We start from the raw sequence: 57521 nt of genomic DNA, 5'->3' as shown, positions 1-57521 counted from the left end.
ACCGTGGCGGCGGTTCCGTCGTCGGCCAGTGTCACATCCGTCAAGTCGACCGGGTGCACGGTGTCTTGATGATCAACAGTGTTGGTGGCGAACCGGTCACCACCCTCCGGCGCGAACAGGCTCTGCGCTGAGAGCACCGAGTCAGCGGGGGCGCCGGCCAGGTCTACCTCGAGGGTGAGCGGGTCGGAGCTGGAACGGTTGACAAGGAACAAGACGATCTCCTCGTCGGTAGCGGTCACCGCGGCATCCGATAGGTCGACGGTGCCGTGTTCCCTGGTGTCGTAGGTGTCGGAGTGGATGGTGGCGGCCAGCACGTCGCCGTGGGCGGCGGTTGCGGTGAGGGCGAACGGGAAGAAGGTGGTCTGGCGCCAGGCCGGACCGCTGGGCTCGGAACGGATCGGCGCGATGACGTTCACGAGCTGGGCGAGGTTGGCCATGCTGACCCGATCGCTGTTCCGCAGCAGGGAGATCAGCAGGGACCCCACCACCACGGCGTCGCTGACGTTGTATTCGTCCTCGATCAGGCGCGGCTGCGTGTTCCAGTCGCCGGTGAACAGGGGTTCCTTGTCGACCTCGTTGAACCGGGTCTGGTACCAGACGTTCCACTCGTCGACGCTGATGCCGATGGATTTGTCGAGGCCCTGCGCCACGGTGACCTCGTCGATGATCTGGGCGACGTCGCCGATGAAGCGGTCAAGGCCCACGCCGGAGGCGAGGAAACTGCCGAGGTCGCCGGGCTTTTCCTCGTAGTAGGCGTGCAGGGAGATGTGGTCGACGAGCTCCGCGGTGTGCTCGAGAACGGTGCGTTCCCAGCTGCCGAAGGTGGGCATCTCGGCGTTGGAGCTGCCGGCGACGACGAGTTCGATGGTGGGGTCGACCCACTTCATCACGCGGGCGGTTTCGGCGGCGAGGCGGCCGTATTCCTCTGCGGTCTTGTGGCCGATCTGCCAGGGGCCGTCCATCTCATTGCCCAGGCACCAGACGCGGATGCCGAACGGTTCGGTGCGGCCGTTGGCTTGGCGCTGGCCGCTGAGCGCGGTGCCGGCCGGGTGGTTGGAGTATTCGAGCAGGGCGGCGGCCTCGGCGATGCCCCGGGTGCCCAGGTTCACGGCCTGCATGATCTCGACGCCGGCGCTCTCGGCCCAGTCGGCGAATTCGTGCAGGCCCACTTCGTTGGTCTCCACGGAGTGCCAGGCCACGTCCAGGCGCGTGGGGCGGTCGGGGCCGACGCTGTCTTCCCAGCGGAAACCCGATACGAAGTTGCCGCCCGGGTAGCGGATCAGGCTGGGGTTCAGCTCACGCACGAGGTCCAGCACGTCTTGGCGGAAGCCATCCGCGGTCGCGGTGGGGTGCCCGGGTTCGTAGATACCCGTGTACACCGAGCGGCCCATGTGCTCGACGAACGAACCGAAGAGCCGGGGTGAGACGGGGGCCACGATGTCGTCGCGGGAGATGCTGAGCCGGGCGTGAAACACGAAGGAGATCCTCTGGTTGGAAGCTGATGGTGCGCAAAGGGTGGGCCGTCCGGTCGGACGGGCCCACCCTGTGCCGCTGCGTTACTCGGTGACCGTGAAGCCCTGCTCGTTGCCGTAGGCGACGATGGCCTTCTGCCAGTCGGTCAGGCCCGTGTTGAGGTCGGACTTGTCGGCGTAGGACTGGCCGACGGTGTCGGAGAAGATGCTGTTCGAGTAGACCTGGAACGGCAGGTAGCTCCAGCCTTCGACGACGTCCTTGGCGGACTGGACGAGGACCTCGTTGATCTTCTGGCCGCCGAAGTACTCGCTCTCGGCGCCGAGGAACTCCTCGGACTCGAGGTCGGCGACGGTGGACGGGAAGCCGCCGGCGTCGATGGAGATCTGGGTGCCTTCCCCGGAGTTCATGAACTCGACGAAGCCGGCCGCGGCGAGCTTGTTCTTGCTCTGGGCGAGCACGGCGTCGCCGCCGCCACCGTTCTCGGCGCTGGCGGTGTCGCCGGCCTCATAGACGGGCAGCGGGGCCACACGCCAGTTTCCGGAGGCTTCCGGCACGCCGGATTCCAGGTTGCCGGGCATCCAGGCGCCGATGTTGAGGGTGGCGATGGTGCCGTCGCCCAGTCCCCGGTACCACTCGTCGCTCCAGCTGGTCGTCGGTGCGATGAGGTCCTTCTCGAGCAGCTTGTTCCAGGTGTCGGCGAACTTCTTCGACCCCTCGTCCTGCAGGTTGATCTCGACGTTCGTGGAGTCGGTGGTGGTGAACGGCTGGCCGCCGGCCTGCCAGATCATGCTGGTGGCGAAGCCCGCGTCGCCGGTGTCGTTGGTGATGTAGGCGTTCGGGTTGGCCGCGTGGAGTTTCTCGGCGGTGGCGATGTACTCGTCCCAGGTGGTGGGCACGGTCAGGCCGTACTGGTCGAACACGGCCTGGTTGTAGAACATGGCCATGGGGCCGGAGTCCTGCGGCAGGGCGTAGACGCCGCCGTCGAGGTTCACCGATCCCCAGGTGCTGGCGGTGTACTGGTCTTCGAGGGAGTCCAGACCGAAGTCGCTCAGGTCGACGAGGGCCTCGGAGAGAGCGAACTGCGGCAGCGCGTAGTACTCGATCTGGGCCACGTCGGGTGCGCCGGAGCCGGCCTTGATGGCGTTCTGCAGCTTGATGTACTGGTCGTTGCCGGTGCCGGCGTTGACCACGTCGACCGTGACGTTGGGGTACTTCTTTTCGAATGCGGTGGCGATGTCTTCCACGGCCGGGGCCCAGGCCCAGACGGTGAGGGTGGTCTCCTCCTGCAGGGCGGCCTCGATGTCGGCGGCGGTGCCGGTCTCGGCTCCGCCTCCGCCGGTGGAGGCGCAGGCGGCCAGGGAGACGCTCAGGGCGAGTCCGGTGGCGACGGCGAGTGCGGTGCGGCGCAGGCGCGTGTTGCTGTGTGGTGCTTTCATTGGGGTGCCTTTCACTTCCTTGTAAACGGATGTTCGGTGCTGCGGATGACGGATGGTGCGGGGTGGATCGGTAGTGGGGCTACGACTTGACGGAGCCGGCGGCGAGGCCGGACTGCCAGTAGCGCTGTAGGAACAGGAACGCCACGACGATCGGCACGATCGTGAGCAGCGACCCGGTGATGACGAGGTTGTAGATGACGTCGCCGCCCACGGTCTGGGCCTGCATGTTCCACTGCTTCAGGCCCACGGTCAGCGGGTACCAGGTGGGTTCGCTGAGCATGATCAGGGGCAGGAAGTAGTTGTTCCAGGTGGCCACGAGGGTGAACAGGAGCACCGTGACGAGGCCGGGGGCCAGCAGCTTGAGCGAGATGGTGAAGAAGGTGCGGAACTCGCCCGAACCATCCATTCGCGCGGCCTCGAGAACTTCGGTGGGCACCGCGTCCATGGCGTAGGTCCAGATCAGGTAGAGGCCGAACGGGCTGATCAGCGAGGGCAGGATGACCGCTCACGGGGTGTTGGTGAGGCCCATCTGGCTGAACATGAGGAAGGTCGGCACCGCCAGGGCCGTGCCGGGGATGGCCACGGCGCCGAGCACGACGGCGAAGACGGCCTTCTTGCCGGGGAAGTTGAACTTGGCCAGGCCGTAGCCGCCGAGCGCCGCGAGGAAGGTGGCGCCGCCGGCGCCGACGACGACGTAGAGCACCGTGTTGCCGAACCAGCGAACGAAGACGCCGTCGTTGTAGGTGAGGGTGGCGACGATGTTGTCCCAGAGGGCGAAGTCGCCCGAGAACCAGAGGCCGAACGAGTTGAGCAGCTCGGCCTGGGTCTTGGTGGAGTTCACAAACAGCCAGAACAGGGGCAGCAGGCTGTAGATCAGCAGGGCGCCCATGATGATGGTGAGAATGATGGACTTCTTGGTGTGCAGGCCCTGGTTGGACTTGCCGGCCTTCTTCTCGCTGGTGTAGCGGGACATCCGCGGGGCTTTCGCCCGTGCGGCGGGGGCGTGGGTCTGGTCAGTCGTCGACATGTCAGGCCTCCTTCCTGGAACCGGAGTTCTGCACGATGTAGGCGATGACGGCGGTGATGAGGCCGACGATGATCGCGATGGTGGCCGAGTAGTTGTACTGCTGACCCGAGAACGACAGGTTGTAGGCGTACATGTTCGGCGAGAAATAGGTGGAGATGGTGTTGGGTGCCAGAGACTGCAGGATGCTGGGCTCGTTGAACAGCTGGAAGCTACCGATCACCGAGAAGATGCCGCCGATGACGATGGCGGGGCGCAGCGCCGGCATCTTGATGCTGCGGATGATGCGGAACGCGTTGGCGCCGTCGAGCGAGGCGGCCTCGTAGAGATCGGTGGGGATCACTCGGAGGGCGGCGTAGAACAGGATCATGTTGTAGCCGATGAATTCCCAGGTGACGATGTTGCCGATCGCGGCGAGCACCCAGGTGTTGCCCAGCGGGTTGGGGATGGCGATCGAGAAGAACTCGTTGAGGTTGCCGACCAGGCCGAACTTGGTGCCGTACATGAAGCCCCACATGAGCGTGGCGACCACGGCGGGAACCGCGTACGGCAGGAAGATCGCGATGCGGAAGAAGCTGGACAGGTGCAGGCGGGCACTGTCGATGGCGAGGGCGGCGAAGAGTGCGATGCCGAGCATGATCGGCACCTGCACGACGAAGAACAGGGTGACCCGGCCCATCGACTCCCAGAACTTGGGATCGGTGAGCGCCTGGCCGTAGTTCTCGAAGCCGACGAAGGAGTTGCCGCCGACCAGCTGGTCCTTGAAGAAGGACAGGTAAATCGAGTACAGCACCGGGGCGATCAGCACGAGGGCGAAAACGATCATGAACGGGCCGATGAACTTCCAGCCGGTCCAGTCGCGCTTCTGCACGTGGGGCTTGGGCTTGCGGCGGTTCGGCTGGGCCCGTGCACTGCGTGTCTGGCCACTGGGGGGGAGTGTTGACAGCGTCGTCATGCCTTTTTCTCTGACTCGGTATGGTGATGCAACGGACGGTGAATCTGACGGCATGTTTACGTAAACATGACGTGTAAGCACGCTAGCATGTTTACGTAAACATACGGAAATCTTTTTTCGGGACCGGGGAGGGCACGTGGCAACGGCGAGCACGACAGACGGTTCTTCGGCCGCTCCCCCGGCCCGCGCGCAGCGCCTGCCGTCGATGGCGGATGTGGCCGCGCTGGCCGGCGTCTCCTCTCAGACCGTCTCCCGGGTGGTGAACGGTCGCAGCAACGTCGACGCCGACACCCGCGACCGGGTGCTCGCCGCCATGGACGAGATCGGCTACCGGCCCAACAGCGCCGCCCGCGCGCTGAAGTCGGGCAAGTTCAGCACCATCGGCGTGATCATGTTCGGCCTGTCCAGCTTCGGCAACATGCGCACCCTCGACGCTGTCGCCACGGCCTCCGCCGAGGCCGGCTACTCGATCACCCTGATCCCGGTGGCGCTGCCCACCCAGGGCGCCGTAGCCGGCGCTGTGAACCGGCTCGCCGAGCAGGCCGTGGACGGCATCGTGATCATCATGGAAGCGCACATCCTGGACCGGATCGACGTGACCGTGCCGACCGGGCTGCCCGTCGTGATCGTCGATTCCGACGCCGGCGAGCGCTACACGGTGGTCGACACCGACCAGACCGAGGGTGCCCGGCTGGCCACCCAGCACCTGCTCGACCTCGGGCACCGCACGGTCTGGCACATCGCCGGGCCGGAGTCGTCGTTCTCGGCCGGGCGCCGCACGGCATCCTGGCGGGCCACGTTGAAGGCGGCCGGCGCCCCGGTGCCGCCCGTGCTCGAGGGCGACTGGAGCGCGCAGAGCGGCTACCGGCACGGGGTGGCGCTGGCCGCCGACCCGTCGGTGACGGCGATCTTCGCCTCCAACGACCAGATGGCCCTCGGCGTGATGCGGGCGATGCACGAGGCCGGCCGCTCGGTTCCGGCCGGCGTGAGCGTGGTCGGCTTCGACGATATGCGCGAGGCGGATGTTTTCTGGCCGCCGCTGACCACCGTGCACCAGGACTTCGGCCAGGTGGGGCGGCTCTGCATCGAGAAGCTGCTGCGCCAGATCGACTCCCCCGCGGCCGTGGGCCCCGGTACGACCATTGTGCCCACGCACCTCGTCGTGCGGGCGAGCACCGCGCCCCCGCCCCGCTAGGCACCCGACCCCGGGGGGGGTCGTGGGCGGCCGCACGCCCGCAAAGGCGGAGTTTGTCGGGACACGCCGTGCCACGGGCCGGCGGATGCGGCGTGTCCGCAATTTCTCCGCCCGCTACCTCCTCTACGAGGGGCTCGGTCGCCGGGTGTTGCGGCTCACGCAGCGCCACATTCTCGACGAGTGGGAGACCACGTTCCTCGTGATCAAGCGCGTCGTCGAGGATGCTCAGCGGGAGCAACAGAGGCGACACGAGCGCCCGCTGGAGTGACGGGAGGATACCCCCCATTGTGGGGTATCCGCTACCCCCTCCAACGTTGCTGCGTAAAGTCCCGCACCCCTTAAATAGACGGCAAAATCAGCGATTCGTCACGGAAAAAACTTAATTTCGCGGGTTCTCTCAGAGTGCTTGTAATCGCGGCTCGCAAGACAAAGGATATTCCCGAACACGACACGGACGTCGATGCCGGGCGTCGTGCACACCCCGATTTATCTAGGAGAGTCATGTCGAATACATACCCAGCATCCGTCCCGGGAAACCCCGACCTGGACACCAGCACGGCGTCCAACAGCGGAGCCGGCCCCGATGCCAAAGAACGCGCCACCGAGGTGAAGGACACCTCGGTCGCCGCTGGCCAGCACGTCGCCGGCGTCGCCAAGGACGAGTTGCACAAGGTCGGCAGCGAGACCAAGCAGCAAGCCAAGGACCTCTATCGCCAGACGCAGGGCGAACTCGCCGACCAGGCGGCCGCACAACAGAAGCGGGTCGCCGCCGGTCTCCGCTCCCTGGGCGACGAGCTGGGTGCGATGGCCGATAAGTCCGATACTCAGGGTGTGGCCAGCGATATCGCCCACCAGGCCGCCTCGCGTGCCGCCGGAATCGCCGACTGGCTCGACCAGCGCGACCCGGGCGCCCTCCTCGACGAGGTCAAGGGCTACGCCCGGCGCAGCCCCGGCATGTTCATCGGCATCGCCGCCGTCGCCGGTGTAGTGGCCGGTCGCCTGACCCGCTCGGTCATCGCCGAGGCCAAGGACTCCTCCGAGACCGCCTCGACGGGCAGCAGCACCCCGGCCACCGCGCCCACCGGCGTCGGAACCGAGTTCGGCACCGGCGCCACGACCGGAATCGACACGGCCTTCGATACCCCCACCACGCCCACCGGCACCGCCACCGGCGTAGGCACCCCGCTCACGGCGGAGTACCCGAATTACACGGAGAACCGCAATGACTGACATGCCCACGCCTTCTGAACGCAAGGCCGAAGAGACCTCACTGGGCGATCTGCTCAGTGAGGTGACACGCGACGTGTCTACTCTCATGCGCCAGGAGGTCGAACTGGCCAAGGCCGAGTTACGGCAGTCGGCCACTCGCGCCGGCAAAGGAGCCGGACTGCTCGGCGGAGCCGGCTATGCCGCCCACCTGACGGTGTTGTTCCTGTCGTTCGCGGCCTGGTGGGGGCTCGGACACGTCATCGACATCGCCTGGGCGGCCGTGATCGTTGCCGTCGCCTGGGGCATCGTGGCCGCCGTGCTCTACTCGCGCGGGCGCAAAGAGATGAAGACCATCACGGGAGCGCCCAAGACAGTCGATTCCCTGAAGCAGATTCCTGACGCACTAAAACGAAATGAGGAAAACCGATGAGCACCTATGACGAATCCAGCACCGACCCCGAGGTTCTTCGGAGCCAAATCGAAGACACCCGAAGGGGCCTCGGCGCCGATGTCGACGCCCTTGCCGACAAAGTAACGCCCAGCAAGATCATGGACCGCCAGAAGGACAAGGTGCGGGGCGTGTTCAGCTCGGCCAAGGACAAGGTCATGGGCACCGCTTCCGACCTGGGCGGCTCGGTGAGCGGCGCGACCGGCAACGTATCGGGCGCCGCTCACGACGCGGCCTCCCAGGTCAAGGGCAATCCGCTGGCGGTGGGTCTCATCGCATTCGGCGTGGGTTGGCTCGCGTCGTCTCTCCTGCCCGCCAGCACCGTCGAGAAGGAGGTCGCGGCGAACGTGAAGGAGGCCGCTGAGCCACTGACCCAGGAGGTCACCGACGCGGCGAAGAAGATGGGCGAGAACCTCAAGCAGCCCCTCGCCGACGCCGCCGATGCTGTCAAGGGCACGGCCACGGATGCCGCCGACACCGTCAAGTCCGAAACGACGGCATCCGCCGACGAGGTGCGCGACACCGCCAAGCACGCCGGACAGGGCACCGCAGGCTGACGGCGAAACCCGCACCATCCGCCAGACGATCACGAGGAGTAGTACCGGTGGCCCGCAACGACGCCCGTAGCAAGAAGAACAACGCTCCCTCGCCCGACGATCCACGCAAGCCGGATTCGCCGGGCGAGGTGAAGAAGCCGTCCTGGAAGTACGCGATGCGCAAGACCATGCGCGAATTCACCGCCGACCAATGCACCGACATCGCCGCGTCGCTGACGTACTACGCGGTGCTGGCGTTGTTCCCGGCGCTGATCGCGCTGATCTCCCTGCTGGGCGTGTTCGGTCAGGGCGAGCGGTCCACCGACACCATCCTCGACCTCGTCAACGAGGTCGCCCCCGGCGGCACGGCCGACGTACTGCGCGAACCACTCGAACAGTTCAGCTCGTCACCGGCCGCCGGGTTCGCCCTGGTCTTCGGCATCGTGCTGGCTATCTGGTCGGCATCCGGCTACGTCGGCGCGTTCAGCCGGGCCATGAACCGGATCTACGAGATCGAGGAGGGCCGGCCGTTTTGGAAGCTGCGCCCGATGCAGCTGGTGGTGACCATCGTCACCATCCTGCTGATCCTCATCATGGTCGTGGTCCTGATCGTGTCAGGGCCCGTCACCGATGCCGTCAGCAGTGCCCTGGGCCTCGGCGAAACCGTGCAGATAGTGTGGTCCATCCTCAAGTGGCCGATCCTGGCTCTGGCCGCGGTGCTGATCATCGCAATCCTCTACTACGCCACCCCGAACGCCAAGCAGCCGAAATTCCGTTGGATCAGCTTGGGCGCGCTGCTGGCGTTGGTAGCCCTGGTGATCGCGTCGTTCCTGTTCGGTCTCTACGTCACCAACTTCTCCAACTACGACCGCACCTACGGCTCGCTCGCCGGTGTCGTGGTGTTCCTGCTCTGGCTCTGGATCGCCAACCTTGCCCTGCTGTTCGGCGCCGAATTCGACGCCGAACTCGAGCGCACCCGCCAGCTGCAGGCGGGTATCAAGGCGGAGGAAGACATCCAGCTGCCACCGCGGGACACCCGCAAGAGCGACAAAACCGCCGAGAAGGAACGTGCCGACATCATTGCGGGGCGGCGCCTGCGCGAAGACAGCGCGGAACGCCACGACGCCAAGAGCTGACCCCGGCACCACCCGAATCCGACCGTTGATCCACCACGTCCCAGGAAAGGACAATTATGTACTTCCACGTGCAACGACTCATCCACGACATCGCGCAGGACGAGCCGGATCCGGCAGCGGCCAACGCATTGCAGGAGGGCCTCGGCGGTCAGTTCGGCGAGATGCGCACCATGATGCAGTACCTGTTCCAGTCGATGAACTTCCGTGGGCCCGCAGCCAAGCCGTACCGCGACCTGATTCAGGGCATCGGCACCGAGGAGATCAGCCACGTCGAACTGATCGGCACCACCATCTCCCGGCTGGTGGACGGCTCGCCGCGCTACCAGGGCAAGGTCACCGACCCGCTGGACAAGGCCGGCTCAGGCGGAGCGATCCCGCTGGAGATCGCCCTCGACCAGGGCAACATCCACCACTACCTGGTGGGTGCGCAGGGTGCGCTGCCGGTGGACGCCGTGGGCAACCCGTGGAGCGGCAGCTACGTGTACAACTCCGGCAACCTGGTGCTCGACCTGCTCTACAACCTGATGTTGGAGTCCACCGGCCGACTGCAGAAGTGCCGCATCTACGAGATGACCGCGAACAAGACTGCACGCTCCACCATCGCTTACCTCATCGTGCGGGACCAGGCTCACGAGAACGCGTACGCCAAGGCGCTCGAGACCCTGGGTGTGCACTGGAACACTCTGCTGCCGATCCCGAAAACCAACGCGGAGAAGTTCCCCGAGGTGAAGAAGCTGCTCGACCTCAACCTGCACAGCAAGCAGTACACCTTCGACCTCGCCGGCCAGTCGGAGGCGGGCAAGATCTTCCAGGGCATGTCCCCCTCCAAGGACGGCACGAACCTGGTCGCCGACGAACAAGCTCCTGAGGGTGTGCCGTCGGTGATCGCCGGCGAAAGGATGGAGGAGTTCGCGCCCGGGTTGGATCCGGCTCTGATGGAGCTGATCCAGGCCACCGCTGACATGGAGATGGCCGAGGTGGACGTGTCGTACGGCCCGGCGAAGGCCGCGGCAAAGGCCGCGCCGAAGACCAAATAGGAGCCGTTGCCGCCTTACCGGCCGGCAGACCAAAGGGCCCCGGGACTGTGTCACCGGGGCCCTTCACTCTCGCCAGGGTAGGCGAATCAGCTCAGTGTGAGCGGGTTCCGCTCACTTGCCGAGGCCGACCTTGTCGACCCTGTGGTGGAACCGCATGCCGGCGAGGCCGCCGAGCATCGCGCCGCCGAGGCTGACGATGGCGATCGCAACGGCCGTGAGGATGCTGCCCAGGGCCAGGTCGCCCTCCTGGACCGGGATCCGCGGGAAGCTGTTGAGGTTGGCGAGCACATTGAACTGGCTTCCCGCGATAGCGGCCACAATGGCCAGAACCACGGCCACGATCAGAGCCCACAACCACACGGCGATGCCCTGCTTTGCGCCACTGAACCGCGCCATGCGGCCGGCGACATAGCCTCCGCAGAAGTAGGACACGAAGACGACGACGGCCAGGGCGATGGCACCGATCAGGCCGACGGTCGAGGCATTCTCGGCCGCGGCATCCGCCGTCTGCGCGGGGTCGGCCTGGTTGCCGAGGCCGACGGCTGCGCCGGCGCCGGCCACCAGCGCGGTGAGGAGCACGGCTGCGCCGGTGGCGGTGAGCCAGCCGAAGAAGGCCGTGCCGAACTTCATGCCGCCGAACTGCGCCTTCTGCTTGGCGACGACTTCCTGGCGGATGGTGGTGCCCGAGGTCGCCGGCGGGGCGGCGGGTTCGAGGGGGTCGGGTGCCGTGGGACGCGAGTCGTGGGGTGCCGTGGGGCGCTGGTCGTTGGGTGTCATGGGGCGCTGGTCGTTGGGTGTCATGGGGCGCGGGTCGTTGGGTGCTGACGTCATGATGTTCTCCTCTGAAGGATGATGCGGGGTGCGGTGGGAAATCCCTGTCGGGCATCCGCCTGACATGCTCTGCTGCTTCTTAGACGGTCCGAACCCCGCACCTGTCATGCTCCAGCGTGAAGAAATCTCACTCCGGCCTGGTCAGTCGGTGTAATTCTGGTCGGCATCCCGACCACGCGGTTCACTGCTCAACAGCAACCCGTCTGCACTGTCGGCCGACGTCGCGAGCACCTCGATCCAGGCCCGGTTGAGCCCGGGGGTCGTGGTCCCGGTGAACTTGAAATACAGCGGGATGCCGGGGTGCAGCCACAGACTGGGCTGCGCCTCGTCTGGCGCGGCCGGGTCGCTCCAGAAGAGGGCGAAGCTCTCGCCGCGGCGAAGCTTGGAGCCGATGACGCTCTGCAAGTGCACCAGCGCGCGGTCCTCGAAATCGACCTCGGTGGCGCCGGAGATGAGCTTTCCCATGTCCATTTCCCCTTAGGGCTCTCGCTGCCCTGTCCTGGATGGCGGGCGCCGCTATGGGTAGGACGGTGGCGGGTCGTCAAACGTCACGCCGAATCGGAAAATCGCCCACCGGGCACGGCGGCCCGGCGCCTCCGGACGCGCGGCATGCGCTGGCGCGCCGGGATGGTTCGGCTAGGCCGCGGTGCGCTGGGCGCGGGCCTGGTCGAACGCGCCGCCGCCGATGGGCACGATTTCCTTGCCGAGCGGCGCGAGCGAGATCGGCACCATCTTGAAGTCGGCGATGCCCAGCGGGATGCCGATGATGGTGATGCAGAGTGCGATGCCCGACACGATGTGGGCCAGGGCGAGCCACCAGCCGGCCAGGATCACCCAGATCACGTTGCCGAGGAACGAGAAGGCTCCGCTCGACGGCTTGGCGACGACGGTGCGGCCGAACGGCCAGAGCGCATAACCGGCGATGCGGAACGACGCGATGCCCCACGGGATCGTGATGATCAGGATGCAGAGCACAATGCCGGCGGCGACATAGCCGAGGAACAGCCAGAAGCCGGAGAGGACGAGCCAGATCAGGTTGAGGAGTGTGCGCACGCCGGAATTCTACTCGCGGTCGGCCGGTCGGCATCCGTTGCTCGGCGTAGACCGACAGCAAAGGCGGAGATTCTCGGGACACGCCGCGCTGCGTGGCAGCAGATGCGGCGTGTCGGGAGAATCTCCGCCTTCAGGTCTCGACGAGCTCGACCAGCGGCCGAGTTGTTAGATGACCGCGCGGGTTTCGCGGGCGATCTCGAGCTCCTCGTTGGTGGGGATGACGAGCACGGTGACGCGGGACGCATCCGTCGACACAACACGGGCGACGCGCGAGAACGGGTCGTTCTTCGCCGGGTCGATCTCGATGCCGAGGCCCTCGAGGCCGCGCAGGGCGCCCTCGCGGATGATGCCGGAGTTCTCGCCGACACCGGCGGTGAAGACGATCACGTCGAGGCCGCCGAGCTGGGCCATGTAGTTGCCCACGTAGCCCCTGATGCGGTGGTAGTAGACGTCGAGCGCGGCCTGGGCCACGGCGTCGCCGGCCACGGCCGCGTCTTCGACGTCGCGCATGTCACCGTTGCCGGTGAGGCCGAGCATGCCGCTCTTCTTGTTGAGCAGGGTGTCGAGCTCTTCGATCGACAGGCCGGCCTTGCGGTGCAGGTGGAACAGCACGGCGGGGTCGATGTCGCCTGAGCGGGTGCCCATGACCAGGCCCTGCAGCGGGGTGAGGCCCATCGAGGTGTCGATCGACTTGCCACCGTCGACGGCGGTGGCGGACGCACCGTTGCCGAGGTGCAGCACGATGGTCTTCAGCTCGCTCAGGGGACGGCCGAGGAACTCGGCGGCGGCCTCTGAGACGAACTTGTGCGACGTGCCGTGGAAACCGTAACGACGGATGTCGTGCTTGGCGGCCAGCTCGGTGTTGATCGCGTAGGTGTACGCGGCCGGCGCCATGGTGAGGTGGAACGAGGTGTCGAAGACGGCCACGTGCGGCACGTCGGGGAAGTTGGTGCGGGCGGCGACGATGGCCTGCACGTGGGCGGGGTTGTGCAGCGGGGCGAGGTCGGCGAGGTCGCTGATCTGCTGCTGAACGGCGTCGTCGATCACGGTGGGGCCGGTGAAGATGGCCCCGCCCTGAACGACGCGGTGGCCCACGGCGATGAGGTTGGCGTCGGACAGCTGCGGGCCGTGCTCGGCGAACGCGGCGATCATGACGTCGAAACCGGCGGTGTGGTCGGGGATCGGCAGGTTCGCTTCCTGGCGGCCGGCCTCCGAGGCGGTGTTGGTGTGCCGGGCGTGTCCGCTGGCCTCACCGATGCGCTCGACGAGTCCGCCGGCCAGTTCGGTCTCGGTGTCGATGTCGATCAGCTGGTACTTGAACGAGGACGAACCTGAGTTGATGACGAGGATGGCGGTCATACGGCTGCCACCACCGCTGCGAGAGATGCGGCCTGAATGGCGGTGATCGCCACGGTGTTCACGATGTCCTGCACGAGGGCTCCTCTGGAAAGGTCGTTGATGGGTTTGCGCAGGCCCTGCAGGACGGGGCCGATCGCCACGGCGCCAGCGCTGCGCTGCACCGCCTTGTAGGTGTTGTTGCCGGTGTTGAGGTCGGGGAAGATGAAGACGGTGGCCTTGCCGGCCACGTCCGAATCCGGCATCTTGGCGGCGGCCACGGCGGCATCCGCTGCGGCGTCGTACTGGATCGGGCCTTCGACGGCGAGGTCGGGGCGGCGTTCGCGAACGATCGCGGTGGCCTCCCGCACCTTTTCGACGTCCGCTCCGTTGCCGGAGACGCCGGTGGAGTACGACAGCATCGCGATGCGCGGCTCGATGCCGAACTCGATGGCCGTCTCCGACGCCGAGATGGCGATGTCGGCCAGCTGGGCGGCGGTGGGGTCGGGGTTGACCGCGCAGTCGCCGTAGACGAGCACCCGGTCGGCCAGGGCCATCAGGAACACGCTGGAGACCACGGACACACCGGGGCGGGTCTTGATGATCTCGAAGCTGGGCCGGATGGTGTGCGCGGTGGTGTGCGATGCGCCGGAGACCATGCCGTCGGCCAGGCCGAGCTGCACCATCATGGTGCCGAAGTACGAGACGTCGGTGACGACGTCGCGGGCCTGGTCGATGGTGACGCCCTTGTGGGAGCGCAGGCGCGCGTATTCCTCGGCGAAACGCATCCGCAGCACGTCGTCGAACGGGCTGACGACCTGCGCCTTGGCGATGTCCAGGCCCAGGCCGATGGCGCGCGAGCGCACCTCGAACTCTTCGCCGAGAATGATCAGGTCGGCCACATCGCGGGCCAGCAGGGTGGCGGCGGCGCGCAGCACGCGGTCGTCGTCGCCCTCGGGCAGCACGATGCGCATGCGGTTCTGCCGGGCACGCTCGAGCAGGGTGTACTCGAACATCAGCGGGGTGACCACGTCGGCGCGGCTCACCTTGAGCCGGTCGAGCAGGGCGGCACCGTCGACGTGCTGCTCGAACAACGCCAGGGCGGTGTCGTGCTTGCGCTGCGAGTCGGCGGCCAGGCGGCCGCGGGTGTGGGTGATACGGAGGGCCGCCTCGTAGGAGGCCAGGTCGGTGCGGATGATCGGCACCGACGGGGCGAGGCCCTTCATGAGCTGCTCGATCGACTCGGGCAGCGCGAAACCGCCGACGAGAACCACACCGGCCAGCGACGGGAAGGTCGCGGACGAGTTGGCCATCAGGGCGGCGAGGAGCACCTCGGGGCGGTCGCTGGGGATGACGACGACGGCGCCCTCGGCCAGGCGGGGCAGCACGTTGACCATCGACATGGCGGCCACGACGACGCTGAGCGCCTCACGGGAAAGCAGCTCCGGGTCACCCTGCACGAGGGTGCCGTGGGTGGCTTCGAGGATGGTCTTCATGCTCGGGGCCACGAGGAACGCGTCCTCGGGGATGGCCCAGACCGGCACAACGGCGGCGTGCAGCGCATCCGCAGTGGCCGGGGTGTTGTCGACGCCCTCGCGCACCGCGGCGATGAGGCCGTTGAGGTTGGCGGGGTCGGCGCGGTTGACCACGACGCCCAGCAGCGAGACGTGCTCTGACGCGAGTTCGGTCAGGGCCACATCGGTGAGCTGGCGGATGTCGTCACTGGTGCGCGGTTCGCTCTGGCCGAGCTGGTCGCTCTGGTTGAGCCCCTCGCCCTGACCGAAGGCCACCCGGCCGGCCAGCACGAGCAACACCGGCACGCCGAGGTTCGCGGCGATGCGGGCGTTGTAGGCCAGTTCGGTCGGGCTTCCGACGTCGGTGAAGTCGCTGCCGATGACCACGACGGCGTCACACTGCGCTTCGACGGCCTTGTAACGGGCCACGATGCGCGCCAGCGCGGCATCCGGGTCGGCGTGCACGTCGTCGTAGGTGACGCCGACGCACTCGTCGTAACTGAGCGCCGGCTGCGCGACGGAGTGGGTACCGACGGGCTTGCGGGCCTGCAGGTGATTGAGCAGGAGTTCCAGCACATAGTCGGGCTTGTGCTTGGAGCGAGCGATCGGACGGAAGACACCCACCCGCTCGATGGAGTGCAACAGGGTGTCAAGAACACCCAGGGCGATAGTAGATTTGCCGGTATTTCCCTCGGCGGAGGTGATGTAAATGCTTCGAGCCACGGTTATACGTTATCCCCGCCGGTGGTATCTAGTGCGCGCGCAGCGGCTGCCGCGGCATCGTTCCCAGCCCACACCCAGTCGGTGACCTCGGGAATGTCTTCTCCGTGATCGCGGGTGTACTGCCGGGCACGCAGGCGGGCATCCTGCATCTGCTGGCGAAGCAGTCCGGCGCGGGCTCCGAGTCCGGGCACCCGGTCGATGACATCCATCACCAGGTGGTACCGGTCGAGGTCGTTGAGCATGACCATGTCGAACGGCGTCGTCGTCGTCCCGTTCTCCTTGTACCCGCGGGCGTGCAGGTTGCCATGGCCGTGGCGCTTGTAGGTGAGCCGGTGGATCAGCCACGGGTAGCCGTGGTAGGCGAACACGATGGGCTTGTTCGCGGTGAAGTAGGCGTCGAACTCCCGGTCGCTCAGGCCGTGCGGGTGGTCGTCCTCGCTCTGCAGGCGCATCAGGTCGACCACGTTGACCACGCGCACGCTGAGGTCGGGCATGGCCTCGCGCAGGATCTTGGCGGCGGCGAGCACCTCGAGGGTGGGCACCTCGCCGGCGGCGGCGAGCACCACGTCGGGTTCGGTGCCGGGAATCTCGGTACCGGCCCACTCGAAGATGCCCAGGCCCCGCTCGCAGTGCGCGACGGCCTGATCCATGGTGAGCCAGTTCGGCGCCGGCTGCTTGCCGGCGACGACCACGTTGACGTAGTCGACGCTGCGCAGGCAGTGGTCGTAGATCGACAGCAGGGTGTTGGCGTCGAAGGGCAGGTACACCCGCACGACGTCGGCGCTCTTGTTCACGACGTGGTCGATGAAACCGGGGTCCTGGTGGCTGAATCCGTTGTGGTCCTGGCGCCAGACGTGCGAGGAGAGCAGGTAGTTCAGGCTCGAGATGGAGCGGCGCCACGGGATCTCGCGGGTGACCTTGAGCCACTTGGCGTGCTGGTTGAACATCGAGTCGATGATGTGGATGAATGCTTCGTAGCAGTTGAAGACGCCGTGCCGGCCGGTGAGCAGGTAGCCCTCGAGCCAGCCCTGGCACTGGTGCTCGCTGAGCATCTCCATGACCCGGCCCGCGCGGGCAAGGTTGGTGTCTTCGGGCAGGTATTCGCCGTTCCACTGCTTGTCGGTGGCGGCGTAGACGGATGGTGCGAGCCGGTTGGATGCGGTCTCGTCGGGTCCGAAGATGCGGAAGTTGTCCGGGTTCTGGCGGATGACGTCGGCCATCCAGATGCCGAGCACCTTGGTGGCCTCGTCGACGGTGGCGCCGGGGGTCGGCACCTCCACCGCGTAGTCGCGGAAGTTGGGCAGCTTGAGCTCGCGGCGCAGCAGCCCGCCGTTGGCGACGGGGTTGGCGCTCATGCGCAGGTCGCCGTGCGGGGCGAGCGCGGTGATGTTGGCGGCGGGGGCGCCGGCGTCGTCGAAGAGTTCCTCCGGACGGTACGAACGCAGCCAGGATTCGAGCACGTCGGTGTGCGACTGGGTGTCGCGGGCGTTGACGAGCGGCACCTGGTGCGAACGCCAGGAGTCTTCCACCTGCACGCCGTCGATGACGGGCGGGCAGGTCCAGCCCTTGGGGGTGCGCAGGATGATCATCGGCCAGCGCGGCCGGCTGGTGTCGCCGGCGAGGGCGGCGCGCTTGATCGAGGCGATTTCGTTGAGCACCTCGTCCATGGTCTGCGCCATGCGCTGGTGCACGGCGAGGGGGTCTTCGCCGTCGAAACCGCCGGAGACGATGTGCGGGTTGTGGCCGTAGCCGCGCATGAGTTCGAGCAGTTCGCTCTCGGGGATGCGGGCCAGGATGGTGGGGTTGGCGATCTTGTAGCCGTTGAGGTGCAGGATCGGCAGCACGACGCCATCCTGCAGCGGGTCGACGAACTTGTTGGAGTGCCAGCTGGTGGCCAGCGGGCCGGTTTCGGCCTCGCCGTCACCGACGACGGCGGCCACGAGCAGGTCGGGGTTGTCGAACGCGGCGCCGTAGGCGTGGCTGAGCGCGTAGCCGAGCTCACCGCCCTCGTGGATCGAGCCGGGGGTCTCGGGTGAGGCGTGGCTGGGGATGCCGCCGGGGAAGGAGAACTGGCGGAACAGGCCCTTGATGCCGTCTTCGGACTGGTCGATGCTCGAGTAGACCTCGGAGTAGGTGCCGTCGAGGTAGGCGTTGGCGACCATGCCGGGCCCGCCGTGGCCGGGGCCGGTGATGTAGAGTGTGCTGATCTCGCGTTCGCGGATGACCCGGTTCAGGTGCGCGTAGAGGAAGTTGAGGCCGGGGGTGGTTCCCCAGTGGCCGAGCAGCCGCGGTTTGATGTGCTCTTTCTGGAGCGGCTCCCGCAGCAGCGGGTTGTCGAGCAGGTAGATCTGCCCGACCGAGAGGTAGTTCGAGGCTCGCCACCACGCGTCGACGCTGGCGAGAGCTTCGGCGCTCAACGCGTGCGGCAGGCGGCTGGGCCAGGTGAATGAGGTGGCGTTGGACGAATGAACCATCACGGACTCCAAGTGCTCTATGGGCGCCACAGGCGCCGTCCAAGTCTAGGAGCGACGATTCCTGCTCCGGGGGGACGTTGGTCCCCTTTGCTCGCCGGCGATAGGGCTAGGCTGACCGGTTCGCATCCGGGGCGCACTCGGGGGCGCATCCGGGCAGCATCCGGGCAAAGTAAAACTCCTCGCGCACCCACCAGAGCCCAGTTACCCTTGCTACGTTTCCGTCCTGGGGGAGTTGGCTGAGATAGCGCCACGCGAGGAGCCATTGCCAGTTTAGGGCGTCCGGGCCCCGGGCCCAAAACCGGCGGTTTGGTGACGTGTCACTCGGGGCCCCCGGAAGCAGGTAAGATTTTCCCTGGTCGTTGTCTTCACGATTCGGCCGGCTCAGGAGAATTCGCCTAGTGGCCTATGGCGCACGCTTGGAAAGCGTGTTGGGTGAAAGCCCTCGGGGGTTCGAATCCCCCATTCTCCGCCAGTGAAACGCCCGCTTTCGAGCGGGCGTTTCCGTTTTTAACGCCCAACTGTCGCCGAAGCTACAGTCAGTGCGGGCCGGAACGGTTCGGCGGGTGTGCGGCGGGCGGCTGCCGGCTGTCGTTGTGGCCGCATCCGCTCGGGTTGACCTCAACCACGGTTGAGGTCTTACTATCGCTCTCGTGCCACTCCCCTCCTCGCCGCCTTCGGTCCCCCTGCGCCCGGCCTCGATCTTCGGCCGGGAGCACGTCTGGGTCACCGTCGGGATCCTCGCGCTGATCTTCCTGGCCGCGTTCGAGGCCTTGGCCGTGACCACGGTCATGCCCATCATCAGTGCGGCGCTGGACGGCGACTCGTTGTACGCCCTGGCGTTCTCCGGTCCGCTCGCCGTGGGCGTAGTGGGCATGGTGGCCGCGGGCAACTGGGCGGACCGCTCGGGGCCGGTGCCCGTGGTGCTGACCGCCGTGGTTCTGTTCGTGGTGGGCCTGGTGATCGCCGGCACCGCCGCATCCATGCCCGCCCTCATTGTGGGACGCCTGGTGCACGGCCTCGGTGGCGGGGCGCTGAGCGTGTCGCTGTACGTGGTCGTCGCACGGGTGTATCCGCAGCGGATGCATCCGGCGATCTTCGGCGCCTTCGCCGGCGCCTGGGTGGTGCCGTCGCTGATCGGGCCGTTCATTGCGGGTCTGGTGGCCGAGTACACCAGCTGGCGGTGGGTGTTCCTCGGCGTAGTGGTGCTGGTGGTGGCGGCGATGGGGATGCTGCGGCCCGGGCTGGTTGCGATCGCGGCGGCGGAGCGGGAGCGGCCGGTCGGTGTGCGGGAACCGTGGCGGCTGTCGCGAACGCTGTGGTCGCTGGGTGCGGCGGCGGCGGTGCTCTGCGCGTCGATGGCGGCGCAGCTGCCCGGCGCGCTGCTGTGGGTGGGCACCGGCGCCGCGTTCGTGCTGGCCGGGGTGGCGCTGCGTCCGCTGCTGCCGGCCGGGACGCTCAGCGGCCGGCGTGGACTGCCCGTGGTGATGACGATCCGCGGGTTGGTGTCGGGGGCGTTCCTCTCCACCGAGGTGTACCTGCCGGCGCTGCTCACCGGCGAGTACCGGCTTTCCCCCGTGTTGGCCGGGCTGGCGTTGAGTTGCGCGGGGGTCACCTGGGCTCTGGCGTCCTGGTTGCAGGGGCGGTATGCCACGGTTCTCAGCGATGCGGGCAGCATGCTGCTGGGCAGCGCGTTGCTGCTGGTGGCGATCGCCGCGTCGGCGCTGACCAGCGCCCTGGGCCTGGCGCCCGCCGTCGCCATCGCCGGCTGGGCCGTTGCCGGGGCCGGCATGGGCACCCTTGTGCCGCGGCAGAGCGGCCGGGTGCTGCGGCTGTCGGCGCCCCAGCAGCAGGGCTTCAACTCTTCCGCGCTACTGATCGCCGACTCCATCGGCGCGGCGCTGGCCCTGGCGGCCACGGCCGTGGTGTTCGTGGCCTTCGCGCCGCTGGGCGGCACCGCCACCTATACGGCCTCGTTCACGCTCTCGGCGCTGCTTGCGGTCGGCGGCCTGCTGCTGGTGGGCCGGGTCGGCCGCGACGAGGCGCCCGCGGCCGTGGCGGTTCCGTCCGCCTGAGCCGCGCGGCGGCAGCAACTGTTGCCGAAGCGGACAAATGGTCCCGGTGCGCCGGGCGCAAATGTCCGCACGGGCAACAGTTGCGGGGCGGATGTCGATTGGGGACTGGTTCAGTCGTCATAGGGGTGTCAGTATCCGTAACGCGTGAAAGGACAGCTCATGCAATATTCGCTTCTCGTCATCAGCCAGGAGTCCGGGGACGCCGGAATCACCGAAGAGGACATGGAATGGGGCCGGGCGGCGTTCGACGCCTATGGAAAGGCCCTCGACGCGGCGGGCGTGCTCGTGTCCGCCGACATCCTGCAGCCCGTGTCGGCCTCGACGACGGTGTCGCTGCGGGATGGCGCCCTGCAGATTCAGGACGGCCCGTTCGCCGACACCAAGGAACGTCTGAACGGCACCTTCGTGATCGAGGTGCCCGACCTCGACGCCGCCCTCGACTGGGCCGGGAAATGCCCCGCCGCCCAGTACGGGGCGATCGAGGTGCGCCCGTCGGCGATCGTGTTCACCGACGGCGAATGGCACCAGGTAGCGTGACCGCCCTGGCGCGGGCGGAATTGGCCGCCCGCGCCTCCTATGGGCGCCTGCTCGCCGTGCTGGCCGCGCCCACCGGCGACATCGCGGCCGCCGAAGACGCGCTCTCGGACGCCTTCGAGCGTGCGCTCATCACCTGGCCACGCGATGGTGTTCCCCACAATCCGGAGGGATGGTTGCTCACCGTGGCCCGCAATCGGCTCAGGGACCTGTGGAAATCCGCGGCGGTGCGGCTGAGTGCCCCTCTGGCGGAGGGCGCGCTCGACGGCACCGCGCGGGACGGCGCCCGATCGACAGCAAACGGACCCGGGCGCACGGGGCCGGACGCCTGGGTCGGCAGCGCCGGCACGGTGGGGATTGATGCGCTCGAGTCCCTCGACACCGAGGCGATTCCCGACAAGCGCATCGAGCTGCTCTGCGTGTGCGCGCACCCGGCCATCGACCGGGCCGTGCGCACCCCGCTGATGCTGCACACCGTGCTCGGCCTGACCGCGGCCGACATCGCCGCCGCATACGCCGTGCCGGAGCAGACCATGGCGCAGCGGCTGGTGCGGGCCAAGCGGCGCATCCGCGCCACGCGCATCCCGTTCGTGCTGCCGTCGCTCACCGACCTGCCCCAGCGGTTGCCCGCCGTGCTCGAGGCTGTCTATGGCGCCTACGCGATCGACTGGGCCAGCGCCGAGCCGGATGCCCGTGCCGTGCCGGACTCATTGGCCGGCGAAGCACTGTACCTGGCCGAGACCCTCGCCGCGCTGCTGCCCGAGGAGCCGGAGGTGCTCGGCCTGGCCGCCCTGCTGGCTCTCTCGATCGCGCGGCTGCCGGCCCGGATGAGCGGCAGGGGTGAGCTCGTCGCCCTCGACGACCAGGACCCGGCTCTGTGGGACACCGCCCTCATCGAGCGCGGGGAGCGCTACCTGCGGCGAGCCCAACCGTTGGGCCGGATCGGCCGGTTCCAGCTGGAAGCGGCGATCCAGTCGGCGCACTGCGACCGGGCGCGCTCGGGGGTGACGGACTGGGCGGCGCTGAGGACCCTGCACACCGCGCTGGTGCGCCTCTCCCCCACCGCGGGCGCCCGGGTGGCGCTGGCCGCGGTCATCGGCGAGGTGGACGGGCCGACGGCCGGGCTCGACGTGCTCAACGCGGTGGCCCGGGACCGCCCGGACACGGCGTCGTTCCAGCCGTTCTGGGCCACCCGGGCGCACCTGTGCGCCGAGGCCGGGCGGGTAGCGGATGCCCGCGCCGCGTACGACCGGGCGGTGGAGCTGGCCGGTGATGAGCGGCTGCGCGCGGCATTGCGACGTCGGGCCGGGGCCCTGCCGCCCGGTTGAGCCGCAACCCGTGCGCGGGCCGCGCCCAGTTCACGCCCCGGCAGCAACTGTTGCCGAAGCGGGCTTCTGCGCACGGGCAACAGTTGTCGGGCGGGGCTACTCGCCGACGTGGCGGCGGGGGCGGGGTGGCGGGGGCGGCGGCACCTCTTTGGCGGCGACGACCTCTGCGAGCGCCAGCGTCAGTGTGCCGCGCTTGGTCTCCACTGTGCAGTGCGTGGTGTCGCAGGAACGCAGGTAGCCGAGGGCATCCGTGTAGCCGCCGGCGATGCGGGTGCGCACCACGACCCGGGTGCCGAGGGCGGTGCCGGTGAGAAACTCGACGGGACCCGTCACGGCAGTCGGCTGAACGATTCGACGCGCTCGGTCTGCCCGGCTACCAGGATGATGTCGCCGGCGAGAATCACGGTCTCCATGGTGGCGTAGCTCCAGCCCTGGCCGGCCCGGTGGAACGCCGTGACGGTGATCCCGTGCACCGTGCGCACCCTGGTCTCGCTCAGCGGTTTGCCGAGGATCTCCTGGGGCGGGGCGGTCTTCACCAGGGCGAAGTCCTCACCGATGTCGATGTAGTCCTGCATCACCCCGCGCACCAGGTGCGCGACGCGCTTGCCCATGTCTTTCTCCGGGGAGATCACGTGTTTGACACCCAGCTGGCGCAGGATCTCGCCGTGCGGTTCGCTCACCGCCTTCGCCCAGATGTTGGGGATGCCCATCTTGATCAGCAGCGACGCCGTGAGGATGTTCGCCTGGATGTCGCTGCCGATGGCGACCACCACGCTGCTGAACTCCGGCACCGACAGCTGCCGCAGGGTCTCCTCTTTGGTGGAGTCGGCCCGGACCACGTGGGTGAGCAGCCGGTTGTGCGCCTGCACGATCTCCTCGTCGCCATCGATGCCGAGCACCTCGGTGCCGCTGTCCATCAGTTCCAGCGCGAGGGCGCTGCCGAATCGGCCGAGGCCGATGACCACCACGGAGTCCTCCTCGGCCAGGCGGGCGGTCTGCCGCTGGCCGAACAGGGAATACGATGACGACCTGAACTTAGCCAATGATGGGCCTCTCTTTCGGGAGTTCGTACGTTACCGGGTGCTCGCGCAGGGCGAGGGCGGAGGCGAAGGTGATCGGCCCGAGCCGGCCGATGAACATCAGCATGATCAGGATGGCCTGACCGGCCGGCGGCAGATTCGCCGTGATGCCGGTGGACAACCCGACGGTGCCGAACGCCGAGATCGCCTCGAACAGCAGCACGTCGAGGGTGAGGTCGGTGAGCACCATCAGAACGGCCGTCGACGCGATGACCACGAACACGGCCAAGAGCACCACCGAGATGGCCTGTCGGTGCACGGCCCTGGACAGCCGCTTGCCGAACACGTTCACCACACCGTCGCCGCGGATCTCGGCGACGAGGATGAAGTACAGCACCGCGAAGGTGGTGATCTTGATGCCACCGGCGGTGCCGGCCGGGCCGCCACCGATGAACATCAGCACATCCATGCCGAGCAGGCTGGCGGAGTCCATCGCCCCGATGTCCACGCTGTTGAACCCGGCGGTGCGGGTCTGCACCGACTGGAAGAAGCCGACCAGGATCTTCGCCGGCCAGTCCATCGGGCCGAGCGTGGCCGGGTTGGACCATTCGACGGCGGTGATGTACACCGTGCCGGCCACGAGCAGGGTGATGGTGCCGGCAAGCACGATGCGGGTGTTCATGCTCCACAGGAGCGGCGACCGCAGGTGCTTCCGCAGTTGCACGATCACCGGGAAGCCCAGCCCGCCCAGGATCACGGCCGCCGCGATCGGTAGGCAGATGAACGGGTCGACGGCGTAGCTGATCAGGTTGTCACTGAACAGCGCGAAGCCGGCGTTGTTGAACGAAGACACCGCGTGGAACACCCCGAACCAGATCGCCCGGCCGAGCGGCTCGCCGTAGCCGAACAGGAACCGCAGGCTGAGCAGCACCGCCACGACACCCTCCACGATCAGCGAGATGGTGACGACACCGAGCACCAGGCCCTTGACGTCCTCGAGGCCCACACTGCGCACCTCGGATGCGGCGGTGACGCGGGAGCGCAACGACAACCGTCGCACCACGGCGAGCCCGATAACCGACGCGAAGGTCATCACGCCGAAACCGCCGATCTGGATCAGGACCAGGATCACGACCTGGCCGAACGGGGTCCAGAAGGTTTCGGTGTCGACCACGGTGAGCCCGGTGACACAGACCGCGGAGGTGGCCGTGAAGATCGCCTCCGCGAACGACGCCCCGCCGGGGCCGACCTTGGCGATCGGCAATGAGAGCAGTCCGGTGCCGAGGAGGATCGTGAGGGCGAAACCCGCGGCCACCGCCTGGGCGGGGTGCAGGCGGAATCTCGGCCGGCCGAGGCCCGGCCCCGTCTTCGCCCGCGAGTTCACTGTGTCACTCTACGACCCTTGGGCGACCCCGTGCGCACGAGATTTTCGCCCTGCCCTATCGCGCGTACCCCCCGAACGGTGTCTACTGGGTTGCCGGGGCATGGGGCATACTCTGTAGTACACCGGGGGGAGGGGATACGAGGGTGGGCAAAATCACGGGTACGGCCTTGCGTGTGCAAGTGCTGCGACCCCACGGGCATCTGCTGCGTCAGACGACCCTCTCGATACTGGCCTTCTTCGCCCCCGTCTTCGCCGTCCTTTACTGGCTCACCATCCCCCTCGGGGAGTGGATTCCGGTCCTCATCGTGCAGCTGTTGGTGATGCTCGGGGCCGCCGTCGGCATCGTCGGTTTTCTGCGCACCTGCGTCTGGGTCGACGACACCGGCATCTCCGAGCGGGGCTTCTTCGGCCAGGTGACAAGTTTTCCGGTGGAGCAGGTCGCCAGTGTCGTGGTTCTCGAGCTGTACCAGAGCGGCGCGATCGACACGCACCCGCAGCTTTTCGTGACCGGCGCCGACGGTCAGCTCCTGGTGCGGATGCGCGGACAGTTCTATTCTCGCGGCGCGATGGACACGGTCGTGGACGAGCTGGGCGCCCCCGTGGTGCGTGTGCCGGACCCGATGACCCTCACCGAGCTCAACCGGCTGCGCCCCGAACTCCTGTACTGGTTCGAACGCCGGATCACCGGCCGGGCACCGCAAGACTTCGACCCGGGCGCCGACCTCGGCCGTTGACGGTTCCTCCATTCCCCCGGGTTGAAGTGCGGCGGCGGCCGGACCCTAGCCGAGCGGGTCGCTGGCGTCGGTGGTGAAGACGTAGTCGTTGTCCGCCGTGAGCTCGGGGCGGAGTTCGCGGGCGAGCGCCTCGGCGAAGACCAGCCTGGAGTCCTCCCGGCGTCGGGCGGCGCCGACAGGGTCGTCGGCCCGCAGCTGCTCGAAATCCACGTCGAGCGGCCAGCTGGTCACGGCGGTCCAGTCCCGGACGGGTCCGCCGGCGAGAGCGTGCAGCACCCTTGGGGAGTCCAGACTCCAGCGCACCTCGAACCTGTCGCTGCGGTCGCTGCCCGAGATGACGTCGTCGAGCCGGCCGTAGAAATCGGGTAGGAACCCGGTCACCTCGGCCCCGAGCTTGACCAGGTTGAAGTGCGCGTTGCGGCGGATCAGCGGGTCGAAGGTCCAGCGCATCTCGGTGATGCCCTGCTCGAGGCACAGCGCACGCTGAAAGAGTTTGAGGGCGTAGCCCACGCCGCCGCCCCGGTGCCACGGCACCACCGCGGCCATGTGCGAGTGCAGGTGCACCCCGTCGGTCCAGCCCAGGAACCCGAGCGTCGCGCCGACCGGCTTGCCGTGCTGTGTGGCCAGCAGCACCGGGTTTCCCGCGAAGTCGAGCGCGAGCAGCATCGCCCGGTCGGGGCTGCGCCCCACCCCCCAGGTGCGTTCGAAGAGGCCGATGATGCCGTCGAGGTCGCGCGGTTCCGCCGCTCGCACCGTCACCGCGGCCGACGCCGCGGCGATGGTGGCCAGCCTGTAGGCCTCGGTCACGCTCTGCTCAGCAACGCTCATTCCACGAGTACACCACAGGACGGCGCCTGAATCGAGGGCCGGCGGGGGCGAGGCGCGGGCGGCGGGCGGATGCCGAGCTAGTGGCCGCGGCCGGAGACCCGGTCGGCGAGGGTCGCCAGGGGCGAGGTGCTGCGGCGGCGGGTGAGCTCGGCCCGGTCGGCGTGCGTGTAGGCCTGGTACAGGGCGGTCACGGCCAGCCAGCGTAGCGGCTCCGGCTCCCAGTTGCGCACCCGGTGGTTCACCCACGGCAGCGCCGTCAGGGCGCTCTCGCGGCCGAGGATCAGGTCGGTGAGCGTGCGGCCGGCCAAGTTGGTGGTCGCCACGCCGGTGCCCACGTAGCCGCCCGCCCAGGCCAGACCGGTCTGCCGGTCCAGGCCCACCGTCGCGGCCCAGTCGCGGGGAACGCCCAGCACGCCGCTCCAGGCATGCTCAATGGCCGCATCCGCGGTGCCGGGGAAGAACCTGTGCAGGATGCCGGTGAGCGCCTCGATGGTGCTCGCCGGGGTCTGGCCGTCGGAGTCGGTCTGGGAGCCGAACCGGTACGGCACCCCACGGCCGCCGATGGCGATGCGGTCATCCGCTGTGCGCTGGGCATACATGTAGGCGTGCGCCATGTCGCCCAGGGTGGCCCGGTCGCCCCAGCCGATGCCGGCCCAGACGGCGGCGGGCAGCGGTGCGGTGACGATCAACGAGGAGTTCATCGGCAGCCAGGCCCTGTGCAGTCCGGCCAGGCCCGCGGTGAAGCCCTCGGTGGCGCGCACGATGAACTCGGCCTGCACGGTGCCGTGTCGGGTGCGGGCGGTCTGCGGGGTGATCTCGCTCACCCGGCTGTCGTCGTAGATCTCCACGCCCAGCGCCAGGACGGCGCGGGTGAGCCCGCCGACCAGCTTGGCCGGCTGGATGCGCGCGCAGTGCGGGTGCCACATCGCGCCGGTGCTACCGGCGACATTGATGCGCGCCGTGGCGGCCTCGGCGCTCAGTAGCTCGACATCCGTGTGCGGCCAGGCCTGCTCGGCCCGCACCGCGGCCTCGAGGCGTCGCTGTTGCGGCCGGTCGTAGGCGACGGTGAACTCGCCGCCCTTGACGATGTCCGCGTCGATGCCCTCGACCGCGGCGACCCTGATCACCTCGTCGACGGTGTCGTTCATGGCGGCCTGGAAACCGGCGGCCGCGTCACGGCCGTGGCTCCGCAGGTACTGTTCGCGCCCACCGGTGACCGAGTTGGTCAGCCAGCCGCCGTTTCGGCCGGATGCGCCGTAGCCGGCGAAACGCTGCTCGAGGATCACGATGCGCAGCTGCGGGGCAGCCTTCTTGAGGTAGTAAGCGGCCCACAGGCCGGTGTACCCGGCGCCGACGATGCACACGTCGGCGCGGGTGGAGCCGGGCAGCGGCGGCCGCGGCGCCGGCCGGCCGATCTGGTTCCACCAGAAAGAGACGTCTCCGTTGATCATGCGCGCACCGCTTTCGTCTGCCGGATGGTCCCACTCGATAGGGAGATCATCCCGCATCCGCGCCCGGTAGGCGCCTAGCGCAGGCCCGAGCCCTGGAAGGAGAGTCCGGGCGCCTTCGGCTGCCGGGTCACGTCGAACCGGGCGCCGGCGGCGTTGCTGGGCAGCAGGGTGAAGACCAGCAGGATGATGGCGCCCACGCCCGGGATCAGGCCCAGCAGCGCGAACCAGCCGGAGAAGTTCGCGTCGTGCAATCGGCGCACGAGCACCGCGATGCTGGGCAGAAGCACGCCGATCGCGACGATCGGGGCCACCAGCATGTAGACGATCTCAAAGTTGTGCGAGGGGTACCCGTTCCGGTCGATGCCGGTCGGGATCAGCTGCAGCAGCGACAGGGCCCCGAAGAAGACCCAGAGCAGCAGCGCGAACCACCAGTATTCGCTGCGCGGCGCCCGGCCGGTGAAGTCGGCGTACTTACGGAATACGGAGGCAATCGCCGCGGCGGGTGTCAGCATGGGGTCTCTTTCGTCGGCTCCATCGGGTCGGCGCAGGCCGACAGAGGCCGTGCGCCCCCACCTTCAGGCTACCGGGGCGGCGCGCGCATCCGGTCTATTGAAAGAGGAACAGCAGCGACGTGGCGCCGACCGTGATGGCGATCAGGGACAGGATCAGCACCCAGGTGAGCCCCTTGAGCCCGCCGCGCATCTTTCCCATGAAACCGACCGGGCGGCTCTCGTAATCGTCGTCATCCATGGGGAGACTCTAGCGCCGCCGGTCGAGCACGAGCTGTGCCGGCGGCACCGGGCGGGCTGGCTACTCCGCCCAGGACGACTGGGTGAGCGTCGTGGTGCGGATGTCGCCAACGCTGGCGGCGGGCACCGTGATCTCGTAAACCCCGGCATCCACCTTGGCCAGCCGCAGCCCCTCGGCGAGGTCGGCGTTGTGGTCGAGGTAGCAGCCGCGGTACAGCTTGGTGCCGTCGGTGTCGGCGAACTCGTCGACGATCCGCAGGTTCAGGCCGTTCCAGTTCGCCTCCATGTCGAGTTCGAGCACACCCTGCGCTTCGTCGAACGGGATCTCGTACTTCCACATGCCGCGGCCGGTGCGCACAAAACGCTCATCGGTGGGCTGCGAGTGCGTCGCCAACACGATGCGGCGGCCCTGGTCGATCACGTCGGCGGTGAGGTGCACACTGTTCCACTCGGCCAACGTGCCGATGTAGCGCGAGAACGGGGTCGAGCGACCCACGGATGCGCCGTCCACCATCCAGCCGTCGGCGATGTTGGGAAACACGGCCAGCTCGGTCGAGGTCCCGTCGGCGAACACCCGCACCAGGTGGGTGTCGGGGACCAGCCGGGTGTGCCGCATCCACCAGACCGGCACGATGTGTCCGGCGACCGGGGCGAAACCGGTGCCGGTGAACGGCGGCCGGTCCACGAACGGGCCGCCGGTGAGCGCCCGGGTGGCCTGGTCGACGCCGCCGATCGCGTTCTCCAGCCGCAGGCTCGCCCGCGCCGGAAACCGGATCACGTCGACGTACGGGTCGTCAGGAGTGAACGGCGACCCCGGGAAGCCCAGCCCATGCACGTCGAAAAGCTGGGCGGGTGTGGTGGCGAATGCCGCGTCGGGCACGGTGACCACGAACCCGGACACCCGGTCCCACCCGGCGGTGAGATAGGCGTGGCTGAGCTGCGGGGTGACGGCCTTCTGGAGAATTGTCATGCGACTCCTCGGGGTGTCACGTCGGCGTCAGGAGAGCGTCTTGCTCGTGTTCCAGGCCGGCATGGCGCTGCCGGTGTTCGGGGCAGCGTCGAAGCGGGCGCCGTTCGGTTGGCTGGGCAGCAGCGCGAAGACCACCATCACAATGACGCCGAGGTACGGGATGCAGGCGAGGAAGTAGAGCCACCCGGAGAAGTCGGCGTCGTGCAGGCGACGCACGTAGACCGTGATGTTCGGAATGATCAAGCCCAGTCCCACGACCACGACGATACCGAGGGCGATGGCCATCGACGGGGGCACCGAGTCGGGCTCGGGCGAGTTACCGACGCCGAGACCGCCGAGCACCATCACGACGACGTAGAGCACAACCTGGAACAGCGTGAACCACCAGAACTCGCTGCGCGGCGCCCGCCCGGCCAGGGTGGCGTAGTTACGGAAAACGGACTTAATGGCCGCGAGCGGAGTCAGCATTGTGTTCTCAAATCCCCCATTTGATGGGCCGTCCGGAGGGGACGACCGCAGTGGTTCACCCTAGCAGCGGCGTCGAACCGGCCCGGGCCGGTGCATCCGTGGCCTGAGAGCGTGGATGCCGGCGTGCCGGGCCCGGTCAGGGGGCGGGGGTGCGCTCGTCCAGGCCCCAGGGCTGGCCGTAGCCGGCGGGTTCGGGAGCGGCCATCAGGTCGAGGTAGGGCTTGGCGTCGAAGGCCTCCGGGCCGAGCACCCCGGTGCCGGTCCATACCCCGGTCGCGAGCAACTCCAGGGCGATCGCGGGGTTCAGCGCGGTCTGCCAGACCACGCACTGGGCGTCGTATTCCGCCATCGTCCACTCGTTGTCGCTCACGTGATAGAGGTAGACCTCCCGCGGCGCACCATCCAGGCCCAGGCCGGTCACCCAGACGCCGGCGCAGGTCTTGCCGGTCATCCGCGGGCCGATCGTGGCCGGGTCGGGCAGGCTCGCCGCGACCACGTCACGTGGCGCCACCATCGCCGGGCCGTCCGCGGTGCGCACCCGCACCGGCGCGACGCTGTCGAGGCCGAGCAGGTGCAGGGTGCGCAGCACCCCGATGAACTCCTCGCCGAGGCCGTACTTGAAGGTGACCCGCTTCGCATCCAGCCAGCGCGGCATCAGCAGCACCTCTTCGTGCTCCACGTTCACGCACTCCACCGGGCCGATGCCCTCCGGAAAGTCGAAGACCTCGGGCTCGCTGAACGGCGGCGTCGTGAACCAGCCGCGGTCCTTCTCGAAGATCACCGGCGGGTTCAGGCACTCCTCGATGGTGGTCCAGATGCTGAACGACGGCGCGAAGATCTCGTTTCCGGCCTCGTCGCGCACGACCAGGTTGGCGCCATCCCGGGTGCCGAGCTCGTCGATCTCGCTGAACAGGTGATCGGACGCGTACCGGGCGAAGACGTCGCTCAGGCCGGGCTCCACGCCCATGCCCACCAGCGCGAGCCGGCCGCTGGTCTCCCAATCACTCGCCTGTTCGAACTGGTCGTCCCCGAGCTTGATGCCGGTCTGCGCGTGCGGATCGGTCGGATGCGGCTCGCTCAGGCTCATCGCCATGTCGAGGTAGTCGGCGCCGGCGGCCAGCGCACCCGTGAAGATGCTCTGCACGAACTTCGGTTCCACGGCATTCATCACGTGGGTGACCCCGTGCTCGCGTGCCACCCGGGTCACCACCTCGGGGTCGGATGCGTCGATCTGCGCCGCCGTGAACCGGGCGGCGGTCTCCCCGCCGTGGCGGGCGGCGATCGACGCGATCGTGCGCTCCGCCCGGCCCAGGTCGTAGTCGCTCACCACGACGTGCTCGTAGAAGGAACGGCGGGCAATGATCTTCGCGAAGGCGTCACCGACGCCACCCGCCCCAACGAGAAGGATCTTCATTCCCCGAAGCTAGCGTGCGGGGGCCGGGATGTCAGCCCTCCGGCCCACATCCGTCTGCCAGCCGGATGGTTCCCGCCGTTACCAGAAGATGGAGTCGACGGGCAGAACACTTCGATCGGCGGGCTGCGCCGTGTAGACGAAGGGTGTCGTCTCGTTCACGTCGACCGAGGTGCGGTTGAGGTACACGAGTGCCCCGCTGTCATCGCCACCCTCGACGGTGTAGGTCTGGCCCTGCCAGGTGGTGGTCGCGGTCACCTGCCGGAGGTCGGACACCTCGCTCTCGTCAACGGTCACCCGCCAATCCCACGCACGCCCATAGCGGGAATACGGAAGGACGACGAAATCGTCGGTGACGGTCTGGCCCCGACCTTTCTTGGCGACGATCTCGCTCCCCGGGGCCGGCACCGGGTCCTCGCCGGGCCCGGATGGCCCTGCGGGGCGCGCGACCAGCGCAGAGCGCCCCCGCACCAGGCCCACGCAGTCGGCCACGACTCCGGCACCCAGCGGACGCTCGGTGGAGGTCCACGACCGCAGGCTCAGCTGCTCGAACGGAACGACGGCCGACCAGCCGCTGTGGATGTTCTCGGCACGCGCGATCTCTGGAGCATCGAACGGCGGCAACCCGCCCTTCGGGGCGAAGATCACCGCCCGTCCGTTGCGGATGGTCGCCACCTGCACCGTGAGATCCCGCCAGATGGCCGTCCACTCCACGTGGCGCACCACCGAAACCAGGCTACGGTCCACCAGCTTCGTGAACGCCCCGTAACCATCCAGTGCCCAGCCGTCGCCGGCCGGCTCGCCCGCACCCAGCCAGATCAGTTGCAGCTGCGGTACCCCGGCCAGGCTCACGGTGCCGCAGGTGTCGGCCAGGCCGACCTCCAGCCCATCGATCTGCGCCAGCACGCCGGGCCGCGGGGTGGTCTCGTCGATGGTGTCGAAGGTCGACGTGCGGGTCAGCCAGAACCGGCTCAGCCAGCCGAAGTCCACCCGGCCGAACACCCCGTTCACCTGCGGGTCGTCGTGGCGCCCGTAGACCCCGTGTGGCGGGAGATCACCGAAAATTTCGATCTGGCCCTGGGAACTCACCCCATCCACCCGCACGCGCACGGTCTGGAAGGTCGCGAACCCGCCGACCTCGACTCGGCCACCCGGGATTGCCCGGGCCCGCAGAACGTACAGCCCGGCAGGATTGACCAGGGAGTCATCGGCACGGTCGGGCAGCCCGGCGCCGCCCGATGCGGTCATCTCCGGTTCCCGATCGGTGAGTCCCGGTGGATCACCGGTTGGACTCTGGTGCCTTCGCTGGTGCGGCCGCCCGCCGCCTGGCTATGGTGTTCTCGCCGTCGAGCTTGGCCGCCAGCGGCGCCCACAGGACCACAGCCACGCCGGCGCCGAGCAGCAGCCCGCCGATGGTGTCGGTGAGCCAGTGCGCGCCGAGGTAGGTGCGGCTGACCATCATGGCGACCGTGTACACGGCACCGGCGATCCACACCCACAGCCACGGGAAAATGATCCCGAGCGCCACTGCCATGGTGGCGGCGTTGGCAACGTGCCCCGAGGGGAAGGAACCGAAGTCCGACGTGATCAGCATGTCTTCGGGGCGGGCCCGGCCGAAGAGGGTCTTCAGCAGCTGTACCAGGCCGGCGCTGACCACGGTGGCGATCACGAAGTAGAGTGCCGCCCAGGGCCGCCGGAGCACAAGCAGGGTCACCACGATCAGCAAGGGGATCACGATCACCCCGGCGATGCCGGCGCCGAGGAAGTTCATCACCAGCGCCGGGACCTCCCAGACCGGGGAGCGGTGCTCGAGGATCTCCTCCATCCACTCCGCGTCGGCCTCGATCGGGCGGCCGTTGCCGCGGGTGAGGATCAGGGCGCCGAGCAGGAAGGCGAGCACGACGGCGACGGCGCCGCTGATCAGCGGCCAGCGCCTCGCGATCCGGCGGGCGGGCGCATCCGCCGCGGCGTCGGGCCCGGTGCGCTCGGGTGGAGTGGGCTCAGTCTCAGGCGTTCGGGATGGGTCCATCACCCCATGGTAGATCGGCTCCGGTGGGAGCAGGCCCCGACCGGCGTTGTGAGACCCGGTTTCAGGCCCTGATGAGAGGATCGCGGCCCATGCCGGCGCGCTTGGCGGCGAGCATCGCCTCGTCGGCGCGGGCGATGAGGGCGTCAGGGGTGGCCGCCTGTGTGGCACCGGGCCTGAAGACGCTGATGCCGATGCTCGCTGAGACCGTCGACCCGTGCGCGACGCCGTGCAGGGGTTGGCACACCGCGTCCCAGATCCGGCGGGACACCTCGAGCGCCGACTCCTCGTCCACACCGTCGCAGGCGATCACGAACTCGTCGCCGCCGAACCGGCTGCACAGGTCCCCCACCCGCATGATCCCGGTAAGGCGCTCCGCGACCTGCCGCAGAACCCCATCGCCGGCCTCGTGGCCGAACCTGTCGTTGATGGCCTTGAAGCCGTCCAGGTCGAGGAACAGCAACGCCACGGTTCGGTCGTGCAGCACGGCCTCCGCCAGCAGTTGCTCCAACCGGCTCTGCATCGCGAAACGGTTGGGCAGCCCGGTGAGCGCGTCGTGCAGCGACTGGTGTTCGATCTGGCGCTGCAGGTGGATGCGTTCGAGCACCGGTGCCGCCTGCGTGGCCAGGGCAGCGAGCAGGTCGAGCAGATTCGCATCCAGCATCCGCGGCCGCTGGAACCAGCAGGCGACCGCGCCGCTGACGGCGCCGTCCTCGGTCAGCGGAATCAGGCAGAGTGCCTCGACGCCCTCGGCATCCAGGCCCGCCGCCAGGGTCGGGAAGCTCGCCGCGATGTCGGCGGGGCTGCGGCAGAGGACCGGCCGACCGTTCTCCAGGCACTCCCGGACCGGTAGCAGGTCGGCCAGGTCGACGCTGCCCGCCAGCGGCCGGGAGCCGGAGACCAGCTCCAGCCGACCGTCGGATTCGGCGACGATGACCGACACCGTCGCATCCGTCGCCGTCTCGGCCGACACCCGCAGCACCGACCCGAACTCCGCCATCGTGGTGGCCGGGGCCAGGCCGGCCGCGGCCTCCTGCATGATGCGTACCCGGGCCACCGCGGCCTCGGCCGTGCGCCGGGCGTCGAGCAGGTCCCGCTCGTACTTGAGCCGGATCCCGGCATCGAAGACGGCGGCGTAGATCAGTTCGTCGGCACCCGAATCGTCCACGACCAGGCTGACCAGCACGTCCCGGGTGCCGCCGGCGCGGGTGGCCAGGCTGAGCAACATCTCGTTGAGCGGGTGCCGCGTCTGCAGGAGCGGCATGAACCGGGTCTCGAAGACCAGCTTGCTGCCCCTGGAGAGCAGGGACAGGAAGTAGCGGCCGACGATGTCGTCCTGCGGAGAGCCCGTCCAGTCGCAGAACGTGTCGTTCGCCGCGCGGATGACGCCGTCGGTCGACATCGCGAACAGGCCCGCCGGCGCGTGCTGGAACAGCGCCCGCGAGACGTCGTCCGGTGTCACAAGCGGCGCCGGATCTGCCGTTCGATCTCGGTCGGATCGGACAGGTGGGCGTAGTGTCCGGCCGCGCTGAGCACGACCAGTTCGCTGCCCTCGATGTTCTCGTGCAGGTACTCACCCACCTCGAGCGGGGCGATCAGGTCGTCGGCGGACTGCAGGATCAGCGTGGGCGTGCTGATGTTCTTGAGGAACCGGCGCATGTCCGAGAGGAAGGTGACCCTGGCGAAGTGCTGGGCGACCATCGTGTCGGTGCGGGCCATGCTTTCGGCCAGTTCCGCGGCCAGTTCGGGGCGTTCCGGGTTTTTCATCAACGCCGGCGCCATCTCGGCGGCCCAGCTGACGTGGTTGACTTCCAGAGCGTCGAGCAGACCGTCGATGTCGGCGCGCTCGAAACCGCCCACGTAACCGTCGTCGTTCAGGTAGCGCGGCGACGGGCCCAGCATGATGAGCTGGGCGAACCTGTCCGGTTCCTCGATCGCGGCCAGCGCCCCGATCATGGCGCTCACCGAGTGCCCGACGAAGACCACGTCGTGCAGGTCGAGGTGACGCAGGATGTCGAGCAGGTCGGCCGCGTACCCGCGCAACGAGTCGTACTTGCGGCGGTCGTACGCCGACACATCCGAGTCGCCGGACCCGACGTGGTCGAAGCGCACCACGCGTCGCTCGCCGACGAATTGCGGTGCGACCAGGCGCCACATGTCCTGGCTGGTGCCGTAGCCCGGTCCGAAGACGATGGGCGGTGCGGCCGGATCGCCCTCGACGCTCACGGCGTTGCGTCGGAGCACGTCGACTGCCGCCAGGTCGGAGGTTTCTGGGCCTGAAAGCGCGCTGGGGATCACTCTGGTGATTCTTCCATAACGACCGGTGCCGCGGGGTTCCCCGACGGCACCCGACCGGGTCAGTGGGTCAGCGCCGACACCGTTCGCGGGCGCACGATGAACCAGAGGCTGAGGATGGAGATGATCGCGCAGACACCCATCACCGAGGCCATCGGGACGGCGGTGCCGACCCCGAGCAGGCCCACGACCGGGGAGATCAGCCCGGCGATGCCGAAGTTGGCGGCGCCGAGCACGGACGCGGCGGTGCCGGCCTCGCTGCCGTGCGAGTTGAGGGCGATGACCTGCACGGTGGGGAAGGTGAACCCGCAACCGGCGATGAAGAACCACAGCGGGATGAGGGTGCCCCACAGGCCCGCGCCCAGCAGGTCGAGGGTGAGAATCGTTGCCGACGTGATCACGAGTACCGTGGTGGCGCCGATCAGGATGTTCTGCGGCCCCACGTTGTAGCGGTGCATCAGCCGCGAGCTGGTCTGCACGCCAACGACGATGCCGAGGGAGTTGACGGCGAAAAGCACCCCGTACTGCTGGGCACTGAACTCGTAGACCTGCTGGAAAAGGAACGGTGAGGAGGAAAGGTAGGAGAACAGACCGGTGAAGGTCATCGCCCCGATGATCGCGACGCCCACGAAGGTGCGGTCGCTGAGCACGGCCCGGTAGCGCTGGCCCAGGCTCGAGTGGCCCGGCACCGTGCGACGATCCTGCGGCAGGGTTTCCACGATCCAGATCGCGACGGCCACCATCACCACGATGCCGTAACCGGCGAGCACCCAGAAGATGCCGCGCCACGGCATCACGAGCAGCAGCTGCGAGCCGACGACGGGGGCGATCACCGGCGCCAGGCCGCTGACCAGGGCCAGGCGGGAGAGCATTTTGACCAGCGGCTTGCCGCCGAACAGGTCGCGCACCATGGCCATGGCCACGACCGCGCCGGCCGCGGCGCCGAAGCCCTGCAGCACCCTGAAGATGCCCAGCGTCACGATCTCGGTCGAGAGTGCGGCGCCGACACAGGCGAGCACGTGGAAACCCGTGGCCAGCAGCAGCGGCAACCGGCGGCCGACCTTGTCGCTCCACGGGCCTACGATCAGCTGGCCGAAGCCGAAGCCGATCATGGTGCCGGTCAGGGTGAGCTGGATGGCGGCGGCCGAGACCCCGAGTTCGCTTTCGAGGGTGGGGAACGCGGGCAGGTACAGGTCGATGGTGAACGGGCCGAGGGCCGTGAGCGCGCCGAGGATGATGATGTAGACGATGCGCTGCCCGCGGGAAAGCGCGTCACCCGGGTGCCGGGCGGTGGAGGCGAGCTGCGCCTCGGAGATCACGGGGATGACGGCAGTAGTCACGTTGAAGAGTCCTCGGTCGGAGTCGTGCGAAAGGAGTGCGGGCGATCGCCCAGTAGCAAAAAGCGTGCGCCGCTCGGTTCTATTCCACCTCAGCGGCATCCCGGCAAAGATTGCGCGGATCCGGCCTTTTCTGCATGTTCCCGGGCGCCGGGTGCGTCTGAATCCGCCCGGCCTGGTCGACTTTGGAGTTATGCCATCCAGCCGGGGTCGGGGTCGGCAGGGGGGCAGGGTTAGGGAGACTCGGCGGGCGTGCCGGCAGGCACCCCTGCCGGGAGTCCGGCCGGGTCGTCGAGCAGGCCCTCGAAGGCCAGCTCCGCGGCGCCGATCATCAGCAGGTTGGAACCGAGCTCCGCGGCGCTGAGCCGCACGGTGCCGAAGGCGGCGTCGAGCGAGTGCTTCGCCACGGCGGAGCGCAACCTGTCGGCATCCACCGCCAGCAGCGCGGCAAGAAACCCGCCGAGCACCACCACCTGTGGGTTGAGGATGTTGATCGCCCCGGCCAGCGCCACCGCGAGGTGGTCGATCTGACGGTTGACCTCGGCGCGCACCTCCGGCGACGTGGATGCCCGCAGCGCCTGTTCGAGCTCGTCGGCATCCGCTCCGGCCAGGCCGAGCACCTCGAGCAGCTCGCGCCGGGTGACCTCTGCCTCCAGGGTGCCGCGGATGCCGGCGGAGTCGACCCGTTCACTGTCGCTGACCCTGGTGTGCCCGAACTCGCCCGCGTAACCGGCGATGCCGCCGGCCGGCGCACCCCCGACGATCATGCCGCCGCCGATGCCGCTCGCACCGCCGTTGAGGTAAATGAGATCGGTGATGCCCTTGCCGGCGCCGAAGAACCGCTCGGCCATGGCGCCCAGGCTGGCGTCGTTGGCGGCGAGAACCGGGTAGCCGGTCGCGGCCTCGAGCATTTCGGCGAGGGGTTCGTCGATCCAGCCCAGGTGCGGCGCGTGCCGCACGAGTCCGTCGTGGGCGCGCACCAGGCCGGGCACGGCCACGCCGATTCCCACGACCTTGAACCTGGCCTCGAGTTCGCCGCGCATGCCGTCTATCACGGCTGCGGCGATGTTGACGGCCTCGAGCACGCTCGGGGACTGGTCGGTGGGGTAGCGCACCCGGCGGTGCACCTGACCGTCGAGGCCGACGATGCCGATGGTGACGGCGTCGATCTCCGGGTTCACGGCGAGCGCCACGACCTGCTCGCTGACACTGACGATGGGACTGGGCCGGCCGACCTGATTGGTGGAGCTCGGTTCGCGCTCGACGACCAGCCCGCGATCGACCAGCTCGGCGACGAGGGCGGCGATGGTGGACCGGTTCAGTCCGGTGACCCTGGTCAGCTGGGACCGCGACGCCGCCCCGCTGCGGTGCACGAGTCGCAACACCACAGACAGGTTGTGTCTGCGCACGTCGTCATGGCTGCTGCCCTGCACGGTTCCTCCGTCTGGCTGACGCCCGATTCTGCGAGCGTGAGTCACTCTGGCCCCCAGAATACCCGGCATCTCCCCTGACCCGGCGTGATACGTTGCAGAACGCTACAAATCGACCCAGACAAGGAAGTCCATGGAATTCCCCAGCATGAGAATCGCCCTCACCGGCGGAAGCGGCAAGCTCGGCAGGACCGTGCTCGCCCGGCTCCGCGCCGAGGGCCATCACGTGATCAACTTCGACCTGGCCGGCAGCCGCGAAGCCGGCTTCGTGCGCATCGATCTCACCGACTTCGGACAGGTGGTCGACGCCTTCGCCGGCGTCAACGACCAGGTGGACGGCTTCGACGCCGTGGTGCACCTGGGCGCAATCCCGGCGCCGGGCCTGGCGCCCGATGTCGCCACCTTCCACAACAACATGCTCTCCAGCTACAACGTGTTCCAGGCCGCCCGCCGCAATGGCATCAAGCGCATCGTGTACGCGTCGAGCGAGACGGTGCTCGGCCTGCCGTTCGACGTCGACCCGCCCTACATCCCGGTCGACGAGGAGTACCCGGCCCGGCCGGAGAGCACCTACTCGCTGGTGAAGCACCTCGAGGAGCAGATGGCCATCGAGCTGGTGCGCTGGGACCCCGAGCTCTCGATCACGGCGCTGCGGTTCTCAAATGTGATGGACCCGGAGGACTATGCCAGGTTCGACGGGTTCCAGACGGATGCGACGCTGCGCAAGTGGAACCTCTGGGGCTACATCGACGGCCGCGACGGTGCCCAGGCCGTGCTCAAGGCGCTGCAGACCGCCCCGCCCGGCTTCGAACGCTTCATCATCGCCGCCGCGGACACCGTGATGCGCCGACCCAGCGCCGAGCTCGCCGCCGAGGTCTTCCCGAACGTGCAGCTCACCCGCCTGGTCCCCGGGACCGACACCCTGCTCGCCATCGACAAGGCCCGGCGCCTGCTCGGCTACTCCCCCGAGCACTCCTGGCAAGACCCCCGCTGACCCCTCGTGATCTGTGAGAAAAGCCCCAGAATCTCGAGATTTCTGGGGCTTTACTCACGGTTCGCGGACCGGGGCGGGGCCGGTCGAACCCCGCTCGACGTAACGCGGCGGCAGCAGGTCGACGTGCGGGGTGCGGTCGCCGGTGATCTGGCGGATGGTCAGTTCCACCGCACGTACTCCGGAGTCCTCCGCGGACAAAGGGATCTCGTCCAGCGGCGGACTGAACGCCGAGGTGTCGAAGACCGCGCAGGCCGAGATCACCGACAGCTGGCCGGGAATCGAGATCCCCCGGGCCGCGAGGATCTCCAGCACCGTGACCTGCACGGATTCGCCGGCGTGCATGACCAGGGCCGTCATGGTCGGCATGGCGCTGAACAGCTCGTCGATACCGCGGCGGATGCTGTCCATGTCGCCGTCCGGCATCACGAAGGCCGTCGCGATGTCACGGTCGTCCGACGCGGCGAAGAACCCGTCCCGGAACCGAAGCGGGTAGTTCGCGCCCCAGTCATAGGTGAGGCGTGACATGCCGAGCAGCCCGATCGAGCGGTGCCCGAGGTCGGCGAGCCGGCCGACGGCCAGGTGCGCGGCCTCCTCGAAGTCCAGGTCGACGCAGACCAGCCCGGAGGTGTCGGCCGGCACGCCGATGACCGTGGCGGGGATGTTGAGCGCGCGCAGCAGCGGCATCCGCTCGTCGTCCAGGGAGACGTCCAGCGCGATGATGCCGTCGGCGAGTCGGCTCGAGGTCACCCGCTCCAGCCCGGTGGAGGCCTCGTCGGCGGTGAGCAGAAGCACGTCGTAGTCGATCTTGCGGGCCGCCGTGGCGACGGCGAGCACGAAGGACATCAGCACCCCGGCCTGGGTGTCGGGGCGCACCGGGGCGGTCAGGGCGAAGATGCGGGTGCGGGTGCCGGCGAGCATCCTGGCCCCGGCATTGGGCCGGTATCCGAGCTCCTGGATGGCGCTGACCACCCGGTTCCTGGTGGACTCGGCGATGGAGCGGTTGCCGCTGAGCGTGTACGACACCGTGCTGATCGACACCCCGGCGAGACGGGCTACGTCGTTGATAGTTGCCATGCGTCCTCTGATACCTGGATGGAGCCGTCGGTGCGTCACCGCTAAGAATACCCAGCGACCGGCCGGCTGCCGCCCGGGCGCTGGGTACTGGAATCAGCCCTTGACGGCGCCGATCATGACTCCGGAGCTGATGTGCTTCTGCAGGAACGGGTAGACGATCAGCACCGGCACCAGCGCGATGATCACGACGGCCATCTGCACCGCCAGGGTGGCGACCTCACCGCTGCCCACACTCACCTGGCCGGGCACCGAGACGCCCTGCAGCACGTAGGAGCGCAGGATCACCTGCAGCGGCAGCTTTTCGCTGTCGTTGATGTACAGGGTGGCGTTGAAGAACGCGTTCCAGTAGCCGACGCCGTAGAACAGGCCGATCACGGTGATCACCGAGCGTGACATCGGCAGCACCATCTTGGTGAGGATGCGCCAGTCGCCGGCGCCGTCGATCCGCGCGCTGTCGATGATCGACTGGTCGATGCCCATGAAGAAGCCGCGCATCAGGAAGATGTTGAACACGCTGATGCAGCTGGGCAGGATCAGCGACCAGTACGAGTTGATCAGGCCCAGGTTGCTCACCAGCAGGTAGCTGGGGATCATGCCCGCACCGAAGAACATGGTGATCAGCAGGAAGAACAGGATCGGCCGGTGCGCGTATGAGCCGGGCCTGGAGAGGCCGTAGGCGGCCATCACCGACACCACCAGGCTGATCAGGGTGCCCACCGCGGTGATGCCGACACTGACCATGACGGCCCGGGTGACCACTCCGCCGGAGAGGATCTGTTCGTAGGCGGAGAAGGTGAGCTCGCCGGGCACCATCACCATGCCGCCGGCCGCCGTGATGGTGGCCTGCGAGGAGAAGCTGGTGAGCACGACGATGTAGAGGGGTATGACGATCAGGGCGGCCATGCCGAAGAGCACGATGCCGCGGGCACCGGCTTCGAGCGGAGCGCGGGGCTCCTCCCAGGCCGGCCGGATGACCCGGGGAGGACGGGAGCGCGCTGAGTCGCGTGGTTTGGTGGTGATACTCATGATTTCTGGTAGACCCCGGCTTCTCCGAATAGGTGCGCGAGTTTGTTGGCGCCCAGCACCAGGATCACGCTGATCACGCCCTTGATCAGGCCTGCGGCGGCGGCGTAACTCCAGTCGCCGTTTTGGATGCCTGAGTAGTAGACGAAGGTGTCCAGCACCTCCGCCGCACCCGCTCCGACCGCGTCACGTTGTAGCAGCAACTGCTCGAAGCCCACGGTGAGGGAATCCCCCAGGCGCAGGATGAGCAGCAGGATGATGATCGGCCGCAGGGCGGGCAGGGTGATGTGCCACATCCGCTTGAGCCGGCCGGCGCCATCCATCGCCGCAGCCTCGTACTGGCTCGGGTCGATGGCGCTGAGCGCGGCGAGGAACACGATGATTCCCCAGCCGGCGTCCTTCCAGAGCGCCTGAGAGGTGACCAGGATCAGGAAGGTGTCTGGCTGGGTCATCAGGTTGACCGCCTCGATGCCGTTGTCGCGCAGGAACTGATTGAGCAGCCCCGCCCCGCCGAGGATCTGCTGGAAGATCGAGATCACGATCACCCAGGACAGGAAGTGCGGCAGGTAGACGATCGACTGGAACAGCGACCGCACCCGCGGGCTGAGCAGCCCCTGCAACAGGATCGCCAGCATGATCGGCACCGGGAAGAAGAAGACCAGCTGGAACGCTGTGATGGTGAGGGTGTTGCGCACCGCCGACCAGAAGGCCTCGTCGGCCAGCACCCGTTCGAAGTTGGCGAAGCCGACCCACGGGTTCTCGAACGCTCCCACGTAGGGCGAGTAGTCCTGGAAGGCGATCGCATTGCCGACGATCGGCACGTAGGCGAACAACGCGGTGAGCAGCAGCGCCGGCAGCACCATGATCAATAGGGTGCGGTCGCGCTTGAACAGGGCGCGGCGCTTCTTCCGCTTTTTCGCCGTCGCGGCCTTCAGGGTGGCGGGGTCTGCGGGCGGCGCCGCCGGAGTGGGGCGCCGCTCGTCGGTTAAGGTCATCGGCCCGACCTACGCGTCCAGGTACTTCTGGTAGAACTTGCGCAGCTCGTTGCCACCGTTGGACTTCCAGGTCTCGATCGCGCCGTCCAGGGCCGAGAGTTCCTTGCGCCCGTTGGCCACGTCGGCCTTGAGGTCGTCGAAGGGCTTGCCCAGCGAACCGAACTTGGCCGGTTCCTGGATCTGCACCCCGTAGAGCACCGGGTCGGCCGCGAAGGCACTCATCCGGGCGCTCCAGTTGCAGTAGTCGGTCACGAACTGCGGGTACTCCACGTGCGCCTGCACGACCGGCGGGTGCACCAGGAACGAGTAGGTCGAGGTGACCTCGGCCTGGCCCTTGGCGTTGAGCACCGGGGCGCCGTTCGCGTCGAGGTCGTAGTGGGTGCCCTGAACCCCGGAGTTGAGGAGCTGGTACTCCGCGGTGCCGAACGGTGCCGCGATGAAGTCGGCCACGGCGAGCATCTCCTTGATGGCCTTTTCGTCGGCCTTCTTGTTGATGAAGCTGAAGATGTTGGTGGGGCTGCCCTTGTACAGGGTGGGGTCGCCGCCGTCGGCCGCGAAGAAGTCCATGGCCTGGGTGTTGTAACCCGGGTTGGACGGCAGCACCCTGGCGAGGGACTCGGCCCAGCCGCCCACGCCGTCGCTCTTGACCAGCGTGTTCCCGGCCTCGTAGCGACTGTTGGCCTGCTGGTCATTGCCGGCCATGGCGTCCGGGTGCACCGCACCGGACTTGAACAGGCGGGTCAGCCAGTCCAGGGCCTCGCGGTACTGGTCGGTCTCGAACTTGTGCACCAGCTTGCCGTCGGCGACGGTCCACTTGTCTGGCACGCCGAACATGATCTGACCGGCGTTCCACAGGTCATCGGCGCCCCAGCGGTTCTTGGACGCATCCGTCGCCTCGGTGAGGATGGTGATGAAGCTCTCGGCGTCGGTGGGCAGCGGCAGGCCGAGCTCGTCGAAGATGTCCTTGCGGTAGAAGAACGCGTTCTGGATGACCTCACCCGGGTACGGAAGCCCGAAGAGCTTGCCCTGGAAGACCGAGTACTTCCACGAGTCGGTCGGAATGTTGGCCAGGTTGGGGTAGTCCTTCACCTTGTCGCCGGCGAGATACGGGCTGAGGTCGGCGAACAGGGAGGTGACGGCCTGGTCGAATTTGGGCGGCAGGTTCCAGGACGGGATGACCACCATGTCCGGCACGTTGTTCGGCGACGCGAGCACGGCCTGGATCTTTTCGCCGTAGGTGTTGCCGTCGGAGACCTGGAACTTGATCGTCGCGCCCAGTTCCTTGTTCACGGCCTTGAAGTAGTCGTTGTTCGAGCTGGGGATGGTCCACCAGGCCGGGGAGAGCGCGGTGTACGACCCGCCGGCGCCCGGTACCTTCGCCACGGACTTGCGCAGCGTGGTGGGCAGCTTCAGGTAGCCGGCGGTGGAGCCGTTGACGCTGACCAGGTCCGGGACCGCGAAGTCCACCGGATAGTAGTTCGGGATGACGCCGGCGATGTCCTCGGCGCTGAACAAGCCGCCCGACGTGCTGGCCGTTCCGGTGCTGCAGCCGGCGAGAGTGGCTGCGGCCGCTCCGGCACCTACGAAGCCCAGGAAGGACCTCCGGTTCAGCGGCTTCTTGGCGAATGCTCTCAGATCAGAACTGGCCGTTTGGATGCTCATGCTGCCTCACTTCTTCGTAAGTTGCTGTTCTTGCCGAGGCCTGGAAAAGCAAGAATTGCCCCCAAGTCCAACTCCCTGCGGAAGCGCTTCGACAATCGGGAGTGTACAGGGAGGAATTACGCGGAGGCAACCACAAATCGCGAATTGTGACCTAGACTCGGCATGTCGACGTAGTTTTCGCGACAACTGTCGAAACGCTTCGACGGTCACCGAACCAGGAAGAACTTGATGACGCACGGCACCGACGCCGCAACGGCACACCACCTACTCGACCAGCTCACCGTCGAGGAGAAGCTCAGCCTGCTGCATCAGGCCAATCCCGCCATCGAGCGCCTGGGGCTGGACGCCTTCTCCACCGGTACCGAGGGCCTGCACGGCCTGTCCTGGCTCGGCGAGGCCACGCTGTTCCCGCAGCCGGTCGGCCTCGCCGCCTCTTGGGACCTGGACCTGGTGCGTCGGGTAGGCGAAGCCGTGGGCATCGAGGTGCGGGGCAAGCACGCCGGCTCCCCCGCGGTGAGCCTGAACGTGTGGGCGCCGGTGGTGAACCCGCTGCGGCATCCGCTCTGGGGCCGTAACGAGGAGGGCTACTCCGAGGACTCCTGGCTGACCGGTCTGCTCGGCTGCGCCTACTCGTGGGGCCTGCGCGGGAACGATCCCGTGCGCTGGCGCACGGTGCCCACCCTCAAGCACTTCCTCGGCTACAACAACGAGGTCGACCGCTCCACGACCAACTCGCAGCTGCGCCAGCGAGTGCTGCACGAGTATGAGCTGCCGGCCTACCGCCCGGCCATCGAAGAGGGCGCCGCCGGCGCCGCGATGCTCTCCTACAATCTGGTGAACGGCCGCCCGGCGCACGTCTCCGACCTCGTCGCGGCACACCTGCGCACCTGGGTAGCCGACAGCGCCGACCTGCTCATCGTCAGCGACGCCGCCGCCCCCACCAACCTCTTCGTGTCCGAGGAGTTCTTCGACGGACCCGTGGCCGCTCACGCCGCCGCGTTGATCGCCGGCGTCGACAGCTTCACCGACAACGACACCAACACGGAACCCACGGTCTCGGCCATGCGCCGGGCCCTCGCTGAGGGACTCATCGGCATCGAGCACGTGGATGCCGCGGTGCTGCGCCTGCTCACGGCCCGCGCCCGCACCGGCGAATTCGACACCGAACCGCATCAATACGCCGGCATCACCGCCGACGTGATCGGCTCACCTGCCCACCGGGCCCTGGCGAGGGAGGCAGCCGCGGCCGGTACCGTGCTCCTGAAGAACGACCCTGTCGCCGGCACCCCGGTGCTGCCGCTGGCCCCGGCGTCCCGGGTCGCCCTCCTCGGGCCGCTCGCCGACCGGGTCCTGGCCGATTGGTACAGCGGCAGTCTGATCGCCCCGGTGAGCCTCACAGATGGGCTGGCCACGGCGCTGGCCGACACCGGCGGTGGCGTCACCGTCGCCAGCGGCAGCGACCTGATCGCGCTCCGCGACCCGCGCACCGGCCGCTACCTCACCTCCGGCGGACCCGTCGGCGGGCGTCTGCACGCCGCGAGCGACACCGTCGGCGACGCACAGACCTTTGAAATGACCGAGTGGGGTCATGGCCACGTAACCCTGCGGAACACCGCAACCGACCGCCTCGTCACCCGCGGCGCGCACGGCTATCTTGAGGACACCGCCACCCGGGTGGGCGGCTGGGTCGCCCAGGAAGACCTGCGCCTGCTCCGCCACGACGACGGCAGCGTGTCGCTGCAGCACCGCGGCTCCGGTCTCTGGCTGCACGCCGACCTCGGCAACGGCGCCATCCTGGCCCAGCCGGCCACCGAGGCCACGGCCGACAGGTTCGGCCTCCGGGTGCTGCGCTCCGGGCTCGCCCACGCCGCCCAGGTGGCCGCCGCGGCCGACACCGTTATCGTCACCGTCGGCAACGACCCGCACCTGGGCGGCCGTGAGACCGAGGACCGTCCGGCCCTCGCGCTGCCGGAGCACCAGGCCGAACTTGTCGGCGCGGCCGCCGATGCCAATGCGCACCTGGCGCTGCTGGTGATCTCCTCCTACCCGTTCGCCCTTGGCGGGGCACTCGAGAAGGCCCCGGCCATCCTGTGGTCGTCGCACGCCGGCGAAGCGCTCGGCCACGGCCTCGCCGACGTGCTCACCGGCGCGGTGGAGCCCACCGGGCGTCTTGCACAGACCTGGTGGTCCGGCGAGTCCGACCTCGCCGACGTGCTCGACTACGACATCATCACCAGCGCCAGCACCTACCTCTATTCCTCGGCAACACCCGACTTCGCCTTCGGCCACGGGCTCGGTTACGCCCGGGCATCCGTGTCGGCCGCCACGCTGTCCGCCAGCCGGGTTCGGTGGACCGACGAGACCGGACTGACTCCGGTCACCGTGACCGTCGGAGTGAACGGCGACCCCGGCGACGGGCAGCCCGCGGGGCCGGCCGTTGCCACCGTGCAGCTCTACGTCGCGGCGAACGCGCACCGGCTGCCGTTCCCCCGCCGCCGCCTGGCCGGCTTCGGTCGGGTGAGCGTCGCGGCCGGCGGTGCCGCAGAGCTGACCATCACCCTCGACCCTGCCGCGTTGATGGTCTGGGACGTGACCACCCAACGCCTCATCGTGGAAACCGGCGAATACGAGCTGCTCGTCGGCCGCTCGGCCGAGAGCATCGACCACCGGCTGCTGTTGCACGTCGACGGTGTCTCCGTCGCACCCCGCAACCCTGTGGCCGGGTTCGGCGCCGATTCCTTCGACCACACCGGGCACAGCGACACCGTGCGGAGCGAGCTGGTGGCGTACACACCGCTGGCCGGCACCGCCGTGGCGGTGGCCGCCGATGCGCGGCGCGCCCGCCTGGTCTACCTGACGGTGGACCTGGCCGCCCTGGCCGGAGTGCTCGCGGTCGAGGCCCGCGGCACCGGCCGGATCGAGCTGGAGAGCCGTCGCGATGGACTCTGGTCACCGCTCGGCAGCGCCGAGGTCGGTACGCTCGACTGGCAGACCGTGTCGATTCCTCTCGAGGGTGCGGGCACCAACACCGCACCGGCCGACCTTCGGGTCACTCTGTCGCGGGGGGTGCAGCTCGCGTTCCTCGGCGGGCCGCACGTCGCGCTTTCCTAGATTCGCCGCATCCATTCACCATCAGCATCACCGACTAGACGGGACATCATGCTCAGCAATCTGACCGGATGGCACTTCATCATCATCCTCTTCGTCGTACTCCTGCTCTTCGGCGCACCCAAACTGCCCGCGCTGGCGCGCAGCATGGGCCAGTCGATGAAGATCCTCAAGACCGAGCTGGCGCCCACCGACGCCGCCGTGCCCGACGAGAAGCCGGCCACCGCCCCTGCCGCAACGACGCTCGACAAGCCCAAGCCCTAACCCCCGTCCCGGCCCCGCAAACTGTGAGCTCAGCCCCGAAAACTCGAGGTTTTTTGGGCTGGGCTCACCGTTCGCGGGACGAGAGGGTGCCGTCGGGTGCCCTGAAGAGACGGATGCCCGTGGTGGGCACAACGACCTCGTGCCGGCGGCCGCGGTAGCCGATGAGCCTGGCGCCCGCGAAGCGCTCCGCGCTGGCGCGCAGGGTCACGCTCACCAGGGTTCCGTCGGACCAGGTGAGGTCGACGAGCACGCCGCCCCGGGCGGCCAGCCCGGTCACCCGCCCCTCGGGCAGTGACGCGGGCAGCGCGGGCAGCAGCTCGAGGGTGCCGGTGTGCGACTGCAGTAGCAGCTCGCAGACCGCGGCGACAAAGCCCAGGTTGCCGTCGATCTGGAACGGCGGGTGCGCGGCGAAGAAGTTGGGGTACAGCCCGCCGGCATGGGGACCGGCGTCGTCGCGGGCCGGCCGCAGCACCAGCTCGAGCAGGTCGTCGACCTTGGTGGGCTGGTGCAGCCTGGCGCGTAGGCACAGTTTCCAGGCCAGCGACCAGCCGGTGGAGTCGTCACCGCGTCGGTCCAGGGTGGCCGACGCCGCCTGGGCGTGCTCGGCGTTCAGACCGTCGCCGGGGTACAGCCCCACCAAGTGCGAGACGTGCCGGTGCTGCGGGTCGGTTTCGAGGCGCTCCCGGTCCCACTCGAGCAGGGTGCCGTCGCTGCCGATTCGGGGGCCGGGGATGCGCACCAGCGCGGCCGCCGCCTCGGCGAGGATCGGGTCGTCGCCCTGCCCGCTGTCGGCGGCGAGGCCGGGCAGCAGTGCGAACAGTTCGCGCAGCAGGGTGCGGTCCATGGTCGACCCGGTGCCGGCCGCGACCGGCCGGCCGTTCTGCAGGAACTGGTTCTCTGGCGACGTGGAGGGCCGGGTGGTCAGGCTTCCGCCGGGCAGTTCCACCAGGAAGTCGAGGCAGAACCGGGCGGCCCCGGCCGCGAGGCGCCACAGCCGGGCGAGCTGGTCGGGCGTGGCGGTGCCGAACCGGCGCACCTCGTCGAGCTGCCGCACCAACCAGACCCCGGCCATCGGCCACTGCGCCCAGGAGGCGTCGCCGGTGACCGGCGAGCTGAACGCCCATCCGTCGGAGTTGTGGTGCGCCACCCAGCCCCGGCAGCCGTAGAGCCGGTCGGCGGTGTGCGCGCCCCGCTCGGCGAGGGCCTCCACAAAGGTGAGCAGGGGCTCAGCGGTCTCGCCGAGCCGGGCCACGTGGGCGCCCCAGTAGTTCATTTGGGTGTTGATGTTGAGGGTGTAGTTGCTGCTCCACGGCGGCTGCATGGAGTCGTTCCAGAGGCCCTGCAGGGTGGCGGGCAACCCGCCGGGTCGGGAGGACGCTATCAAGAGGTAGCGGCCGTAGTCGAAGAGGAGCGACAACAGGCCGGGATCGGTCAGCGCGGCCGGGCGGGGGTCGGTGGCGGCGCGGTCGAGCCGGTCGGGAGCGGTCCAGCCGTCGGCACCGGCCGGCCCGGGCAGGTCCAGGCTGACCCTGTCGAACAGGGCCGTGTAGTCCAGCCGGTGCCGGGCGGCGAGGTCGTTGACGGATGCCCCGGCGACAGCGCCCAGGCGGGCCGAGGCGGTGGCGGCGCTATCCGCTGCGGTGCCGGAGGCCGGGCGGCCGGCGGCGGTGAAGGTGGTCTCGGTGGCCACGCAGACCAGGATCTCCGTGGCACCCTCGATGCGGAGGGCACCTGACCCGTCGGGTGCGGCGTGACCGTCATGCCGCACAGACACCACGAGGGCGCCCTGCAGCGGCTGGATGCCGTCCAGTTCCCAGACGGCGGCGGGCCGGTCGGGCCGGTGCCCCGGCGCCACGTCGGCCGGCAGCTGCAGCCGAAGACTCAGGCCGTCGGTCGTGACCGTGCGGCCCAGTTCGGCGAGCGGGCTGCTGACCGAGACCGTGAAGACCGGGTCGGGCAGGGCGGCGTCGGCCACGATGTGGTGCACGAGCACCCCGTCGGGGTGGCTGGCGAAGCTGGTCTGTTCGAGGCCGGCCCCCTGGATGTGGTGGACGGCGTCGGCCAGGTCGAGCCACCGCCGGGTCAGGGCGTGGCCGCCGGGCAGGTCGATCTGCACGGTGCCCAACGGCAGGTAGGCCTGGGTGTACTCGGCGCTCAGCGCGGCCAGTTCCGCCTCGGCCTCGGCCGCCCGGTCCTCGGCGAGGTGCGCCCGTGCCGCGGCGAGCGCGGCCGCGGCGGTCGGGGCATCCACCGGCCCGTGGCGGTGTTCGCTCTCCGGCGAGCCCGACCAGGCGGTCTCGTCGTTCAGGTGCAGCCGGGTGCACCGGTCGGTGGTGTCGACCATGGCACCCAGTGCGCCGTTGCCGAGCGGGAGGGCATCCAACCAGTTCCTGCTCGGCGCGGTGTAGGACAGCTCGCTCATCAGGGCTGCGGCGGGGAGTCCGGCAGGGCACTCTCGCGGAGGACGATCGAGGCGGCCGGGGCCAGCTCGACGTCGCCGGAGAGTTGCGCCTCGGTGAGCAGGTCGTAGCCGTTCAGGGCGACCGTGCGGGCGCTCTCGCCGTGGTTGAAGACGAAGAGGTAGCTGCGGTCGCCGGCGTAGCGGCGCACGATTTCGACGCCGTCACCGGCCTGCGGGTGTTCCGGGCCGATGCCGGCTTCGGCGAGCATCCGGGTCAGATGCGCGCGCAGCGCAGCCTGGTCGAGCCGGGTGGCCAGGTAGTGCACCGTGCCGGCGCCGAGCCGGTTGCGGGTGATCGCCGGCCGGCCGGCCAGCGGAGCGTGGGTGAAGGTGGCCAGCACCTCGGCGCCGGTGGCCTGCAGGTCTTCGGCCCAGGCATCCGCCCGCGACCCGTCGGAGAGCTGCACGGTCTCGCCGGCGGCGAGCGGGTGGTGCTCTTCGACGCGGATGCCCGCCAGCGGGGCGAAGGCGCCGCTGAAGCCGCCGGGGCGCACGCTGAGGTTCTCGTCGGTGCTGCCGGAGAAGAACCAGACCGCCGCGTGACCGCCGGCCGTGACGAAGGCGCGCAGCGTCTCGGCCTCGGCGTCGGAGGCGGCGATCTTGTTCGGCACCAGCACCAGGTCGTAGCCGGAGAGGTCCTGATCGAGCCGCACCACGTCGCAGGAGATGCCCTGCCACCAGAGCGCCCGGTGCACGGCGCGCACGGCGGGTAGGAAGGCGAGGTCGTCGGAGGGCAAGGCGCGCGTCTCGGCGGCCCACCAGGCGATGGAATCCCAGACGATGGCGACCCGGGCGACGTTCACCCGGCGGCCGTCCGCGGGCGGTTCGGCGATCTCGGCCAACGACGTGAGGGTGTGCCCGAGGGCGACGATCTCGCGGAACACCCGGGAGTCCTCCCCCGCATGCGGCACCATCGGCGAGTGGAAGAACTCCGCGCCGACCCGCGGCGAACGCCACTGGAAGAACAGGCTGCCGGTGGCGCCCCTGGCCAGGTATTGCAGGGTGTTGCGCTCGAGCCGGCCGGGGTCCTTGGCGAACAGGCGCGCGGCCGCGTAGTCGTAGATCAGGCTGGTGGCCTGCTCCATCAGTACCCAGGGTCGGCCCTGGTTGAACGAGCGGGCCACGTCGGCGCCGAACGCCACGTGGGTCTCCCCCTCGATGTCGCGGGCGCTGGGATAGTGGTCGATCGACACCTCGTCGATCTCGGCGGCGAAATCCCACTGGTCGTAGTGGTTCCAGCTGGGCAGCATGAAGTTGGTCGTCACCGGCACGCCGGGGCTCAGCTCGCGGATGACCGCGACCTGCTCGCGCAGCGCGTCGCGGAGAGTGTCGGCGGAGAACCGTTTGAAGTCGAGCAGGTGCGCCGGGTTCGGCAGGTACTGGGTGGCCTGCGGCGCCAGGATGTGCTCGAAGGTGGCGTAGCTCTGCGACCAGAACGCACTGTTCCAGGTGCTGTTCAGCGCGGCCACGGTGCCGTAGCGCTCGGCCAGCCACAGCCTGAACGCCCGGTCCGTCTCGGGGCCGTACGAGACCGTGCCGTACTCGTTGTGCACGTGCCACATTCGCAGCGCCGGATGCCGGCCGTACCGTTCGGCGAGCGCGCCGGCGATCCGTCGCGCGGCATCCCGGTACGCCGGGGCGGCCGGGTTGTAGGTGTCCCGGCTGCCGTGCACCAGGCGCACGCCGTCCGCGGTGACCGGCAGGGCCTCCGGGTGAGCGAAGGTGAACCACGGCGGAGGCGACGCGGTGGGGGTGGCGAGCACCACCCCGATCCCGTTGGTGTGCATCAGGTCCATCACCCTGTCGAGCCAGCCGAAGTCGTACCGGCCTTCTTCGGGCTCGAGCGACGACCAGGAGAACACCCCGACGGTGACCCGGTTGACGTTCGCCTCACGCATCAGGCGCACGTCCTCCGCCCACACCGATTCGGGCCACTGCTCGGGGTTGTAGTCGCCGCCGTAGACAAAGCTGTGCTGGTGCTGGTGCTGCTGCTGCTGCTGCTGCAAGGTGTTCCTGTTCCTCTTGCGAAATGACCGTAAGTTGCCCAGGTCCGGACGAGCTGCCCCGGGGGGCAACTCGTCCGCGCGAGGGCAACTCGGGAGAGAGCCTTAGACGGCCGGGAGGGTGCGGGTGGCGACCAGGGCCGCGTACCAGCGGGCGCTGTCCTTGGGGGTGCGCACCAGCGTGTCGTAGTCCACGTGCACGATGCCGAACCGCTTGGAGTAGCCGTAGCCCCATTCGAAGTTGTCCATCAGTGACCACACCTGGTAGCCGCGCAGGTCGACGCCGCGGGCCAGTGCCCGGTGCGCGGCGGTGAAGTGCCGGCGCAGGTAGTCGGTGCGGTCCACGTCGTGCACGCGGGGTCCGTCCTCCGTCTGCACGACCGTGTCGGCGAACGCCGCACCGTTCTCGGTGACCATCAGCGGCTGCGCCGGGAACTCCTCGTGCAGCGCCACGAGCAACTCCTCGAGGCCGGCCGGTTCGATGTTCCAGCCCATCTCGGTGTACGGGCCGGGCTGGGCGAGGAACTCGACCCTGTCGGCGCCGGGCCACGGCGAGGCACCGACATCCTTGTGCCCGTCGGCGTTCTGGCGCGGTGCCGCCCCGTCCCACAGCCGAACCAGGGTGGTCGAGTAGTAGTTGACGCCGAGCACCTCCAGCGGCTGGTGGATGATCTCGGTATCGCCGGGCAGGATGAACGCCCAGTCGGTGACGTCCTTGGTGTCTTCGAAGACATCCGCCGGGTAGGCGCCGGTCAGCAGCGGGCCCAGGAACACCCGGTTGGCGAGGGCGTCGATCTGCCGCACGGCCTCCGGCCCGGTCTCGCCCTCGCCGCGCAGCACGTGCAGGTTGAGGGTGATCGAGAAGTCGGGGTCGTTGGTCACCAGCGGCTTGAGCGCCAGGATCGCCAGGCCGTGCGCCAGGTTGAGGTGGTGCACGGCGGTGAGCGCCTCGGCGCCGTCGGTGCGGCCGGGCGCGTGCGAGCCGGAACCGTAGCCCAGGTAAGCGGAGCACCACGGTTCGTTCAGGGTGGTCCAGGTGTCCACCCGGTCGCCGAATGCCGCGCCCAGGATCGCCGCGTAGTCGGCGAACGCGTACGCGGTGGCCCGGTTGGTCCAGCCGCCCTCGTCCTCGAGGGCCTGCGGCAGGTCCCAGTGGTAAAGGGTGACGATCGGGCTGATCCCCCGGGCTATCAGCCCGTCGATGAGCCGGCCGTAGAAGTCCAGGCCCGCCTGGTTGGCCGGGCCCCGGCCGGTGGGCTGGATGCGTGACCAGGCGATGGAGAACCGATACGCCTGCAGGCCCAGCGTCACCATCATGTCGAGGTCCTCCTCGAGCCGGTGGTAGTGGCCGGAGGCGACGTCGCCGGTGTCGCCGTTCCAGATCTTGCCGGGGGTGTGGCTGAAGGTGTCCCAGATCGAGGGGCCTCGGCCGTCCTCGTCGAAGGCGCCCTCGATCTGGTAGCTGGCCGTGGCGGAGCCGAAGATGAACGAGTCCGGGAACGTGAGGCCGGCGTCGCGGTAGTCGGGTGAGGCCTGCGTGGTGCTCTGCTCGATGATGCTCATCGGAGGGTGGCCTTTCGGTCGGTGGAGGAAAGGATGTCGCCGCCGGCGAGGCGGGCCCGGAAGGGGGCATCCGAATCGCTGGTCACGACGGTGTCGTCGCGGGAAACTGTGATGGTGAAGGTGACAAAGCTGCCGTCGAGCGGGTTGGCGACTTCGACGGTGCGGATGCCGGCCGACTCGCCCGGGTAGACCGTGAGCAGGGTCTGGTCGGTGTAGTCGTAGTCGGGCCTGTCGTCGCGGGAACCGGTGGCCAGCACCGCTCCCCCACGCACCCACAGCGGGATGCTGTCGAACGCGTGCGTCTCCCGGCGCCAAACGGGACCGGTGACGACCTCGTCGGACAGGTAATTCGTCCAGGTGCCAGCCGGCAGGTAGTACTGCACGTCGCCGGCTTCGCTGAAGACCGGGGCCACGAGCAGGTCGGCGCCGAGCAGGTACTGCCGGTCGAGGTAGTCCACGGCGGGGTCGCCGGGAAACTCGAGTTGCATCGGCCGCATGAACGGGGCACCGAGACGGTGTGCCTCCAGGCCCACCTGATAGAGGTAGGGCATCAGCGTCAGCTTCAGCTTGGTGAACACCCGGGTGACGTCGACGGCGCTCTGGCCGGGCTCCTCCCGGCCCTCGTCGAAGAGCCACGGCACCCGGTAGCTGGTGGACCCGTGCAGCCTGGAGTGGCTGGACAGCAGGCCGAACGCCAGCCAGCGCTTGAACACGGCCGGGTCGGGCATGCCCTCGAAGCCGCCGATGTCGTGGCTCCAGTAGCCGAAGCCGCTGAAGGCCAGCGAGAGCCCGCCGCGTAGGGTCTCGGCCATGGACTCGTAGCTGGAGGAGTTGTCTCCGCCCCAGTGCACGGGCTGCATCTGGCCGCCGACGGTTGCGGAGCGGGCGAACAGCACCGCATCGCCCTCGCCGCGGTGCTCCTGGAGCACCTCGAAGACGGCCTTGTTGTAGAGCTGGGTGTACAGGTTGTGCATCACCTCGGGCGACGAGCCGTCGTGCCAGACCACATCCGTGGGGATGCGTTCGCCGAAGTCGGTCTTGATGGCGTCGACGCCCTGTGCGAAGAGGCCGCGCAGCTTGTCCTGGAACCAGGTGACGGCGGCGGGGTTGGTGAAGTCCACCAGTGCCATGCCGGCCTGCCAGAGGTCCCACTGCCAGACGTCGCCGTCGGCCTTCTTCACCAGGTAGCCGGCGGCGGCGGCCTCGGCGAAGATGCCGGCCCGCTGGGCGATGTAGGGGTTGATCCAAGCGCTCACGTGCAGGTTCTTCTCGTGCAGCCTGGCGAGCATGCCCTCGGGGTCCGGGAACACCCGCGGGTCCCACTCGAAGTCGGTCCAGTTGAATTCGCGCATCCAGAAGCAGTCGAAGTGGAAGACAGAAAGCGGCAGGTCGCGCTCGGCCATACCGTCGATGAAGCTGTTCACGGTGGCCTCGTCGTACTGGGTGGTGAACGAGGTCGACAGCCATAGGCCGTACGACCAGGCCGGCACCCGCGCGGGGCGGCCGGTGAGGCGGGTGTAACGCTCGAGGATCTGCTTGGGAGTGGGCCCGTAGATCACCAGGTATTCGATGGCCGGACCGGCGACGGAGAACTGCACCCGTTCGACGGCCTCGGTGCCGACCTCGAAGGAGACGTGCTCGGGGTGGTTGACCAGCACGCCGTAGCCGCGGTTGGTGAGGTAGAACGGCACGTTCTTATAGGACTGTTCGCTGGAGGTGCCGCCGTCGGCGTTCCAGATGTCGATGGTCTGGCCGTTCTTGATCAGCGGGCCGAAGCGTTCGCCCAGGCCGTAGACCAGTTCGCCCACGCCGAGGGAGAGCTGTGCGTGCGTGTAGCTGGGTGCCGGTGCGAGCCCGGTGGTGGTGACGCCGGAGACGCCGGCCGGTTCGGCGGCGATGGGGGCCCCGGGGGCGAGCTGCATGTGCCCGATCGACTTGTGGCCGCTCTCGGTGAGGGTGCGGCCGTCGGCCTCGAAGCTGAGGTTGAACGGAGCGCCCGGGGCGATGCGTGCGGTGAGCGGGCCGGCCGTGAGGGTGCCGCCCGTGGCGTCGATCGCGATGTCGCCGGCATCCGGCTCGGCGCCGACGAGCTCGAAACCCGGGCCGGTTGTGGTCCCGGTGTGCTGTTCCACGCGCACCTTGACGATGCCCTCCAGCGGCGAGGAGAGCGTCACGGTGAGCATGGCGCGGTTGAGCACATCACCGCGACGTTCGATCACCTTCGTCGGGGCGGAGACCCGCAGGGCGGCACCCACCTGTTCGATGTCGTAGGCCTCCTGCGCGTAGAACGCGGTGACGCCGGGACGGGTGTGCCAGAAACCATCGGTGAATTTCATGTCTACTTGACTGCTCCTGCGGTGATGCCCCTGGTGAGGGTGCGTTGGGTGGTGCTGCTGGGTACTACGGTTCTCGATCGCATTTCGAAACGTTTCGACGGCACGAAGGCTCTGAGGGGTTTTCCGAGGTTCTATCGATGCGGGCCGGGGGCGGTCGACCCGAGCTCGACGTACGTCGGCTCGATGTATTCGACGTGGGGCTCGGCGTCTCCGGCGAACTGGGCCATCGTGAGCTCGATTGCTCGGGTGCAGGACTGGTCCGCGGGTAGCGGGATCACGTCGAGCGGCGGGTTGAGATGGTCGGTGGAGAAGCTGGAGCAGGCCGAAATGACCGAGAGGTCGTTCGGCACGCTGATGCCGCGCTGGCTGAGCACGTCGAGAACCATGGACTGCACGGGTTCGTTGCAGTGCAACACGAGCCCGGTCATTCCGGGCAGAGCGGCCGTCACGTGCTCGACGGCCGCGCGCACGCCGGCCGACTCCTCGGCGGCCGGGGTGAAGGCCACGGTGACGCCCAGCCGGGCGGCTTCGGCCAGGAAGGCGTCCCGGAAACGCGGCGGGAAGTTCGAGCCACGCTCATAGACGAGCGGCGCCTGGCCGATCAGGCCGATCTCGCGGTGGCCGAGGTCGACCAGCCGGCGAACGGCCAGCACCGCGGCCTGTTCGAAGTCGAGGTCGACACAGGTGAGGCCGGCGGTGTCATTGGGGATGCCGATCACCGTGGCCGGCAGGCCGAGCTCGCGTACCAGATCGGTGCGGGGATCGGCGGTGGAGACGTCCAACAGCACGATGCCGTCGACCAGGGAGCTGCGCGCCACCCGGCGGAGACCCACGGTTGCTTCGTCTTGGGTGAGCAGAAGCACGTCGTAGTCGTACAGGCGGGCGGCCGTGACCACCGAGAGCACGAAGGCCATGTGGGCCGGGGCGTGGGTGCCGGCATGCAGCGGAGCGCTCAACGCGAGGATCTGGGTGCGCGCGCCCTTGAGCATCCGCGCGCCGGCGTTGGCCCGGTAGTCGAGCTGGAGAACGGCCTGGTCGATGCGCTGTTTGGTAGACGCTGCGATCGAACGCTTCCCGCTGAGGGCGTAGGACACCGTACTGATCGACACTCCGGCGACACGTGCCACGTCGTGAATGTTGGCCACCTGGACTCCATCGTCGGTCGGATAGTGCGGGATCGATTGCGGAAACGCAGCCGAGCAGCGGGCGAAGTGTCTAAACGTTTCGACCGCCTCGCAAGGGAGCCTACGGCAGACTTCCTCGCTTCCGCAAGTAGTTTGTGGTGATTGACGACAAATGTCAGATCAGCGAACTAGCGACGAGAGGCACGACCGCGCACGAAGCCGGCCGGGTCGTCGAGCAGGTCGGCGAAGGCCAGCTCGGCGGCGCCCACGAGCATCAGGTGCGAGCCCAGGCTGGCCCGCTCGATGGCCACCGTGTGGCCGATGCTGCTCATGGAGCGCACGATCATCGCCGCGGTCAGCTGTTCCCGGCCCACCGAGAGCAGCGAGCCGAGGAACCCGCCGAGCACCACCATCTCGGGGTCGAACAGGTTCACGAAGTTGGAGATCGCCTCGGAGAGCAGCTCGATCTGCCGGCGCACCTCGGCCAGCACGGCCGGAT

At 68.6% G+C, this 57521-nt stretch carries 49 protein-coding genes, 1 tRNA gene, 1 other RNA gene and 1 pseudogene (2 of these 52 cut by a window edge); 15 read left to right on the top strand and 37 right to left on the bottom strand.

The genetic code is table 11. The features are described from left to right. The 4 genes and pseudogenes from arfA to C3B61_RS04700 form a co-directional block, all read right to left on the bottom strand. On the bottom strand, nt 1-1475 hold the 5' portion of the coding sequence (gene arfA, locus C3B61_RS04715) for an arabinosylfuranosidase ArfA (RefSeq protein WP_241990423.1). Its footprint begins 58 nt before the window's first position; only the first 1475 of its 1533 coding nucleotides appear in the window; it begins with the start codon at nt 1473-1475; its stop codon lies beyond the left edge, outside the window. Nucleotides 1476-1556: 81 nt separating this feature from the next. Continuing rightward, nucleotides 1557-2909: an ABC transporter substrate-binding protein gene (locus tag C3B61_RS04710; RefSeq protein WP_103459720.1), complete on the bottom strand. Its 1353-nt coding sequence runs from the start codon at nt 2907-2909 to the stop codon at nt 1557-1559. 79 nt (nt 2910-2988) lie between these two features. Further along, nucleotides 2989-3936, bottom strand: a pseudogene (locus C3B61_RS04705) (carbohydrate ABC transporter permease). Between the two features lies 1 nt (nt 3937). Then, a complete protein-coding gene (locus C3B61_RS04700) occupies nt 3938-4888 on the bottom strand; it encodes a carbohydrate ABC transporter permease (protein WP_088455136.1) in 951 nt (316 codons plus the stop codon). Nucleotides 4889-5093: 205 nt separating this feature from the next. Here C3B61_RS04700 and C3B61_RS04695 point away from each other — a divergent pair, with 205 nt between their 5' ends. The 7 genes from C3B61_RS04695 (at nt 5094) to C3B61_RS04665 (ending at nt 10449) form a co-directional block, all read left to right on the top strand. Continuing rightward, the gene (locus C3B61_RS04695; protein WP_103459737.1) at nt 5094-6083 is read left to right on the top strand and encodes a LacI family DNA-binding transcriptional regulator; all 990 of its coding nucleotides are present in this window, start codon (nt 5094-5096) and stop codon (nt 6081-6083) included. 85 nt (nt 6084-6168) lie between these two features. After that, nucleotides 6169-6351 (top strand): hypothetical protein, encoded by a 183-nt coding sequence (locus tag C3B61_RS04690; RefSeq protein WP_103459719.1) that lies wholly within the window; start codon nt 6169-6171, stop codon nt 6349-6351. Between the two features lie 233 nt (nt 6352-6584). Further along, nucleotides 6585-7313 (top strand): hypothetical protein, encoded by a 729-nt coding sequence (locus C3B61_RS04685; RefSeq protein ID WP_103459718.1) that lies wholly within the window; start codon nt 6585-6587, stop codon nt 7311-7313. After that, on the top strand, nt 7306-7722 hold the full coding sequence (locus tag C3B61_RS04680; protein WP_103459717.1) for a phage holin family protein: 417 nt from the start codon (nt 7306-7308) through the stop codon (nt 7720-7722). The genes C3B61_RS04685 and C3B61_RS04680 overlap by 8 nt, the downstream gene beginning before the upstream one ends. Further along, on the top strand, nt 7719-8297 hold the full coding sequence (locus tag C3B61_RS04675) for a DUF3618 domain-containing protein (protein ID WP_103459716.1): 579 nt from the start codon (nt 7719-7721) through the stop codon (nt 8295-8297). Before C3B61_RS04680 ends, C3B61_RS04675 begins: the two co-directional genes overlap by 4 nt. A gap of 47 nt (nt 8298-8344) precedes the next feature. Further along, nucleotides 8345-9412, top strand: coding sequence for a YihY/virulence factor BrkB family protein (locus C3B61_RS04670; RefSeq protein WP_244285833.1), 1068 nt, complete (start codon nt 8345-8347; stop codon nt 9410-9412). A gap of 56 nt (nt 9413-9468) precedes the next feature. Beyond that, nucleotides 9469-10449 carry a manganese catalase family protein gene (locus C3B61_RS04665; RefSeq protein ID WP_103459715.1) on the top strand — a complete coding sequence of 327 codons (981 nt, stop codon included), beginning with the start codon at nt 9469-9471 and terminating at the stop codon, nt 10447-10449. Nucleotides 10450-10560: 111 nt separating this feature from the next. Here the strand turns inward: C3B61_RS04665 and C3B61_RS04660 are convergent, their stop codons facing one another. The 7 genes from C3B61_RS04660 to ffs form a co-directional block, all read right to left on the bottom strand. Beyond that, complete coding sequence (locus tag C3B61_RS04660; RefSeq protein WP_103459714.1) at nt 10561-11280, bottom strand: hypothetical protein; 720 nt, start codon at nt 11278-11280, stop codon at nt 10561-10563. A gap of 141 nt (nt 11281-11421) precedes the next feature. Further along, nucleotides 11422-11745 (bottom strand): DUF7882 family protein, encoded by a 324-nt coding sequence (locus C3B61_RS04655; protein ID WP_103459735.1) that lies wholly within the window; start codon nt 11743-11745, stop codon nt 11422-11424. 171 nt (nt 11746-11916) lie between these two features. Beyond that, nucleotides 11917-12333 carry a YccF domain-containing protein gene (locus C3B61_RS04650; protein ID WP_088455129.1) on the bottom strand — a complete coding sequence of 139 codons (417 nt, stop codon included), beginning with the start codon at nt 12331-12333 and terminating at the stop codon, nt 11917-11919. Between the two features lie 165 nt (nt 12334-12498). Continuing rightward, nucleotides 12499-13692: an acetate/propionate family kinase gene (locus C3B61_RS04645; RefSeq protein WP_103432747.1), complete on the bottom strand. Its 1194-nt coding sequence runs from the start codon at nt 13690-13692 to the stop codon at nt 12499-12501. Beyond that, nucleotides 13689-15905: a phosphate acetyltransferase gene (pta, locus tag C3B61_RS04640; protein ID WP_088455127.1), complete on the bottom strand. Its 2217-nt coding sequence runs from the start codon at nt 15903-15905 to the stop codon at nt 13689-13691. Before pta ends, C3B61_RS04645 begins: the two co-directional genes overlap by 4 nt. A gap of 2 nt (nt 15906-15907) precedes the next feature. Beyond that, nucleotides 15908-18379 (bottom strand): phosphoketolase family protein, encoded by a 2472-nt coding sequence (locus C3B61_RS04635; protein WP_103459713.1) that lies wholly within the window; start codon nt 18377-18379, stop codon nt 15908-15910. 167 nt (nt 18380-18546) lie between these two features. Beyond that, nucleotides 18547-18643: signal recognition particle sRNA small type (gene ffs / locus C3B61_RS04630), an RNA gene on the bottom strand. Nucleotides 18644-18763: 120 nt separating this feature from the next. Here ffs and C3B61_RS04625 point away from each other — a divergent pair. The 4 genes from C3B61_RS04625 to C3B61_RS04610 all read left to right on the top strand — a co-directional run bounded on the left by C3B61_RS04625 (nt 18764) and on the right by C3B61_RS04610 (nt 22313). Next, nucleotides 18764-18851 (top strand) — tRNA-Ser (locus C3B61_RS04625). Between the two features lie 178 nt (nt 18852-19029). Further along, on the top strand, nt 19030-20451 hold the full coding sequence (locus tag C3B61_RS04620; protein ID WP_241990421.1) for an MFS transporter: 1422 nt from the start codon (nt 19030-19032) through the stop codon (nt 20449-20451). A gap of 159 nt (nt 20452-20610) precedes the next feature. Next, nucleotides 20611-20988 carry a YciI family protein gene (locus tag C3B61_RS04615; protein WP_088455124.1) on the top strand — a complete coding sequence of 126 codons (378 nt, stop codon included), beginning with the start codon at nt 20611-20613 and terminating at the stop codon, nt 20986-20988. Then, nucleotides 20970-22313, top strand: coding sequence for an RNA polymerase sigma factor (locus C3B61_RS04610; protein ID WP_088455123.1), 1344 nt, complete (start codon nt 20970-20972; stop codon nt 22311-22313). The genes C3B61_RS04615 and C3B61_RS04610 overlap by 19 nt, the downstream gene beginning before the upstream one ends. A 96-nt stretch (nt 22314-22409) precedes the next feature. Here the strand turns inward: C3B61_RS04610 and C3B61_RS04605 are convergent, their stop codons facing one another. From C3B61_RS04605 to C3B61_RS04595, 3 genes are read right to left on the bottom strand one after another with little or no spacing between them, the layout of a single operon-like run. Then, nucleotides 22410-22646, bottom strand: coding sequence for a putative acetyltransferase (locus C3B61_RS04605; RefSeq protein ID WP_088455122.1), 237 nt, complete (start codon nt 22644-22646; stop codon nt 22410-22412). Continuing rightward, a complete protein-coding gene (locus C3B61_RS04600; protein ID WP_240632356.1) occupies nt 22643-23356 on the bottom strand; it encodes a potassium channel family protein in 714 nt (237 codons plus the stop codon). Before C3B61_RS04600 ends, C3B61_RS04605 begins: the two co-directional genes overlap by 4 nt. Beyond that, the gene (locus C3B61_RS04595) at nt 23349-24716 is read right to left on the bottom strand and encodes a TrkH family potassium uptake protein (RefSeq protein ID WP_208858771.1); all 1368 of its coding nucleotides are present in this window, start codon (nt 24714-24716) and stop codon (nt 23349-23351) included. The genes C3B61_RS04600 and C3B61_RS04595 overlap by 8 nt, the downstream gene beginning before the upstream one ends. Before the next feature lie 179 nt (nt 24717-24895). On the opposite strand from C3B61_RS04595, the gene C3B61_RS04590 reads away from it, so the two are divergent. Next, complete coding sequence (locus C3B61_RS04590) at nt 24896-25450, top strand: hypothetical protein (protein WP_103459712.1); 555 nt, start codon at nt 24896-24898, stop codon at nt 25448-25450. 45 nt (nt 25451-25495) lie between these two features. On the opposite strand, the gene C3B61_RS04585 is transcribed toward C3B61_RS04590, so the two are convergent. The 13 genes from C3B61_RS04585 to C3B61_RS04530 all read right to left on the bottom strand — a co-directional run bounded on the left by C3B61_RS04585 (nt 25496) and on the right by C3B61_RS04530 (nt 38418). Beyond that, nucleotides 25496-26278, bottom strand: a complete 783-nt coding sequence (locus C3B61_RS04585) for a GNAT family N-acetyltransferase (protein WP_103459711.1) — start codon at nt 26276-26278, stop codon at nt 25496-25498. Nucleotides 26279-26355: 77 nt separating this feature from the next. Continuing rightward, a complete protein-coding gene (locus tag C3B61_RS04580) occupies nt 26356-27729 on the bottom strand; it encodes an NAD(P)/FAD-dependent oxidoreductase (RefSeq protein WP_103459710.1) in 1374 nt (457 codons plus the stop codon). Nucleotides 27730-27803: 74 nt separating this feature from the next. Continuing rightward, nucleotides 27804-28241, bottom strand: a complete 438-nt coding sequence (locus tag C3B61_RS04575) for a DUF805 domain-containing protein (protein WP_103459709.1) — start codon at nt 28239-28241, stop codon at nt 27804-27806. A gap of 94 nt (nt 28242-28335) precedes the next feature. Continuing rightward, on the bottom strand, nt 28336-28479 hold the full coding sequence (locus tag C3B61_RS19625; protein ID WP_165787989.1) for a hypothetical protein: 144 nt from the start codon (nt 28477-28479) through the stop codon (nt 28336-28338). A 60-nt stretch (nt 28480-28539) separates the two neighbouring features. Further along, nucleotides 28540-29448: a hypothetical protein gene (locus tag C3B61_RS04570; protein ID WP_103459708.1), complete on the bottom strand. Its 909-nt coding sequence runs from the start codon at nt 29446-29448 to the stop codon at nt 28540-28542. A 27-nt stretch (nt 29449-29475) separates the two neighbouring features. Then, nucleotides 29476-29916: a DUF805 domain-containing protein gene (locus C3B61_RS04565; RefSeq protein ID WP_103459707.1), complete on the bottom strand. Its 441-nt coding sequence runs from the start codon at nt 29914-29916 to the stop codon at nt 29476-29478. Between the two features lie 136 nt (nt 29917-30052). Beyond that, complete coding sequence (locus tag C3B61_RS04560; RefSeq protein ID WP_103459706.1) at nt 30053-31330, bottom strand: saccharopine dehydrogenase family protein; 1278 nt, start codon at nt 31328-31330, stop codon at nt 30053-30055. 78 nt (nt 31331-31408) lie between these two features. Then, a complete protein-coding gene (locus C3B61_RS04555; RefSeq protein ID WP_103459705.1) occupies nt 31409-32575 on the bottom strand; it encodes a hypothetical protein in 1167 nt (388 codons plus the stop codon). Between the two features lie 31 nt (nt 32576-32606). Next, complete coding sequence (locus C3B61_RS04550; protein WP_103459704.1) at nt 32607-33356, bottom strand: phosphatase PAP2 family protein; 750 nt, start codon at nt 33354-33356, stop codon at nt 32607-32609. 61 nt (nt 33357-33417) lie between these two features. After that, entirely contained in the window at nt 33418-34815 is a 1398-nt protein-coding gene (locus C3B61_RS04545) for a sensor domain-containing diguanylate cyclase (RefSeq protein WP_103459703.1), read from the bottom strand. Then, the gene (locus C3B61_RS04540) at nt 34812-35651 is read right to left on the bottom strand and encodes an alpha/beta fold hydrolase (RefSeq protein WP_241990420.1); all 840 of its coding nucleotides are present in this window, start codon (nt 35649-35651) and stop codon (nt 34812-34814) included. Before C3B61_RS04540 ends, C3B61_RS04545 begins: the two co-directional genes overlap by 4 nt. Before the next feature lie 59 nt (nt 35652-35710). Next, the gene (locus C3B61_RS04535) at nt 35711-36988 is read right to left on the bottom strand and encodes a multidrug effflux MFS transporter (protein ID WP_241983721.1); all 1278 of its coding nucleotides are present in this window, start codon (nt 36986-36988) and stop codon (nt 35711-35713) included. A gap of 230 nt (nt 36989-37218) precedes the next feature. Beyond that, nucleotides 37219-38418: an ROK family transcriptional regulator gene (locus C3B61_RS04530; RefSeq protein ID WP_241990419.1), complete on the bottom strand. Its 1200-nt coding sequence runs from the start codon at nt 38416-38418 to the stop codon at nt 37219-37221. 145 nt (nt 38419-38563) lie between these two features. Here C3B61_RS04530 and C3B61_RS04525 point away from each other — a divergent pair, with 145 nt between their 5' ends. Continuing rightward, the gene (locus tag C3B61_RS04525; protein WP_103459731.1) at nt 38564-39409 is read left to right on the top strand and encodes an NAD-dependent epimerase/dehydratase family protein; all 846 of its coding nucleotides are present in this window, start codon (nt 38564-38566) and stop codon (nt 39407-39409) included. A gap of 54 nt (nt 39410-39463) precedes the next feature. Here the strand turns inward: C3B61_RS04525 and C3B61_RS04520 are convergent, their stop codons facing one another. From C3B61_RS04520 to C3B61_RS04505, 4 genes are all read right to left on the bottom strand, one after another. Further along, nucleotides 39464-40483: a LacI family DNA-binding transcriptional regulator gene (locus C3B61_RS04520; protein ID WP_103459700.1), complete on the bottom strand. Its 1020-nt coding sequence runs from the start codon at nt 40481-40483 to the stop codon at nt 39464-39466. A 93-nt stretch (nt 40484-40576) separates the two neighbouring features. Next, complete coding sequence (locus C3B61_RS04515; RefSeq protein ID WP_103459699.1) at nt 40577-41509, bottom strand: carbohydrate ABC transporter permease; 933 nt, start codon at nt 41507-41509, stop codon at nt 40577-40579. Beyond that, nucleotides 41506-42501: an ABC transporter permease gene (locus C3B61_RS04510; RefSeq protein WP_103459698.1), complete on the bottom strand. Its 996-nt coding sequence runs from the start codon at nt 42499-42501 to the stop codon at nt 41506-41508. The genes C3B61_RS04515 and C3B61_RS04510 overlap by 4 nt, the downstream gene beginning before the upstream one ends. Before the next feature lie 9 nt (nt 42502-42510). Continuing rightward, the gene (locus C3B61_RS04505) at nt 42511-44163 is read right to left on the bottom strand and encodes an extracellular solute-binding protein (protein WP_103459697.1); all 1653 of its coding nucleotides are present in this window, start codon (nt 44161-44163) and stop codon (nt 42511-42513) included. Between the two features lie 228 nt (nt 44164-44391). Between C3B61_RS04505 and C3B61_RS04500 the strand changes: the two genes are divergently transcribed. Next, complete coding sequence (locus C3B61_RS04500) at nt 44392-47274, top strand: glycoside hydrolase family 3 C-terminal domain-containing protein (RefSeq protein WP_103459696.1); 2883 nt, start codon at nt 44392-44394, stop codon at nt 47272-47274. 48 nt (nt 47275-47322) lie between these two features. Then, a complete protein-coding gene (locus C3B61_RS04495) occupies nt 47323-47535 on the top strand; it encodes a twin-arginine translocase TatA/TatE family subunit (RefSeq protein ID WP_103459695.1) in 213 nt (70 codons plus the stop codon). 64 nt (nt 47536-47599) lie between these two features. Here the strand turns inward: C3B61_RS04495 and C3B61_RS04490 are convergent, their stop codons facing one another. The 6 genes from C3B61_RS04490 to C3B61_RS04465 all read right to left on the bottom strand — a co-directional run. After that, nucleotides 47600-49957 (bottom strand): glycosyl hydrolase family 95 catalytic domain-containing protein, encoded by a 2358-nt coding sequence (locus C3B61_RS04490; protein ID WP_103459694.1) that lies wholly within the window; start codon nt 49955-49957, stop codon nt 47600-47602. Then, on the bottom strand, nt 49957-52002 hold the full coding sequence (locus C3B61_RS04485; RefSeq protein ID WP_244285832.1) for a beta-galactosidase: 2046 nt from the start codon (nt 52000-52002) through the stop codon (nt 49957-49959). The genes C3B61_RS04490 and C3B61_RS04485 overlap by 1 nt, the downstream gene beginning before the upstream one ends. A gap of 102 nt (nt 52003-52104) precedes the next feature. Further along, nucleotides 52105-53562 (bottom strand): GH1 family beta-glucosidase, encoded by a 1458-nt coding sequence (locus C3B61_RS04480; RefSeq protein ID WP_103459693.1) that lies wholly within the window; start codon nt 53560-53562, stop codon nt 52105-52107. Further along, complete coding sequence (gene yicI, locus C3B61_RS04475; protein WP_103459692.1) at nt 53559-55898, bottom strand: alpha-xylosidase; 2340 nt, start codon at nt 55896-55898, stop codon at nt 53559-53561. Before yicI ends, C3B61_RS04480 begins: the two co-directional genes overlap by 4 nt. A gap of 131 nt (nt 55899-56029) precedes the next feature. Then, a complete protein-coding gene (locus C3B61_RS04470; protein ID WP_103459691.1) occupies nt 56030-57043 on the bottom strand; it encodes a LacI family DNA-binding transcriptional regulator in 1014 nt (337 codons plus the stop codon). Between the two features lie 167 nt (nt 57044-57210). Beyond that, a protein-coding gene (locus C3B61_RS04465) for an ROK family protein (RefSeq protein ID WP_244285831.1) crosses the window boundary here: on the bottom strand, nt 57211-57521 show its 3' portion. It continues 907 nt past the right edge of the window; the window shows 311 of its 1218 coding nt (coding positions 908-1218); its start codon lies beyond the right edge, outside the window; its stop codon occupies nt 57211-57213.

The organism is Cryobacterium zongtaii (genome assembly GCF_002909375.1).
In the GTDB taxonomy this organism is placed as follows: domain Bacteria; phylum Actinomycetota; class Actinomycetes; order Actinomycetales; family Microbacteriaceae; genus Cryobacterium; species Cryobacterium zongtaii.
The sequence above is the reverse complement of the archived record's forward strand: the minus strand, read 5'-3'. Positions and strand labels throughout refer to the sequence as shown.

Coding starts and splice junctions, on each gene's coding strand:
- C3B61_RS04525 (WP_103459731.1), top strand. CDS start 38,564: ATGAGAATCGCCCTCACCGGCGGAAGCGGCAAGCTCGGCAGGACCGTG.
- C3B61_RS04495 (WP_103459695.1), top strand. CDS start 47,323: ATGCTCAGCAATCTGACCGGATGGCACTTCATCATCATCCTCTTCGTC.
- C3B61_RS04645 (WP_103432747.1), bottom strand. CDS start 13,692: ATGACCGCCATCCTCGTCATCAACTCAGGTTCGTCCTCGTTCAAGTAC.
- C3B61_RS04675 (WP_103459716.1), top strand. CDS start 7,719: ATGAGCACCTATGACGAATCCAGCACCGACCCCGAGGTTCTTCGGAGC.
- C3B61_RS04560 (WP_103459706.1), bottom strand. CDS start 31,330: ATGAAGATCCTTCTCGTTGGGGCGGGTGGCGTCGGTGACGCCTTCGCG.
- C3B61_RS04490 (WP_103459694.1), bottom strand. CDS start 49,957: ATGAGCGAGCTGTCCTACACCGCGCCGAGCAGGAACTGGTTGGATGCC.
- C3B61_RS04615 (WP_088455124.1), top strand. CDS start 20,611: ATGCAATATTCGCTTCTCGTCATCAGCCAGGAGTCCGGGGACGCCGGA.
- C3B61_RS04665 (WP_103459715.1), top strand. CDS start 9,469: ATGTACTTCCACGTGCAACGACTCATCCACGACATCGCGCAGGACGAG.
- C3B61_RS04515 (WP_103459699.1), bottom strand. CDS start 41,509: ATGAGTATCACCACCAAACCACGCGACTCAGCGCGCTCCCGTCCTCCC.
- C3B61_RS04690 (WP_103459719.1), top strand. CDS start 6,169: ATGCGGCGTGTCCGCAATTTCTCCGCCCGCTACCTCCTCTACGAGGGG.
- C3B61_RS04710 (WP_103459720.1), bottom strand. CDS start 2,909: ATGAAAGCACCACACAGCAACACGCGCCTGCGCCGCACCGCACTCGCC.
- C3B61_RS04575 (WP_103459709.1), bottom strand. CDS start 28,241: ATGCTGACACCCGCCGCGGCGATTGCCTCCGTATTCCGTAAGTACGCC.
- C3B61_RS04700 (WP_088455136.1), bottom strand. CDS start 4,888: ATGACGACGCTGTCAACACTCCCCCCCAGTGGCCAGACACGCAGTGCA.
- C3B61_RS04685 (WP_103459718.1), top strand. CDS start 6,585: ATGTCGAATACATACCCAGCATCCGTCCCGGGAAACCCCGACCTGGAC.
- C3B61_RS04580 (WP_103459710.1), bottom strand. CDS start 27,729: ATGATCAACGGAGACGTCTCTTTCTGGTGGAACCAGATCGGCCGGCCG.
- C3B61_RS04565 (WP_103459707.1), bottom strand. CDS start 29,916: ATGCTGACTCCGCTCGCGGCCATTAAGTCCGTTTTCCGTAACTACGCC.
- C3B61_RS04635 (WP_103459713.1), bottom strand. CDS start 18,379: ATGGTTCATTCGTCCAACGCCACCTCATTCACCTGGCCCAGCCGCCTG.
- C3B61_RS04655 (WP_103459735.1), bottom strand. CDS start 11,745: ATGGGAAAGCTCATCTCCGGCGCCACCGAGGTCGATTTCGAGGACCGC.
- C3B61_RS04555 (WP_103459705.1), bottom strand. CDS start 32,575: ATGACCGCATCGGGCGGCGCCGGGCTGCCCGACCGTGCCGATGACTCC.
- C3B61_RS04500 (WP_103459696.1), top strand. CDS start 44,392: ATGACGCACGGCACCGACGCCGCAACGGCACACCACCTACTCGACCAG.
- C3B61_RS04510 (WP_103459698.1), bottom strand. CDS start 42,501: ATGACCTTAACCGACGAGCGGCGCCCCACTCCGGCGGCGCCGCCCGCA.
- C3B61_RS04660 (WP_103459714.1), bottom strand. CDS start 11,280: ATGACGTCAGCACCCAACGACCCGCGCCCCATGACACCCAACGACCAG.
- C3B61_RS04680 (WP_103459717.1), top strand. CDS start 7,306: ATGACTGACATGCCCACGCCTTCTGAACGCAAGGCCGAAGAGACCTCA.
- C3B61_RS04480 (WP_103459693.1), bottom strand. CDS start 53,562: ATGAGCATCATCGAGCAGAGCACCACGCAGGCCTCACCCGACTACCGC.
- C3B61_RS04695 (WP_103459737.1), top strand. CDS start 5,094: ATGGCGGATGTGGCCGCGCTGGCCGGCGTCTCCTCTCAGACCGTCTCC.
- C3B61_RS04550 (WP_103459704.1), bottom strand. CDS start 33,356: ATGGACCCATCCCGAACGCCTGAGACTGAGCCCACTCCACCCGAGCGC.
- C3B61_RS19625 (WP_165787989.1), bottom strand. CDS start 28,479: ATGGATGACGACGATTACGAGAGCCGCCCGGTCGGTTTCATGGGAAAG.
- C3B61_RS04570 (WP_103459708.1), bottom strand. CDS start 29,448: ATGACAATTCTCCAGAAGGCCGTCACCCCGCAGCTCAGCCACGCCTAT.
- C3B61_RS04520 (WP_103459700.1), bottom strand. CDS start 40,483: ATGGCAACTATCAACGACGTAGCCCGTCTCGCCGGGGTGTCGATCAGC.
- C3B61_RS04585 (WP_103459711.1), bottom strand. CDS start 26,278: ATGAGCGTTGCTGAGCAGAGCGTGACCGAGGCCTACAGGCTGGCCACC.
- C3B61_RS04505 (WP_103459697.1), bottom strand. CDS start 44,163: ATGAGCATCCAAACGGCCAGTTCTGATCTGAGAGCATTCGCCAAGAAG.
- C3B61_RS04610 (WP_088455123.1), top strand. CDS start 20,970: ATGGCACCAGGTAGCGTGACCGCCCTGGCGCGGGCGGAATTGGCCGCC.
- yicI (WP_103459692.1), bottom strand. CDS start 55,898: ATGAAATTCACCGATGGTTTCTGGCACACCCGTCCCGGCGTCACCGCG.